The organism is Lujinxingia litoralis, from assembly GCF_003260125.1.
Taxonomy (GTDB): Bacteria; Myxococcota_A; Bradymonadia; order Bradymonadales; family Bradymonadaceae; genus Lujinxingia; species Lujinxingia litoralis.
Genome location: NZ_QHKO01000002.1, coordinates 503,378 through 561,048, shown reverse-complemented (window position 1 = coordinate 561,048; position 57,671 = coordinate 503,378). Strand labels below are relative to the sequence as shown.

Sequence of the window (57,671 nt, the reverse complement as noted above, 5' to 3'; positions counted from 1 at the left end):
CGGGCTTTCTCAAAGGCTCCCACCTGCTGGCCCTCGGCCTGAGCCAACTCGCCAGAAACGAGCTCACCGCCCTGCGCAAACGCCATCGCTCCGACCACCCCACCCTCTGGGCTCTGGCCTCCCTCCTCGATGCCGCCCACGCCTACCCCCTCTCCCACGACCTGGCCCGACGCCACATCGACGGCTGGATGGACGCCTACCCCTCCGAAACCACCCGCCGCATGTGGTCCATCGCCTATCCCACACCCTTCAAGGATGCCCTCACCCGCTATGCCGAAGAGCGCGGCCTGAACCCGGCCATCGTCTACGCCATCATGCGCGAAGAAAGCGGCTTTAACCCCCGCATCGAGAGCTGGGCCAACGCCCGCGGCCTCCTCCAGCTCATCGAGCCCACCGCCCGGCGCATCGCGCAAAAAGACGGCCTCCACGACTTCTCCTTCGACCTTCTCTTCAACCCCACCCTCAACATCCGCCTGGGCACCGCCTACATGCGCGAGCTCGCCGACCAGACCCAGAACCACCCCGCCCTCATCATCGCCGGCTATAACGGCGGCTTTGGAAACGTCTCCACCTGGCTGGAGAACTTCGGCCACGAGGAGCTCGACCTCTTTGTCGAAAACATCCCCTTCGGTCAAACCCGCGACTACACCAAACGCGTGCTCATGAGCTTCTGGATCTACAGCTACCTCTACTCCGAGGCCCGCGTACCCGCGCTCTCCTTTAACCTTCGTTGAATTGACCTGTCGGCGGTGCTATCACTTTCGGGGCCCACCGCTGCCTCTGAGGCCCTTTATGCTGTTGCGTTCTCTGCTCCTCTCCCCCTCGCTGCTCCTCGTCATCGCGCTGAGCGCCTGCGTCGACCCCCAGGCCGGCACGCTCCCCCCTGATACCGACCTCCCCGACCTCGGCACGCCCGACGCCGGCGATGACGTCGACGCCGACACCGACGCCCCTCAGGACACCGATCCCCGGTCAGACGCCGACGACAGCGGCCCCACCGAACCCGCGCCTCCCGAGCCCTGGTCCTGCGATCCCGATCTCGACTTAAACGATCGACGCTACCGCCATCTCGACGCGCTCGGCGACGAAGAGTTTGAGCGCGGCCTCTTCAACATGGTCGACGGCCACCGCGCCTTCTACTACTCCACCGCCCGCGGCTACCTGTTTAACGACATCGAACCCCGGGAAGACGGCAAGATCGAGTGCGCCTACACCGCCCGCCGCGTCGAACCCGACGGCTCCAACACCCCGGGAGGCCTCAACACCGAGCACGTCTGGCCCCAGAGTCGGGGCGCCGATGAAGAACCCGCCCGAAGCGATCTTCATCATCTCTTCCCCGTCGACGCGGGCGCCAACTCCGCGCGCAGCAACCACCCCTACGGCACCACCTCCTGCTCCGGCAACGCCTGCCCCTGGCACGAGAGTGGCTCGGAACGGGGCCCCGCCACCGATGGCCGCGACCCGGTCTTCGAAGTCCGCCCGAGCACCCGCGGCAACGTCGCGCGCGCCATGTTCTACTTCGCGCTGCGCTACGAACTCCCCATCGAAAGCCGCGAGGAAGCCGTGCTGCGCCAGTGGCACTGCGAAGATCCCCCCGATGACTTCGAACGCCAACGCAACGATCTCATCCAGATGCTCCAGTCCAATCGAAATCCCTTCGTCGACCGACCCGACTTCGTCGATCGCTTCGATGATTTTTAACCCCCGGTCAGCCTTCCTCGCCTCCTGGCCATACCCACCAGGCCCTCTCGCCCCTTCCGGGCCCGAGGCATCACGCGAATGACCGCCGCTTCATCTCAGGATCACCATGCGTCACACCTACCCTATCGGCCTCCTCGTCACGCTCGCCATCTTGGCCAACGCCTGCTCTGCCGACACGACCCTTGAGCCCGACACCGATCTCATCATCATCGCCGACGTCGGCCCCGAAGACACCGGTGACAGCGATCTCGCCGACACCGACACCGATCGGCCGGATACCGACACTCCTGACGCCGACGCCGACGCCGACGAACCTGACGCCGACGCCGACGAACCCGATGCCGACGAACCTGACGCCGACGCCGACCAGCCCGACACTGACCCTGACGAGCCTTGGAGCTGCGCCCCCGATCTCAATCTGGACGACGCCCGCTACAACGATCTCAACGACCTGAGCGACCAGGCCCTGATCGACGCGCTCTTCCAGAAGGTCGATGACCACACCTGGTACGACTACCAGAACGCCCGCAACTTCATGTACGACCCCGAAGGCGGCATCGATGTGCAGGCCGACGGACTGCTCCACTGCCCCTACACCGGGACCACCGCCACCCCGGGCTACGCAGTGATCAACGGGGTGACCGAGCCCGATCGCACCCCCGACGACTTCAACACCGAACACTCCTGGCCCCGCTCCGACGGCGCCAACGTCGATCCAGCCGAAGGCGACATCCACCACCTCTTCCCCACCGACTCCCGCTCCAACAGCTACCGGGGCAACTTCGAGTTCGGCAACACCGACTGCTCCGGCTCCAGCTGCACCTGGGACAGCGGCGTCGGCACCAAGCTCGGCACCTCCAACGACGGGCGAGGCCGGGTCTTTGAGGTGCGGATGCAGAATCGCGGCGACATGGCCCGTGCTCACTTCTACTTCTCGGTGCGCTACGGCCTCTCCATCGATTCGCAGGAAGAAGCCGTGCTGCGTCAGTGGAATTGCCAGGATCCCCCCGACGACTGGGAGCGACTGCGTAACGACCGCGTCGAAGTCGTCCAGAACAACCGCAACCCCTTCGTCGACCGACCCGACTTCGTCGATCAGATCGCCGACTTCTAGTGCCCCCCCGGCACCACCGCCCCTGACATCCTTTCCCACCTCTCCGACCACGCGCGCCAGGCCACCGCGGCCCTTCTGGCCGCGCGTGCGGGTGACTTACGTTCTCCTTCAGGATCATCCATGCGTCACACCACGCGCCTCGGCGTCATTGCCCTTTGTGTTGCACTCCTCAACGCCTGCTCCGCCGACCCGACCAACGAGCCCGACGCTGATCTCATCATCACCGAAGACACCGGCATCGAAGACGCCGGCGACAGCGATCTTCTCGACACCGATACCGATGTTCCGGACACCGAAGTCCCCGACGCCGACATTGAAGAGCCGGATGCTGATGATTCCGACGCCGGCGAGTCTCCCGAGCCCTGGAGTTGTGCCCCGGAACTGAGTCTGGAGGATGGGCGATATAATGATCTCAACGACCTTAGCGATGTTGAGCTCATCGCCGAGCTCCACGAGCGTGTCGACGGCCACACCGGGTACACCTATCGCGCCGCCCGCGACCTGATGTACGCCGAAGTCGACGGCATCGACACCCAACTCGACGGGTTCATTCACTGTCCCTACACCGGGCGCACCGCCACCCCCAACGGCTCCCGCACCCCCGATAACTTCAATACCGAACACTCCTGGCCCCGCTCCAACGGCGCCGGCTCCTTCCCGGCCGAAGGTGACATCCACCACCTCTTCCCCACCTACATGCCCTCCAACAGCGCACGCTCCAGCTACGAGTTCGGCCACACCGACTGCGCCGGCGGCTGCTCCTGGTCGGAGGGCGGCTCCAAACTGGGCCCCTCCACCGATTCACGCACCGAGCCGGTCTTTGAGGTCCGCATGCAGAACCGCGGTGATATTGCCCGCGCCCACTTCTACTTCTCGGTGCGCTACGAACTCTCCATCCCCCCGCAGGAAGAAGCCGTGCTACGCCAGTGGAACTGCCAGGATCCCCCCGACGACTGGGAACGACTGCGCAACGACCGCGTCGAGGCCGTCCAGGACAACCGCAACCCCTTCATCGATCGCCCCGACTTCGTCGACCAGATCGCCGACTTCTAACAGCGCTCCGGTGCCAGGCCACCGATCCGGCACCTGGCCTCCGAGCCGAGCCCTGGTCTTCGGCACGGTGCCAGGCCACCGATCCGACACCTGGCCTCCGAGCCGGGCCCTAATCTCCGATCCGAGCCCTGGTCTTCGGCACGGTGCCAGGCCACCGATCCTCGTCACGGTGCCAGGCCACCGATCCACTGCCTGGCCTCGATCCGGTGCCAGACCACCGATCCGACGCCTGACCCCCGATCCGGTGCCAGACCTTCGATCCACGTACGGTGCCAGGCCACCAGGCGCGTCCCCCGCAGTGGACACCACCCACCGCGACGACTATCGTTGGCGCCCACAGTGATACCCGCGCCCCGCGCCTGAGACCTGATGTAAACTGACCTCTGCCCTGGTACGAGACCGACCTATGCGATCCTACCTCTACGCTCCGCTTCGCCGCGCCCTGGCCCTCCTGCTGGTGGCAGCCCTTCTGCTGACCGCCGCCTGCCAGCGCTCCCCCGAAGATCTCGAAGTCTGGCGCACCTCCAAAGGCGGCACCGACCAACTCGCCGCCTGGGCGGAGAGCCCCGAAGAACCCATGGAGGTCCGCGTACGCGCGGTCCAGATCCTCATCGAAGAGGGCGATCACGCCCGCGTCCCCCGCGTGCTCGAGCAAACCAACGATGCCGCCGCCCGACAGGCCATGGCCGACGGCGCCATGCCCACCATCGAGGCCATGTGGCAGCAACAGGACATCCCCGAACTCACCGACGAAATGCGCGAAAAGGGCGCCGAATTGGTCGTCGGCGACTCCCAATCCACCCGCGCCAAAGACGCCGCCTACGCCCTCTACGACTACTTCAGCGACGAGACCAAACCTCGCGCTCAGGCCATCTTCAAGGGCTGGCTCGAAAAAGATCTCGAACTCCGCAATCAGCTCGGCGACGCCACCGTCGCCCAGATCGTCCCGCTGGCCGGTCCCGGCGCGGTAGACCTCGTCGCGCCCTGGCTCAAAACCACCTTCTTACCCGGTAAAGTCGCCACAGCCATGCGCGCCTCCCTCCCCAAAGAAGATCAGGGCCCCATCGACGCCGCCCTGGCCGAACGCGCCCGCGAAGAACACCCCGAACTCAAACGCGATCTGCCCCAGGCCGTCTTCAACGCCAACACCGACCAGGCCGCCTCCTATTACGAGTTCGCGATCTTCGACCCGAACACCTCCGCCGAATACCTCCAGGGCGCCATGGAAGCCCTGGCTCGCGTCAAAGGCAAAGACTCCGCCCCCACCTTCCAAAAAGTGATCCAGGAGCGCCCGGGCATGCTGCGCTGGGTCGCCGCCAACTACATCGTCGACACCCACAAACGCGACAGCCTCCCCCTGATCGCCTCCGCCCTGCCCACCACCACCGAGGGCTGGGATCTGCCGTCCGACGACAGCTTTGAGCGCGCCTCCCACCAGGTCTGCAGCCTCTACAAAGGCACCATGGAGCGCGAGAAGATCACCGACTTCCAACCCGTAGTCGCTCAACTCCTGACCATAGACTCCTGGTCCGCAAAAACCCTGGGCGTCGTCTGCGCCGGCACCCTGAAGCTCACCGGACTCGCCGAGCAGGTCGCCGCCCTCAGCACGGAGCGCCAGCGCCTCCCCGGCTGGGGGAGTCGCACCACCCTTGGCCAACTGGCCCGGCAGACCGCCGATGAACTCAAATAAATAGCCTCACCCCGGGGGCAACGCGCCACCGCGCGTTGCCCCCGCCCCCCCGCCTTCGCTAAGCTCTACGTCGCGCACTTTTTCTCCCCTCTGCCCGACGCCCCGATGCTCCTCGCTGCCATCAAGTCTCTGCTCGGTCGACCGCGCAGACGCCCCCCCCGGGACGCCTCTCCCGGAGAGCTCAGCGACGAAGAGCTGATGCGCCGCTACGCCACCGGCGACTCCCAGGCCTTCTCCACCCTGGTCACCCGCCACCAGACTCCGCTCTACAACTTCATCCTGCGCAGCTGCCGCCGTCCCGACCTCGCCGAAGAACTCCTCCAGGAGACCTTTCTGCGCATCGTCAAAAGCGCAACCTCCTACGCTCCCGACGCCAAATTTACGACCTGGGCCTACACCATCGCGCGCAACCTCTGCATCGATCACGCCCGTAAGCACCAGCGCGCGACCACCCTCTCCCTGCAGCGCCCCCTCGGCCAGGATGACGGCGCCACGCACCAGGACGTGCTCCCCGATCTGAATGCCCGCTCGGCCACCGTGAACCACGAGCGACAGGTCTTCCGCGATCGCCTCGATCACGCCCTCCAGCAACTCCCCGAGGACCAACGCGAGGTCTTCCTGCTGCGCGAGATCTCCGGACTCAAATTTCGCGAAATCGCCACCCTCCTCGACTGCCCCGAACCCACCATCAAAAGCCGCATGCGCTACGCCCTGGAGTCCCTGCGCGGTGAACTCGCCGAATTTCGCCAGGAAAGCTTCGACGCCGATGAAGCCGGAGAGGTTCTGCCATGATGATCGCCTCTTTTCCCGCCTCCCCACCCGCGTCCGTCATGCTTCGGCTCCCGGAGCGTACGAATTTAGATCCAAATCTCCACGTTCCCGTTCATAGCCCTACCCCCCGGCGCTCCGACCGCACCGGGATGCAGGTATCAACCGCCGACGCCTCTCTGACCTGGATCTGGCCCCGATGAGCCCGCAACTCCCAGAACACGAGCTCCTCGACCTCCTTTACGGCGACCTCTCCCCCGTAGACGCGGCCGAATTGCGCGCGCGCCTCGACGCCGATCCCGAGCTCCGCGCCCGCTTTAAAGAGCTCACCGACCACCGCGCCCTCATCAACCAGCACAGCGCTCCACCGGCCCAGGTTCCCCCCGAACTCACCGCCCGCATCCTGGAAGACGCACGCGCACACGCCCCCGCCCCGCGTCGCGGCCCCCGCGACCCACGGGCCTCCCTCTGGCGACGCACCTGGCACATCCCCGGCCTGCGACAGGGCCTGGTGGCCGCCGCCCTCCTCCTGGGCATCGCCGGCATCCTGCGCACCCTCCACCTCGACGCTCCTCGCCAGGGCACCGATCCCCACGCCGAACTCGGCCGCGCCGCGTCTTCTCCCACCGAATTCCAACACGGCCAACTTGCGCCGGCCTCCCCCAAAAAAGAAGCCGCCGCAGACTCCCTTAAAGCCTCCCTCCCGGCAGAAGAACACGAGGCTCCGGAAGCCGATCCTCGCGCCGAAATCGCCGAGATCGCCGAAATCACCGAGGCTGCGCCCGCTGCCAACCTGGCCGAGCAAAAGCCCCGGGAGCCCGCCCCCGCGCAACGCAAACGCCGGGCCCCCGCTTCGACCACCGCCGACCGAAGTGGCCCATCTCCCGCCCGCAAAGCCCTCGCCGAGCCCTCCCTGGCACCTTCACGCCCTGCCGAACCCGCTCTCCCCACCACACTCGACGAACTCGTAGAATCCGACGCCACTCCGCGCGCAAAAGCCCCGGCCGCAGCTGCCCGGACCCGCTCCCGCACCACGGCTGCTCCCATGACCGAAGGCATGACCGGCTTCGGTCGCGGCGGCGGTGGAATCGGCACGCGCCGCGATGCCCCCGCCGAACGCGAACTCGCCACGGCCCCATCCCTGGGTGCCGCACCACAAGCCGAACAAGCCCCCCCGTCCGCAGCAATCGAAGACAACCTCGTGGCTCCCGCCGAAGCGGCCGACGACGAATTTTCCTTTGCCCCCGCGGCAAGCGCCCTCCAGCGCGCCGAACGCGCCCGCGCCAACGCCAACCCTGAGCAAACTCTCCAGGAGGCCACCTCCGCGCTCCAGAGCGAAACTTCCCCCGAACGCCGCGCACGCGCCTACGACCTCATCGCCTGGGCTCACGACGAACTCAACAACCCCCAGGCGGCCCGAAACGCCCGACAGCAGGCCGAAGAACTTCGTAAAACGTCCGACCGCTAACCCTGTTCGCTCACCTGGCACCCGAGCTAGCGCCTGGCACCTGTTCGCTCACCTGGCACCCGAGCTAGCGCCTGGCACCTGTTCGCTCACCTGGCACCCGAGCTAGCGCCTGGCACCTGTTCGCTCACCTGGCACCCGAGCTAGCGGCACCCGATCCTGCACCTGGCACCCCTTCGCTCGCCTGGCACCCGACCTATCCCCCCAAACGCAAATACCCCGCAACCTGAAGAGGTTGCGGGGTATTTGCGTTTCGTTCATCTCGCTCCTCTACGGGAGCGCGAGATTACTTGAGTTCGACGGTCGCGCCGACTTCTTCAAGGGCAGCCTTGATCTTCTCGGCCTCATCCTTGTCCACGCCTTCTTTGACGTTGGACGGAGCGCCTTCCACGAGATCCTTGGCGTCCTTAAGACCCAGACCGGTAAGCTCACGCACGGCCTTGATGACCTTGATCTTCTGGTCGCCGAAGCTGGCCAGAACAACGTTGAACTCGGTCTGCTCAGCAGCGGCTTCGCCGGCACCCGGGCCAGCAGCCATCATCACCGGAGCAGCAGCGGCGGCGCTCACGCCCCACTTCTCTTCCAGCTCTTCGACCAGACCGGCCAGATCCATCACGCTCATGTTGCTAAGGAACTCAACGACTTGCTCTTTGGTAACGTCAGCCATGATATGCTCTCCTTATGCGCTCGCCATCTCGCGAGCATTTTTGGTGTTCGTAAACAGGGGGGTGAGAGGTCGCCCTCTCCGGTCTTTACGCGATGTCTTGCTTGCGGGCCGTAAGGACCTGCAGGAAAGACGTCGGCGCAGCATTGAGCGTGCGGACAAACTTGGTGGGCACCGCCGTGAACAGGCTGAGCACTTTCGCACGCAGCTCGTCTTTGGTCGGCATATCCGCCAGACGCTTGACGCCATCAACATCCAGCGCCTGACCGTCCAGGTAACCACCACGCACCTCGTAGGCGTTGTGATCCTTGGCGAAGTCTTTGATCACTCGGGCCGGGCTGACCGCATCTTCTTCGCTGTACGCGATGGCGACGGGGCCCTTAAACAGATCCGAGATCACTTCCATGTCGGTGCCCGCAATAGCCAGCTTCGCCAGCGTATTTTTGACCACCCGGTACTGGACGCCTTCGGCACGGAACTTCGAACGAAGTTCGTTCACCGTGTTCACGTCCATACCCACATGACTCGCCAGGATGACGGATTTCGCCTGCTCGAGACCGGAGCGGATCGACGCGACTTCTTGTTCTTTTTCCGCGCGATTCATCGCATCTCCTTAAGTTCTCGCTTCGAGCCCGGCACGTAGTCTACGCACCAAAACTCGACGCCATCCAACAACAAAACCCTCGGCGCCAAAGCGCGGAGGGTCTCATAAACGTCGTCCAGCCTGTCCGACACCATCGCCGGGGGCTGTGCTACGTTGCATAAAACCGTCTCCGCGGGATTTACGAACGCCCCGATGGCGCTCACCTGCTTCTTCGACGTCGAAAGCAACTCTATGTCATCGCGACTTCGACTTGTGTCGGAGTTCGCGTTGTTCGCCGGGGTCTCCCGACTGACGGCGCCCTTGGTAGTCGAGCCCAGGGCGTCCGTCAAGCTTGCATCTCTTCGGATGCCAGAAAAAAGCGCCGGCTCCGCAGAGCCGACGCTTTTTCAGACATCACGATCAGAGCATGTCACGCGCAAACGCGGTGTCCAGCTTGACCGACGGGCTCATCGTCGAGCTCAGCGCAATGCTCTTGAAGTACGGCGACTTCGAACTCGCCGGCTTCAGACGCGCCAGCGTCTCGATCAGCGCTTCGACGTTCTCGCTGAGCTTCTGAGCGTCAAAGCTCGTGCGCCCCACGCCGATGTGAATGATACCAGCCTTGTCCACGCGGAACTCCACGCGACCGGCCTTAAGCTCATTCACGATCTTGGCCACATCAAAGGTCACCGTGCCGGCCTTCGGGTTCGGCATCAGACCACGCGGTCCGAGCACACGACCGATGCGACCGACCTGGCCCATCATGTCGGGCGTGGCCACGGTCACATCCCAGTCGGTCCAGCCACCGTTGATCTTCTCGATCAAGTCATCGCTGCCCACGAAGTCCGCACCGGCGTCCTGCGCTTCTTTGGCCTTCTCGCCCTTGGCGAACACCAGCACGCGGGTCTCTTTACCGATGCCGTGAGGCAGCGAAACCGCGCCGCGAACCATCTGGTCGGCGTGACGGGGATTAACGTTGAGGTTGATCGCCGCATCCACGGACTCGTCAAACTTCGCAAACGAGAGCGTCTTGACCAGCGCCACAGCTTCTTCCAACTCGTAACGCTTCAGGCTGTCGACCTTCGCCGCCGCCATTTCGTACTTCTTTCCGCGCTTAGGCATTGTCCACCTCCATACCGATCACATCCACACCCATCGAACGGCACGTACCGGCAACGGTACGTGCAGCAGCGTCAATGTCGTCGGTGCTCAGATCGGGGAGCTTGATCTCAGCGATCTTCTTGACCTGCTCATACGTGAGCTGACCCACCTTATCGCGGTTCGGCACACCGGAGCCCGAGGAAATCCCCAGCTCCTTGAGCACCAGCACCGCCGCCGGCGGGGTCTTGGTGATGAAATCGAACGAACGGTCGCCGTACACCGTGATCACAACCGGAATGATCATCCCGGCCTGGTCCTGCGTGCGCGCATTAAACGTCTTGCAGAACTCCATGATGTTGACGCCGTGCTGGCCCAACGCCGGACCGACGGGCGGCGAGGGGTTCGCCTTACCCGCAGGGACCTGCAGCTTAATCTGTCCTACGACTTTCTTAGCCATATGCTCCTCATCTCCGCCCATCATCTGTGGGCGTGCAGTTCGCGTTGGCTTCCGGGCACGATGACCTCACCGCGCTCAAACCAACTCCTGCCATAAAAAATCCCCACCTTGCCTTGCGCGCCACTACGGCCGCAATCGGTGCGGGGAGCGGTTCAGTACAACAAAAAAAACGCCGGATCAAGGACCCGGCGTCATTTGCTCAAACTTTTTTGACTCTCACTCGTCGGCAACCGACTCGACCTGGTTGAAGTCGAATTCCACTGCGGTCGGACGTCCGAAAATCTCGACAAATACCCGCAGCTTCTCCTTCTCCTCCATCACCTCTTCAATATTGCCGGTGAAGTCCTTGAAGTTGCCCTCGATCACGCGGATCTTATCGCCCTTCTGGAAGTTGTAGCTCGGGCCGGCGGACATCTTACCTTCTTCGATCCGCTCGGTGATCTTACGGAACTCTGACTCCGGCACAGGTGCGGGCTTGCGCTGGTTTCCGCCCACAAATCCCACGACCTTGGGCGTATTCTTGACCACGTGCCAGGCCCGATCCGAGAGCACCATCTTCACAAAGATATAACCCGCATAAAACTTACGGGTGCGCTCACGACGCTTGCCGTTCTTAACCTCGACGATAGTCTCGGTCGGAATGAAGATTTCGTCGAAGTCGTCCTCGACCCCCTCCGAGCGAATACGCTCTTCAAGAGCGAGCTTCGCCTTGTTCTCGTATCCGGAGTAGGTCTGGACGATGTACCACTCTTTGGTGTCCGAAGATGCCATGCGTGTTCGTCCTTAGATGCCGATCGTCAGGATGTAGTCGGTGACTCGCTTCCAGACCTGGTCGGAACCCCAGAGAAAGAAGCTCAAGATGATGCTGAAGATAATCACAACAATGGTCGACCGCTGGGTCTCTTTCCAGCTCGGCCAGGTGACCTTCTTCATCTCGATGATCACTTCGGTGAGGAAGGGATCCACCTTGGGATGACGCTTCATCCAGAGCACAAGCCCGACCACCGAGGCTACTGCCAACGCGGTCGTAAGCGTGATGATCGGGGGAATGACCATAAAGTCAGACACCGCATCGATCGACGTCTCAATCCATTGATACGTCTTCTGGAAGATGACGAACGCCACGATGGCCGTGGTGATATACGTCAGCGTCACTAAGCGCGAAACGTCCATAATCGCTCTCGTTTGGCGCCAAGAAGGCGGCTCAAATCCATGAGCGACCGGCGCCGGGAACAAAGACGGGGCACTCATAAAGAGGCCCCGCGCGTAAACTCCCGAATCATCGGGAAGCAGGCCAGGAGGGACTCGAACCCCCGACCGTCGGATTTGGAATCCGATGCTCTACCAACTGAGCTACTGGCCTAAACCGGCCGATAGGCCAGAACAGGGCGCTCGCGGCGCCCTGCCCCCATCGCGGGAATACTCCAACGATGGCCCATCGCGGTTTATTTCGCGCCCCCGACTGGCGGGGGCGCTAAACCATCTTATTCGATGATTTTGGTGACGACGCCGGCGCCGACGGTACGGCTACCTTCGCGAACCGCGAAGCGCAGACCTTCTTCCATGGCGATCGGGGTGATCAGGTTGGCCGTGACGGTGATGCGGTCGCCAGGCATGACCATCTCAACGCCTTCTTCCAGGATGATCTCACCGGTAACGTCGGTGGTGCGGAAGTAGAACTGCGGGCGGTACCCGGCGAAGAAGGGAGTGTGACGTCCACCTTCTTCTTTGGTCAGCACGTAGATCTCGGCGGCGAACTTCGTGTGCGGGGTCACGCTGCCCGGCTTGGCCAGAACCTGGCCACGCTCGACATCTTCCTTCTTGATACCGCGAAGGAGGCAACCCACGTTGTCGCCCGCCTGACCGGCGTCGAGAAGCTTGCGGAACATTTCAACCGCGGTGACAACCGTCTTCTCAGCCTTGGCCTGCAGACCGACGATTTCAACTTCGTCGCCCGGCTTGACCACACCACGCTCGATGCGACCGGTAACAACCGTACCACGACCCGAGATCGAGAAGACGTCTTCGATCGGCATCAGGAAGGTCTTGTCGGTGTCGCGCTCGGGCAGCGGAATGTAAGCGTCAACTTCCGCCATCAGCTTCAGGATGGCCTGAGCACCAAGCTCGCCCTGGTCGCCTTCGAGGGCCTGAAGGGCCGAACCCACAACGATCGGAATGTCGTCGCCGGGGAAGTCGTACTTGCTGAGCAGCTCGCGAACTTCCATTTCAACCAGCTCGAGCAGGTCAGCATCGTCGACCATGTCAGCTTTGTTGAGGAAGACAACCATCGCCGGAACACCAACCTGACCGGCAAGCAGGATGTGCTCACGGGTCTGCGGCATGGGGCCGTCAGCGGCCGAAACCACCAGGATCGCGCCGTCCATCTGCGCCGCACCGGTGATCATGTTCTTAACGTAGTCAGCGTGACCCGGGCAGTCGACGTGAGCGTAGTGACGGTTTTCCGTCTCATACTCAACGTGAGAGGTCGAGATCGTGATGCCGCGCTCGCGCTCTTCCGGAGCTTTGTCGATTTCGTCGAACGCCTTTACATCGCCGCCAGACGCTTCAGCGAGCACGCGAGTGATCGCCGCGGTCAAGGTGGTCTTCCCGTGGTCGACGTGACCGATGGTCCCGACGTTCACGTGCGGCTTAGTGCGTTCGAATTTCTCCTTGGCCATGATTCTCAACTCCTCTGGCGGTTGTTCGCCAAGTGTGCGTTTGACAAATGCTTGGGTTGGACGGGCAGCGCCTGGTCAACGGGTTTGACCGCACGACGTTGCCACCTGACAACATCGCTGAGCCCCTGTTTCCAGGGGCTCATGCGTCCAGTGGCTTTGCCGTAGAGCCCTCGATCGGATTCGAACCGATGACCCCTTCCTTACCATGGAAGTGCTCTACCTGCTGAGCTACGAGGGCGTGACGCTTATCAACGACTGGTAACGTTGACAGCTATGTTTGAGAGCGGGAGACGGGACTCGAACCCGCAACCCTCAGCTTGGAAGGCTGATGCTCTACCAGTTGAGCTACTCCCGCACTGACATTCTTACTTACCGTCAGTAAAACTCTCATGGTGGGGGCAGGATTCGAACCTGCGAAGGCTGAGCCGCCAGATTTACAGTCTGGTCCCTTTGACCGCTCGGGAACCCCACCAGGGGCGACATCTACTATGTCGTTTCAAGAGCCGAGTCAACCTCATTTCTTGAAAAAAAGCTGGCGACGGGACTCGAACCTGCAACCTACTGCTTACAAGGCAGTTGCTCTACCAATTGAGCTACGCCAGCAAACGCTGTCGGTTACGTCTTACATCGATGACCGCGTCGTGCTTTGTGCGGCCCCGTCAGCAGGGCCAGATAGATATAGCCCCCCCCGAAAGCTGTCAAGCAAAAAGCAACGCTTTATTTCGATTCTGTCAAAATCACTTATTTCGGCGTGTTTCCTAGCGATCGCACCCGATCGTAGAGCGCAACCGCGGTCGCCACCGAAACATTTAGGCTCTCCACGTCGGCCTGAAGCGGGACGGTCACGCGAAAATCGCATTCTTTGGCCACGTTGGGGCGGATCCCCCGGTGCTCCCCACCCATCACCAGCGCGGCTCTCAGCTGCCAGTCCTGATCCCAGATCGGCTGGCCCCCTTCGGCCAGGGTTCCTACCACCCAGAAATTGGCCTCCTTGAGCTCTCGTAGGGCGCGAGAGACATTGGTGACCTGAACCACCGGCACATGAAAGGCCATCCCCGCCGATGCCCTCACGACCGCGGCGCTTACCCCGGCGGCGCGATCTTTGGCCACCACCACAGCATCCACGCCAAAGGCTGCCGCACTTCTGAGGATCGCCCCCAGGTTGCCGGCGTCCTGGACCTGTTCGAGTACGAGAATACAGGCCGGGCTGCGTTCACCCACCTGTTCCAGAACCTCGTGGAGGCTCGCATAGGGAAAGGACCCTACCCGGGCGGCGATGCGCTGGTGATTTCCCTCGCAGAGTTCATCCATCTCCTCTGCGCTGACGCTGCGTACCGAGAAGCGCCGGTTCTCGGCCAGCTCGGCGATCCGGGCGAACTTCCCTTCTTGGAGATCACCGACCACATAGAGTTCCTCAACCGATCGCGGTGCGCGCCGAAGCACCTCCTCGACCGGATGTACACCAAAAACAATCATCGGATCTTCTCCAACCAGCTCGCCACCGAGGCCGACACCGCATCGACGGCGGCGATCGGATCGGGGGACTGATAAATAGGACGGCCAATCACCAGATAAGAGCTGCCCGCTGCCATGGCGCGGCCGGGGGTCATCGTGCGCGCCTGGTCGTCTCCGGCAATATGAACGTCTTCCAAACGAATCCCCGGAGTGACCAGTACCGGACGCGCCCCGACTTCCGTACGCAGACCTTCGGCTTCATGTGCGGAACAGACCACGCCATCCACGCCGGACTTTAGCGCAAGCGCACCCAACTTTTCGGCCCAGTCCCTCACGCCCATGCCCACACCAAACGAGGGCAACTCCCGCGACTTCAGACTGGTCAGCGCGGTCACCGCCACAACCAACGGCGGTGAGTCCGGTCGACCGCGCTTAGCGCCGCGAGCCGCGTGGCGCATCATCGCCTGCCCCCCGCTGGCGTGCACCGTAAGCATAAAGACCGAGGGATGCGCTGCTGCTGCGGCACATGCATCCGCCACCACACTGGGGATGTCATGGAACTTCAGGTCCAGAAACACCTGGGCCTCGCGCTCGGCAAGAGCATCGAGAATCGCCGGCCCGTAGCGTGTGAAAAGGCGCATCCCAACTTTAAAGCGAGTGACGCGGTCCTGGAGGAGATCGACCAGCGCCACGGCCTCTTCAATGGTATCGAAGTCCAGCGCGGCGACCACGCGCTGACGCACCAGCTCATCGGCTCGCAAGCCAGCCTCTTCGTTCATCGCTCGCCTCGCGCACCGACGAGCGCCTCGGCCACCAGCACCTTCACACGGTCGACAATGTCGCCAAGCGCTACGAGCGTCTGCTCATCCTCACTGCGCAGTTTCAATTCAACCTCGCCATTCTCCACTCCCCGGCCGCCCAGGGTAATGCGCACCGGAATCCCGATGAGATCGGCGTCCTTGAACTTGTTGCCGGCGCGAAGATCGCGATCGTCGAGCATAACCTCGATCCCGGCGGCCTTGAGTTCGCTGTAAATACGCTCACTCTCGGAGACGACCAGCTCATTCTTGAGATGCAGCGGGCAAATCACCACCTGATAGGGCGCAATCGCCATCGGCCAGATGATGCCGTTTTCATCGTGATTCTGCTCGATCACCGCCGCCAGAATGCGCGTGACGCCGATGCCATAGCAGCCCATCTGCATCGGCTTATGCTCGCCGGCCTCGTCGAGCACGTTGGCATTCATCGCCCGGGAGTATTTGTCCCCAAGGAAGAAGACATGGCCGACCTCAATGCCGCGATGTGCCTCAAGCACGCCACCACAACGACCGCAGATATCGCCCGCGCCGGCCTGGCGAAGGTCCACAAAGGCCTTCACCTCAAAGTCTCGCCCGTGGTTCACGTTGACGTGGTGCTTGTCTTTGAGATTGGCGCCCACAATAAAGTCGACCATCGGCTCCACGGCCAGGTCAGCAAAGATCTCCACGCCCTCAACGCCAACAGGTCCGGCAAAACCCACCGGTGCTTTGGTGATCTCTTCCACTTCTGAGTCGCTCGCCAGGCGCAAGTCCTGCACCTCACGCTGGAGCTCGCCATTGAGATAGGCCTTGAGCTTGATCTCGTTGACCTGATGATCACCACGCATCAGCACCATCACAGGAGTCTCATCGGCCATATAGACCAGCGTCTTAACGATGAGCTCCGGACCGCGCTTCAGATAGTTCGAAACCTCCTCGATGGTGCGCGCCTTCGGCGTGCGCAGCGTTGCGAGCTCCGAACCACTGGGTTCGCCGGCTTCGGCGATCTCCACGCGGATCTCCGCCTTCTCCACGTTCGCGGCGTAGCCACACTCGGTGCAGCTGACGATCTCATCTTCGCCCGTCTCGGCCAGCACCTGGAACTCGTGCGAACGGCTTCCACCGATATTGCCGGTGTCCGCTTCGACCGCCCGGTACTCAAATCCCAGACGTTGAAAGATGCGATGATAGGCGTCGAACATCGTGTCGTAGCTCTTCAGCGCGCCGGCCTCATCCACATCAAATGAGTACGCATCTTTCATGACGAACTCGCGACCGCGCATCAACCCGAAGCGCGGTCGCGTCTCATCGCGAAATTTCGTCTGGATCTGATAGAGATTGAGCGGGAGCTGCTTATAGCTCTTCACATCACCGCGGATCATATCGGTGACAACCTCTTCATGGGTGGGCCCCATGCAGAACTCAGCCCCCTTACGATCGCGAAAGCGCAGAAGTTCTGCGCCATACTCAACCCAGCGCCCCGATTCCTGCCAGAGTTCCGCGGGCTGAACCGCCGGCATATGAACTTCCTGCGCCCCGGCGCGATCCATCTCCTCACGCACGATCTGCTCGATCTTGCGCACGCTGCGCCAGCCCAGCGGCAAGAAGTCGTAAATGCCGCGGGCGAGCATGCGGATATAGCCCCCCCGCACCAGAAGTTGATGGCTGACGACCTCGGCCTCAGCCGGATCTTCCTTACGGGTGGGGACAAACATCGAGGAGAGTCGCATAGGCTTCGTTCCATTCTGTGCGGTTAATCGAACGCTTCGCAGCGCGCGCAAGGGCGCAGTCAGGCGCATATAAACGCTTCGCCGCTGGCCATGTCAATCTCGCCGCGCGCCTCACACGACTCGTCCCCTTCACAACGATGATGCGTAGATCGTCGCGATACGATCAGGCCAGCGCAATCCCCAGCGCCATCAACCCGAAGAAGCCCAGTACCAGGAGTAACCCCAGAGCCACCATCCCCAGCTGAATGTAACCCAGGATCATCCCAACCGTGGCGACCGTTTGCCCCGCCGAGGGCGCCTCGCCGCGGGCGATATTGCCGCGCTCAATATGACCGCAGATCACCGCCGCGATCGCCGCAATCGCCGGCAACGCCACCCAGGCTCCGATCCCACAAAAGAGCGCAGCCCAGGCCATCGATGAAGGCTTATTTTCGGCGACCTGCTGGTGGTTCTCAGCGGGAGGTGGCGAGTGCTGAGGAGTTTGTTGAGGAGTATGGTAGGGGTCTCGAAACGCCATAAGAGCTTTATCCTGGGGGAGGGGAACGTCCAAATCATCGCGCCGCGCGGTCACACCGGCGATCGCCTGCTAACCTAACGACGGAGGCCAGGCGCACATTCACTCGCCACCATAGTAAGGATACCGATCGACGATCGCCAGTTTCGCCCGCAACGCACCAGCGCGTATAGAACGCCATAGCATTGTAGACGTCCGAGAGCTTTAGCACCGCTGCTCAAACGTCTAGTCAACTTCGAATCCGTGCTAAATATATGATGCTCTCGTTTCGTTAAACCTGTTCGACGGGGCCTGCCCCCCTTCTTCCTACGAGCCGCTTCTTCAGATTCGCGCCTATGACCGATCCCTCTCCCAACGCTTCTCCCAGGCCCCCCGCCTCGCGACGATTTGGGCTGGCGCATGCTCTGGTTTTGAGCCTCGCCCTGCACGCTCTCGGTGCGCTGGCGGTGTTGACGATCGATATCGAGCCCGATGTCGGACTGGAAAGCGAATGGATGGGACGCTTTGCCGAACTTCAGGGCATCGGCCACGGAAGCGCCGATTTCGATGGCAGCCGTCCTACCGACTGGGAGCAACCCCGGCTCTCTCCCCACACACCAGATCCTGGCGACGAGGCTGAGCCCACCGAAGATGTCCCCCCTACCCCCGAGGAGACATCCGATGAGCTTGCTGAACAAGCCGATACGGAGGTTCCTCCGCCGGAGCCACAGCCACAGCCAGTGCCAGAGCCACACGCGCCCTCCCCCGCTGAACCCACGGCGTCCACGGACCCTACTCCCGAGGCTCCCGAAGAAGCCCCGGCAATCGAAGCGGAAGCCACCGAAGAAAGCGCCCCTCAAGAAGAAGACGCCAGTCCGGAACGCCGGGTAGCGGGAATTGACCGTTCCAGCCCGAGCAATCTTCCCGACATGCGTAACTACGGGCCGGGCAACGCTCGCATGACCGCACTGGTACGCACCGATCGACTGCGCGGTGCTCCTTACCAGCGGCAAGCCTCACAACTGCTCCAGGCGGTCCCCGACTACCGCATCCTTCTCGACTCCACCGGACTCGATCCGATCGCCGAACTCGACGCGATCTTTATGGCCTCAGCCAACCCCAACCATCTCCACGAGACCTTTTTAGCGGTACGCCACCGCTACGACCACGCACGCCTCCGCGAGATTCTCGATGGTCGCTTCGCCGAGCCTCCCCCCTGGACCGATAGCACTTCCCCAACCCGGGCACTCGTTCCCGAGACCGGCCGCTACCGCGATCCTCGACAGATCCTCCTCGCATCGCGCGGGCTGGCGCTGGTTGGGAAATCGACCTGGTTCGGTCACTACAACACCAGGGTCAACGACGCCTCTGGCAGCCCCCGGCTGATGGAGGGCCTGCGGCGCATCGAAGATGTCGCCGAAGACCAGAATACCATCGCCCTGGTCAGCGCCTACGGTCTGGTCTTCTTCGCGCCCGGCGTCGGAACGTTACCACGCTTTGAAGCGGTGCGTCTGAGCCTGACCCACCCGGCCTCCCCGAAGCTCACCATCGATCTTCGTTTTCGCTCCGACGAACAGGCCGCCTCCTTTGCCGAGCGTTGCCCTTCGCTTCAACGCCAGATCATCGGTGGAATCCCCGGCGCCCGCATGCTCGGCATCGCCGGGCTGATCGAGCGCCTGAAATGCCGCGCCTCCGACGACTACGTTACGGTCACCGGCGACTACACCAGCCGCGAACTGACCACGATCTTGCAGTTCGCCGCAGCCTTTGTGCCACGCCCGCCTGCACTCACCGGCCTGCCGGCCCCCCCGGAGCCTCCCGCCCCCGAGAACATCGCATCGGAAGACGTTTCGGAGTCAACGCCAGACTCCTCAGACTCCGATGCATCCCTCCAGAGCAATGATGGGCGCCCCCCTCAAGAGAACCCCGAAGCGGTTATTCAAGAGGACGATGCCGGAGCCCCGAAAGATGAAGCCGACGTTATCGAATAACGTTCGAACGCCTGGCACCCACACCACACGCTGACGATCGATCGCCTGGCACCCGCTCCTCACGCTGACGATCGATCGCCTGGCACCCACACCTCACGCTGACGATCGATCGCCTGGCACCCGCTCCTCACGCTGACGATCGATCGCCTGGCACCCACACCTCACGCTGACGATCGATCGCCTGGCACCCGCTCCTCACGCTGACGATCGATCGCCTGGCACCCACACCACACGCTAACGATCGATCGCCTGGCACCCACTCCTCAGCACCCACTCCTCACGCTAACGATCGATCGCCTGGCACCCGCTCCTCACGCTAACGATCGATCGCCTGGCACCCTGGCACCGGCATCCGGGCACCCGCCCGACCACGCCCCAAAACAAAAGCCCCCGGAGCGCTCAGCTCTCCGGGGGCTCGGTAGACAATCCATCCTACCGGTTCGCTCTCTCCATCAGATCAGAACTCGCCACGGATCCCGCCAAACACCTGGCGGAACATCCCGGGCTGAATCCCCTGCGGCGCTCGCGAGGCGATATAACGGTGATCCAGCAAATTCTTACCGGCCACATACGCTGTCACTCCCCAGGGTTTGATCGTGTATCCCAGGCGCGCATCGAGCAGGAAATAGGGATCAATCCGACCCACCAGACCATCCGTCGAAGCCTCCACGGTATTGGCATTGTCGGTGAACTGTTCCGTCACGTAGTGGCCATTGACCTGAGCTGACACCCCTACCGGGTGCACAAAACGCAGGTGGCCCGACACCCGATGCTCCGGAGAGTAGGGCAGCTTGTTGCCCGTAATGCTCTCATCCCAGCCTTCGCCATAGACCGAGTGCACGTAGGTGTAGGCCACCGAAAGCGGAAGCTCAAAGCCCAACCCCACCTGCGTGGCCACATCATAGGTCAGCTGCGCCTCGGCACCGGCGTGCGTGGTCTCCCCGGAGTTCACCAGCGCCAGCGCCGAGAGCACCGGATCGTTGGCCACCGCACCACTGGCCTCCGTCGGGGCGATGATCTGGTTGGCGAAGTCCAGATAGAAGCCGGAAATCTCTGTGGAGAGGTAATTCTGCAGCTGGGCACGCAGGCCCAACTCGTAGTTCCAGGAGTACTCGGCATCGAGCTCCAGAAGATCGCCATCACTGGTCACAGCGTCTTTGGTACGTGGCGGCGCAAACCCCCGGTGCACGCCGGCAAAAGCCGTCACAGAATCGCTGAGCCCGTACGAGATGCCCAGCCCCGGGATCACCGCCACGATCGTGTCGTTATTGACTCGCGAAGGATCCAGATCGGTCGGCGTGCCTCCCACACGATCTCGGGTAATTTCACGCTCGTTCCAGAAGCTCTCCAGACGAAGCCCCGGCGAAATTTTGAGGCGATCGTTGATGATGAAGCGATTCTGAGCATACGCCGCGATCCCCAGACCACGACGCGTCTCCGCGGCGCGAAGCGTGGTGCTCTCCGGATTGGCGACTTCGCTATCAACGCGCTCTTCCAGCGTCAGCTCTCCATGAACTCGCGCCCCGACCACAAGCTCATTGTCAATATCGCCGATGGCGTAATCGATGGTCGCCCGCGGCTCAATCCCCGCGATGAAGAACTCGCGATTGCGACTGCTCATCGTGTCGCGAAAATAGATCGCGCTCCCATCATCGGGACGAGCACTCGCCGACGTGATATCGCGCCCCTGCCCGTCAATGATGCGATCGTAGTCCCGCCCCTCATCTTCACGATCATAATCCTGGCGATTCCAGTTTCGGGTGATGTTGTGCCCGTACACTGTCGTCTGAAAGAGCACCTGATCACCCAGAAGGTGATTGTAGGTCGCCGAAGCCGCAAAACGCCGTACCGGCAACTCATCGTTGACCGCAAAATTCGCGGAGGGATCCGCTTCAAACTGCGGCGAGGTCAGCCCCAGATACGTGGCGTTGGAGATCTCATCGTAGAAGTGCAACTTCAGCGCCACACTGGAAACATCGGTCAGCTGGTAGCGAACCTTACCAGTCACGTCCGTCAGCTTCAGATTGAGGCCGCGGTGCCCCTCGAAACGCTGATGCAGAGCGCTGAGCGAGTACCCAAGCCGACCGATCGTATCGCCCACACTGACCTGACCATGCAGGTACCCGAAGTTACCCGCGCGAAGATCGGCGCTGACTCGGAAGTCTTCAGGAGGCTCCGCCGTCAGGTAGTTCAACACCCCGCCAACGGTCTGCGGACCGTAGAGAATGGAGCCCGACCCCTTCACCAGCTCCAGCCGCTCCATACGCTCAATGGCCGGCGCGTAATAGAGCTGCGGCTCTCCATAGGGCGCCAGCGCAATGGGCACGCCATCTTCGAGCACCAACAGCGAGCTACTACGCGAGGGGTTAAGCCCTCGTAGCCCGATGTTAGGGCGCAGCCCCATCCCGTCTTCATCCTGAACGTGCACCCCGGGCAACGTACGCAAGACCTCATTGGCGCTGACCGGAACCTGACTTTCGAGCTCTTCTTCGGTGACCACCGAGGCCGACCCGGGAACCGACTCCAGCTCCTCCGGGGCCGCACCGATCACATCAATTCGGCTGGCCTGGACACTGCGACGCCGGGGCTCAGACTCGCCAGCTGCCCCTTCCGCCGCTGCCGCCAACTCCTGAGCCTCTTCTTCAAGGGCTTGAGCGCTTGCCAGAACCTCTTCTTCAACCGCTTCAGCCGCGGCCTCAACGCTCTCATGCACCTCAGACGTCGTCTCGGAGGCATCGGTGTCCGTGTCCGCATCCTGCGCAAAACTCACACCCGGTGCAGCCAACAAGCTCAGGGCGGCCAGTGTGCCGATCCATGCCCATCGTCCTTTCATCATGCCTGATTCCTTTCAATGCTATGGAGAAATCGCCCACCACCTGGCAGGCGCTACGAACTTCTGGCGCCCGTCTATCGGTTTTGAAATAGATTGTCAATTTCGTTGAAAACGGTTTTCAAAATCATATTCAACCGCACGCAACGCATCACCTCGCCCGCGATCCCTCCGCCCCCGCGGGCCCAATTCGACTTTCCCCAGCAGAAGCCGGCGCGTTATAAGGCAAGCTCGCACTCACCAGTCCGAGCCCGTGGAGCCCATGATGCAGACTCTCAGCCTCTCCCCTGCCGATCGTGAAGATGCCCGACGCGTTGCTGCCGAGCTTCGAGTCCGCTGGGAGCTCGACCAACGGCTGCAGCCCTATCGTCATCACCGCTTCGACCACCACGCGTCGACCTGGCCTCAACTCCACCTGGAAGACGTCACCGGGATCCCATTCCTCGACGACATCGTGGGCATCGAGGAGTATCAGCACCGCGCGCGCGTGCGCGCAGGTAGCCGGGATCTCTTCGCCGCCAGCACCACCCCGGTGCCCGGCTACGAGGCCTACTGCCAGACTTCTCTCAAACTCGGAGCCCCCCGGCTCCTTCTGGCCGCCGATGATGATCCACGTGCGATCGCCCGGGCCTGCCGGACCCCGGAAGCGCTCGATCACCTGAGCGCTCACGCCCGCGCTGCGCGCGGGCTAACCATCCACCCTTACATGGCCATTGAAACCGTCTGGGAACTGGCCGAAGCCTTCAGCAACCACGCCGATATGCCCTGCGCCGTCCTCGGCCCGCCCCCTCCCATTTTGTGGATCGCAAACGACAAGAGCCACCTCTCCACCCTGGTTGAAGACGTGCTCGGGCCAGAATGGATCGTCGAGACCCTGCGGGCCTCGACTCCTGAGACCATCGCCAACGCGCTCTCGGAACTCGCCACGCGTTGCGACCGCGTCGGCCTCAAGCGCACCCGCTGCGCCTCGGCGATGGGCAACCTGGTGCTCGACGCCCGCAAGATTCGCAACGCTCCTCCCGACGAGGTCCTCAACCGGGTTCGCGCTTTCCTCACCCGCACGCAGTGGAGTGAAGGCGAAGACGTACTGATCGTGGAGTGGGTTGAGACCGATCTATCCCCCTCCACCCAGGTCTGGATCCCTCCGGCGTCCGAAGGCCCCCCCAGGCTCGACGGCGTCTACGAACAGCTCCTCAAAGGCCCCGAAAAAATGTTTCTCGGCAGTCGCCCCTCAACCCTGCCCGAGGCACTGAACCAGCGAATGGGAAGGGCCTCCCTCAAAGTCTGTGACACACTTCAACACCTGGGCTACGTGGGGCGCTGCTCCTTTGACTTCATCGTCTCCGGCGATCCGAACTCCCCCGACGCGCATCCCCAGATCACCGAGTGCAACGGCCGCTGGGGCGGCACCTCCACCCCCATGCATCTCATCGATCGGCTCTTTGGCCAGCCTCCCACAGCCCGCCCCGACTACATCGCTACCGACTTCTACCTCCCCGAATCTCACCGGGGCATGACCTTTGAAGAACTCTGCGATCTGCTGGGCGATGATCTCTACAGCGCCGAACACACACGCGGCAGCTTTGTGCTCTACAATGTGGGCCCACTGGCCGAACTCGGAAAATTTGACATCATCGCCCTGGGAGACTCGCCAGCCCGGGCAAAAGCAAATCTGGAAGAAACGCTGCCCGAGCGCCTGGGGCTCTAAGCGCCGCGTTCGCACGCCTGGCACCAGTGCGCTCAATCGCCTCGTTCGCACGCCTGGCACCAGTGCGCTCAATCGCCTCGTTCGCACGCCTGGCACCAGTACGCCCCACCGGCTCAATACTCCCAGGCCACCGCTCGCGGCTGCCCCACTGCGGCGCCGGTCATCTCCGAGCCCAACCGACCATCCCGGGAGCGTCCCCAGCAATAGAGCTTGCGACTCTCCCGCTCAATCGCACAGCTATGCTCGCCACCGGCGCTCACCTGACTCCAGCTTCGAGTTGAAGCCACCTGTACCACCTCGCTTCTTCCCTCTCCGGCATCGCTGCTGATCTGCCGCCAGGTGTTTTCCCCCCAGCACCAGAGCCCTCCCTCGGTGTCGATCCCGCAGATGTGCTCAGCCCCACCGCTGAGCACTGCGATCGCAGCAGTCTCAGCGATCGGCGTCGCCGCCAACGAAATCACCGCCCCCTCCGGGTCCTCTCTTACATCTTCGCCCCAGCAATACACCTCCCCGGTGCTGTCGCGGCCACAGCTGTATCGCTCCCCAGCGACCAGCCGCGTCAACCCCTGAGCCCCGGACACCTCCAGGGCCTCGCCAAACGTCGCCTCTTCCAACGTATGCCCCACCGCACCATGGGTGGTATCGCCAAAACACCAAACACTATCGGCCGCCCCTGCACAGGTATGCGTCGGCCCCACTGCCAGCTCCCCTGACCAGCTCCCCGAGGCCGCATTAATCTCCACCATCATCCCCTCCGAGTAGCTGCTCGCCGGCCCCACCTGCCCCGCTGCCCCGGAACCCCAGCAATAGAGCTTACCCACGCGCACCCCACAGCTATGCTCGGCACCCACCTCGACCCGCTCCCAATCGCTGCGCATCCCCAGGCGCGTCACCCCTACCCACTCCCCCTCTCCCGGCGCGGCCTGATTGAGTTCATTGCCCCCCCAGCAGTAGAGCCTGCCCTTCTCATCAATGCCGCAACTATGCGCTTCGCCCGCACTCACCCAACTCCACCGGCCGTCAATGCGCAAGGGAGCCCTGGCCTCGGTAACCCCCGCCTCCCCAAGCTGCCCCGAATCATTGGCTCCCCAGCAGTAGAGATGCTGATTTTGTAGAATCCCACAGCTATGCCGGCCCCCGGCGCTGACCATCGCCCACTTTGGAGCCTCAACCTTAAAGCGTCGCTCCTCCACCTCGCAGAGCGTCCCATCGCGACGGCAGGCCTCCACTTCCAGCAGGTAGCGTCCCAACTCCATCACCTCAACTTCCACCGGTGACTGACTGCAATCGAGGTACATCTTCGTGGCGCACTGTGCCTCATCACATCCCTCACCCAGCTGCCAGAGTCCGCACTCCAGCACGCACTCGGCCTCCTCGCAGGCGATCTCCAGGCTCCCCACATTTCGATAGAATCGATCGACCGAGAGCTCCCCGGTCACCACCAACCCCACCCCCGGACGAGCCTCAAAGTCCCACCATACGTCAGCGCCCACGTGTGCTTGTGCCCGCGCCCGCACTCTCAGGCGATGCTCCCCCTCGCTCACATCCTCCCAGATATAGGGGCTCTCACAGGTGTCATACTCCCCCTCATCACGCGCGCACTCCAGCGCACAATCCGCAGGCTCACAGGCCAGCTCAAAGATCGCGCTACGCCCCCGCGCCATCGTCTCCGGCCCCTGAAGAATGGTGGCCACCGGCGCCTCGCCATTCTCTGTTCCCGGAGCATCCAACGCGGCCTCCCCGTCGAACATCAACACGCAGCCGCAGAGCCCGGCCCACCACCACACCACACAACTCCACGCAAGACCTCTTCGCATGGCTCACCTCGCCTTCTAAAGCAAAAGTGTGATCCAGCGCGTCCACAGCCTCGACAACGTCGCGCGCCCTCCTGTTCTCTTATGATGAGGCCCACGCTAGCACAGCCCGAACCCGGCGGCCAGCGCAGGCATCCCCGGCACTCCTCAGCGCTCGGCCGGCTCCTGGTTCACCTCCACCAACGCCCGATAGAGCTCTTCGCCCCGGGCCTCGGCCAGCTCGCTGAGCACCCCGGCCAGCTCCAGCTGATCCTCGATCAGCGGAGCGAGTTCTTCGAGCGACCAGGCTCCGACCAGCTTGATGCCGTTGATAAAGAAGGTCGGCGTGCCCCGCACCCCGGCCGCATAACCCGCGTTCACGTCGGCCTGAATGCGCGCGGTCACCTCGTCGCTGCGCATCCGCGCGTAGAGATCCTCACCTCGATATCCGGCCTGGCGCGCCATCGCCTCCAGGCGCTCATCGCTTAAGTCCTCCCGCGACTCAAAGAGCAAATCGTGCATCGCCCAGAAATCCCCCCCGTCTTCCACCACCACCGAAGCCGCCGCCGCGTGTGCCGCGCGCGGATGCATCGGCAGGGGATAATGCTTGTACACCAGCCTCAATCCCCGCTCACCATAGTGTTCCACCAGCGCATCCCAGGTACCCCGCGCCTGGTTGCAGAACCCGCACTGAAAATCAGAAAACACCACCACCGTTACCCGCGCATCCTCGGCGGCGGCTCCGGCCACCGGTGACTCGCCAACCGGAATCCAGGCCACCTCAAACTCATCCTCGGCGGCCTCCTGCTCCACCTCGGCCACCGCCTCCCAGTCCACCGGCTGATAATTCTCCAGCGTACGTCGCCAGCTCACCGACTCGGCCGCCACTCCGGCCTTAAGCAACGCCTCCGACGCTGCGCTCTCCTGATCGACCACGGCCATCCACTCCTCGGCGCTGACCAACCCCACCACACGCCGACCATTCACAAAGTACGTCGGCGTACCCTCGACCCCCACGCGCTCGCCAATCGCCCGGTCGCGCGCGATCACCTGCGCGCGATACTCCCCGTCGCGATCCTCTCGCCAGCGCTCCACATCCAGCCCCAGCCTCAGCGCGATCGCCTCCAGACGCCGCGCACTCAGGTCCTGCGGAGCGGCATACACCTCCCCCAGAAACTCCCAGAACTTCCCCTGGGACTCCGCCGCCAGCAACCCGGCCTGCGCCCCCCGCAGCTCCCGGTCCTCCCCCGGCGGCCAGTGCCGGTAGAGCACCCGCACTCCCTGGCGCTCGGCCATCATCTGCTTGAGCATCTCGTGCCCGCGCGCACACGACGCACAACGCAAGTCGGCAAACACCTGCACCGTCACCGGCGCGCTCGCCACACCCCACACCGGCGCCCCGTCGGTCGGCAGTGGAATCAGCGCATCGATCGACTCCCCGGCGAGCCGGGCCCGCTCCAGCACCTGATTGCGCCGGGCCTGCTCGGCGGCCTGAGGCGACGCGCAGTACGTCAGAAAACGCTGCCCCTGCGCGCTGACACACTGCGCCGAGCTCAACTCTTCCACCGAGCCACCACTCGTCGCACAGGCACTTGTCAGGACGACCACCGCCGAAAGCACACCCACATACGCACGCTTCATCATCTTATGTTCGCTCGCTTGGGCCACCGAAACGGCCCCTCATACCAGAAAGCCCATAACCCCAACAAAACCATACCCTTACAAACCAAACCCCACCTTCAAATCCCCGCCCACACCGGCTTGCCCATCACCCAGGGTGCGATCACCAGAATCACCACCGCCCCCAGAAAGTAGAGCCCCCGCACCGCCCGCAATCGCCGATCGAGTCGTGCCCGCGACGCCTCCAGCGCCTCGCCACCGTGCGACACCTCCTCGAGTTTGAAGCCCCGCGGCAGCGCACGCTGAGGCCACACAAAAAACGCCACCAGCAAGAGCGCCACCACCGGTGTGGGCTCCCGATCCAGCCATCCCTGCCAGTTGGCCGCCAGCCCCACCGCCACAAAGAGCGCGTAGCACACCGCACTCACGCGCACCCGCCAGCGCAACACCCGATCAAAGCGCTCCAACTCCCGCATCACATCTCCAACCATTGCCGGCTCCTCGACCCTCTCTGCGGATCCATGGCGGCTCTATAACATATCCTCCGGATTCGCGTCCTACCCCCACGGCTCCCCCCGGCCTTCTCCTGCCAGTTTGGCCCCCACAACGCGCAGGTTTTGCGCCCTTTCGGCGCCACAACGCTCTTCTCCCTTCCGCCGCACCTGAGGTCTTGGCCCGGGCCCTCTGATACGGTAAAAACCACTTCGCTAACTGGTTCTTTATTTGCTCTCTTGAGGTCGATCATGGGTGCGTCTCACTCCCTGTCCAAACTCCTCCCGCTGGCGCTCTTCGGAGGGCTCTTCTTCACCACCGGCTGCAGCCTCACCCTGGACCTCGACCAGTGCAGCGACGCCAGCGAATGCGGAGCCAATCAGATCTGCACCTCCGAGGGCCTCTGCGCCGACCCCGGCACCGCCCCGAACAATCAACTCACCGGGGGGCCCTGCCAGCGCCTGGAGGGCGACACCGACAGTGAGAACGCCTTCGTGATGGGCGTCGTCCTGGAACTTTCGGGCTCCGGCGCCGGCTTTGGCACGCCGATGCTCGAATCGATCCTGCTGGCCACCGATAACATCAACGGCTTTGGCGGCATCGCCGGACGTCGCCTCGGTCTGGTCGTCTGCGACACGCAGGGCAATAACGCCACCGCGCGCCAGGCCGCCGAACACCTGGTCAACAACGTCGGCGTCAGCACCATCATCGGGTTTAACTCCAGCCAGACCATCAGCATCAGCCAGGACATCACCGTCCCCAACGACGTGCTGCTGATGAGCCCCTCGGCCACCGCCCAGACCATCAGTGGGCTCGCCGACAACGATCTGGTCTTCCGCACTGCCCCCAGCGATGAAATCCAGGCCGAGGCCTTTGCCCGGCTCCTCTCCCACACCCTGGAAACCACGCTGCCGGAAGCCGAGATCACCGCGCCCAAGCTCGCCATCATGACCCGGCGCAACGACAGCTACGCCAACGGCTTAAGCGAAACCATCATCCCCCTGCTCCCGACCGAAATCACCTCCGGCGGCGAGGATCGCTTCACGGTCAACAACTACACAAACTCCGGCGTCGGCGAGCCCGTCGACTACACCGGAGACGTCGCTGTCGTCGCCAGCCAGAGCTCCCCGCCCGACGTCATCGCCATCCTGGGAAGCGCTGAGGCCTGGGAGTTGATCGACTACTTCGAGCTCGCCCTCACCAACCAGCCCCTCTACGTCGGCGTCGACGCCATGAAAAACGCCCAGCTCGCCGGGCAGGCCGATCCCGAGTTGGAAGGACGCATCTGGGGTACCGGTCCGCGCAACATCGGCGACGCCGGCTACCTGCCCTACCTGACCTTCCGCACCCAATTTCAATCCAAGATCGAAGACGACCCCGACAAATATCAATTTGTGGCCAACGCTTTTGATGCGGTCTACGCCCTGGCCTTTGCTGCCGCCGCCGAGGGCTTCACCGGCCCCGAGCTCGCCCGTGGCCTGCGCCGCCTCAATCAGGGCCCCGAGATCACCCCGCGCGCCGTCGAGGCCCAGCAAGCGATCAACTCATTGCTCGCCGGGGACACCATCACCTACCTGGGCGCCAGCGGTCCGCTGAACTTCGATGAAAATGGCGATCCACAACCCACGCCAATCTCGCTATGGTGTTTCCAAGACGCATCAGTCCCCGAAGAGGGCGAGATTCTTTCGGAATCCCGAGAATTCACGCCGCTGACCTGCTCCGACTCTTGAGGCCTGCCGACCTCGGCCGGCCCCTGCCTGTTGAGGCTCCGCCATGACGCTGCTTCGCCGCCTTACTGGTTCCACTGCGCTCCTTGTACTCCTGCTGGCCTCAGCCACCCTGCCCTGGAGCGGCTGCAGCCTCGTCCTGGAGACTCAGACCTGCCAGTCCGACGCAGACTGCCCCGGCGGCGGCACCTGCACCGAAGACAACCTCTGCACTTCTGCCAGATGCTCCGAGGCGCTGCCCTGCCCCGGCGGCCAGCTCTGCTCCGAGAGCGGCCAGTGCGTCGCCGGCGGCAACCTGCTCGCCGCGCCCTGCGAGCTGAGCTTTGGCAACATCTCCGCGGACAACGCTTTTAACATCGGCGTGCTCCTGCCCCTCTCAGGCCCCGAGGCTGGCTTTGGCCGCCCCCTCCTCGATGCCATTCGCCTGGCACAGAGCGACTTCAACAACATCGGCGGCGTCCTCAACCGCCCCCTCGGCCTGATCGTCTGCGATACGCAGGGCCTCGACGATCAAGCCCTGGCCGGGGCCTCCCAGCTGGTCGAAAACGCCGGCGTGGAAGCCATCATCGGCCCGGACTACTCCAGCCAGACGATCGACATCGCCACCAGCCTGACCATCGACAACGAAGTCCTGCTGATCAGCCCCTCGGCGACCGCCGCGACCATCAGCGGGCTCCCCGACAACGACCTGGTCTGGCGCACCTCGGCCAGCGATGTCATCCAGGGCATCGGCCTGGGCGAACTGATCGCCTTCATGCTCCGCGACGTCGTCGACGATGAGGCCCCCAAACTCGCCCTCCTGGCCCGGCGAGACGACACCTACGCCGAGGGCCTGCGCCACGCGCTCCTCGAGCAGCTCCCGGCGGAGGTCACCGGCGGCGATGCCACCCGCTTTGCTCCCTACAATTACGCCAACGCCAGCGCCGGACAGACCGGCGACGATTACTTCGACACCGTCAGCGACATCATCGCCGACGCCAGCGTGAGCGGAGAACCCGATCTGGTCGTCATCCTGGGTTCTGGCGAGGCCTGGGACATCGCCTCCGCCCTGGAAGACGGCTTGAGCGGCGAGCCCTTCTACGTCTTTGTGGACGCCGCCCGAAACACCGACCTGGCCGCCCAGGCCCCCGAGACCTTAAGGGGCCGCGTCTGGGGCACCGCCCCCCAAAACATCGGAGAGTCGGGCTATGCCCCCTACATCAGCTTTCGACTGAAATTTCGCGCCGAGTATCCCGGCCAGGATCCGGATGACTACCAGTTTGTAGCCAACGCCTTCGACGCCCTCTACGTGGTGGCGCTGGGCGCGGCCGGCGGTGGTTTCACCGGCCCCGAGATCGCCCGCGGCATGAAACGCCTCAGCGAGGGCACCCTCATTGAACCGGGCCAGAGCGGCGCGCAAAACGCCGTCAATATCCTCAGCGGCGAAGGCAGCGTGAACTTCCGCGGCGCCAGCGGCCCGCTGAACTTCGATGAACAGGGAGACCCCCAGGCCAGCCCCATCGCGCTCTGGTGCTTAGATTCCGAAGGTCTCCCCGAGCTCGGCGTGATCCTCGACGACAAGCTCGCGTTCCTCCCCCGGCGCTGCGGCGAAGGCACCGAAGAGCCCGGCGACCAGGGCGATCCCGATGCCGATGTGGGCGCGGACGTGGGCCCCGACGCCGATTCGGAAGACACCGGACTCAACGACAGCGCCCGATCCGACGCCGGCCCCTGAGCCGAACCCAACGTCGCCGCGCTCGCCACCGACCAGACCGGAGCCCGTGATGCCTCTCCTCGATCCTTCGACGCACTTCGTGATCACGGGCTTTGAACCCTTTGGCGACAACGCCTACAACCCATCCTGGGACACCGCCCAGGCTCTGGCCGAAGGCCTCGGTCTTCAGGCCCACCTCCTCTCGGTGACCTACTCCAGCGCCGCTCAGTTTGCCCGCGCCCATCTGGAGGCCCGCCCGGCGGAGCAGCGCTTAAGCCCCACCCTCTTCGTCCATCTGGGGCTGGCCGCACGGCGCACCCGCCTCTCGTTTGAAACGCGCGCGCTCAATCGCCGTAACAACACCCCGGACAACGTCGAGCGCCCGCTCAACCCCCGGCTACCCGACGAGCAGCCCCTGCGCGCTGATGATCTGGAGCAGCGCCACCCTCATCTCGATCTGGCTCGCCTCTGCACCCTCTACCAGGAACTTCGCGCGCCAGATCTTCCCCCGGGTCAGCTCAGCCAGGACTGCGGCGCCTACGTCTGCAACGCCTTGCTCTACCACTCCCTGCGCGCCGCGGAGCTCGCGCGCCAGCGCGGCCAGATCGCCGACGCCATCTTTCTTCACCTCCCCCCGCTCTCCCCCGAGCAGGCTCACCAGCTGGGGCACACGCTGGCCACCGTCTTTCGCCGGGCCGGTGGAGATGAGCTCAACGCTTAAGCCCCTGATCTTCGGCCACCTCTTCGAGCATTCGGCGCAACCACTTATGCGCCGCGCTCCGATGGGTGCGCGGGTGCCAGGCCATCGACACCGTCCCCCGTTCCAGGCTCAGCGGTGGATCCAACAGCCGAATCGGTAAAAACTGCGCAAAGCTCTCCGCGACACAACGTGAGGTGGTGAGCACGTAATCCGTGGTCGCGACCAGATGCGGCGCGACCATAAAGTGCGGCACCACCACCGCCACCCGACGTTGACGCCCGATCTTGGCCAGCGTCATATCCACCACCCCCTCGTCATCTCCCCGGGGCGAAACCAGGATATGAGAGAGCTCGCAGAACGTATCCAGATCAAGCGTCTCACCGACGCCGGGATGATCGGCGCGCACCACCGACACCAGATCCAGCTGAAAGAGATCTCGACGGTAAAGCGTCTCCGGCACATGTTCGGGAAGTCCCAGGGTGAGCACCAGATCGAGCTCGCCGCTGGCCAGACGTTCGACCGGTGAAGCCGCGCCGAGCTCCCGCACCCTTAAGTCCACCGCCGGCGCCTGCGTTTCGAGCAGCTCGATCAGCGGAGGCAGCAGCACAAACTGCGCATAGTCATTGGTGGCCAGGGCAAAGCGACGCCGACTGCGGGCTGGCTCAAAGACCTCCGGCGCCGAAATCGCCGCCTGCAACGCTCCCAGCGCCTCTTTAAGCGGCACGGCCAACTCGCGGGCCCGCTCGGTAGGCACCATGTGACGCCCGGCTCGCACCAGCAGCTCGTCACCAAAAACCTCTCGCAATCGCCCCAGCGTGTGGCTCATCGCCGACTGGCTCAACCCCACCTGCCGGGCCGCCTCGCTGACGCTTCTCAGGGTCAGCAGCACGTCGAGCGCGACGAGAAGGTTCATATCAACGGTCTTTAAATCGATGTGCTTCATAGTCTAAATATACCATATGCATTTGGAAGATAGAAAGCCGTGCGCAAACTATGGGTGTCGCGGCGAACACCTGCCGCATCACGAACTGCCGCCTACCTACGCACTGCGTTCCTCACAGGAGTCACATCATGGCCAACGCCACCTGGAACTTCGATCTCTCCCACTCTGACATCGCCTTCAAAGTTCGCCACATGATGTTTGCCAAAGTCTCCGGTCGCTTCACCAACTGGACCGGCACGCTGGAGTTCGATCCGGAAAACCCGGGCGACGCCACCACCTCCGTGAGCATTGAGACCGCCAGCATCGACACCGCCAACAACGATCGCGACAATCACCTGCGCTCGGGCGACTTCTTCGACGCGGAGACCTTCCCAACCCTGGAATTTAAGAGCACCGGCTTTAAGACCGAGGGCAAAAAACTCCTCGTGGAAGGCAACCTCACCATCCGCGATCAGACTCACCCGGTCACCCTCGACGCCGAGTTCCTGGGCAAGGTCGTCGACCCCTGGGGCAACGATCGCGTCGGGTTTAGCGCCACCACCATCATCAACCGCAAAGAGTTTGGCCTGACCTGGAACCAGGCCATGGAGGCCGGTGGCGTGTTGGTCGGCGAGAAGATCGAGATCGAAATCAACGTTCAGGCCGTCAAAGCCGGCTGAGACAGGCGCTCGCCAGATCACGCGCGCCGACATCGCGATCCTACCTACACCCTGCGAGTCGCGCGTGATCTGTGTTGAGCACTAAAAAGGCCGCCGGGCGATCCCGGCGGCCTTTTTTTTAATCTCGCGCTCAACCTTCTGCGCGTGATGGACCTTGCTTAGAAGTCCACGAAGCTCTCCAGCTGCTTGGCGCGGCTGGGATGACGCAGCTTCTTAAGCGCCTTGGCCTCGATCTGACGGATACGCTCGCGGGTGACGTTAAAGTCCTGACCGACCTCTTCCAGGGTATGGTCGGACTTGCCGCCGATACCAAAGCGCATGCGCAGCACCTTCTCCTCACGCGGGGTAAGCGTGGAGAGCACCTTGCGGGTCTGATCGGAGAGGTTGGAGTTGACCACCGCCTCCGACGGGTTGACCGCTTCGTCGTCCGCGATGAAATCGCCCAGCGAGCTGTCCTGCTCTTCGCCGATGGGCGTCTCCAGGCTGATCGGCTCCTTGGCGATCTTGAGCACCTTGCGCACCTTCTCGACCGGCATATCCATCTTATCGGCGATCTCATCGGGCGTAGGCGGACGTCCCAGGTCCTGAACCAGGTAGCGCTCGGTGCGGGCGAGCTTGTTGATCGTCTCGATCATGTGCACCGGGATACGGATGGTACGGGCCTGGTCGGCGATCGCGCGGGTGATCGCCTGGCGAATCCACCAGGTCGCATAGGTCGAGAACTTATAGCCACGCTGGTACTCGAACTTATCGACCGCCTTCATCAGGCCAATATTGCCCTCCTGAATCAGGTCCAGGAACTGCAGCCCGCGGTTGGTGTACTTTTTGGCGATCGAGACCACCAGACGCAGGTTCGCCTCCACCAACTCGGCTTTGGCGCGCTCGGCGATCTTCTCCCCGGCGAGCACCGCCTGGTAGGTGATGCGCAGGGAGTTCACCGACTGGCCGGCTTCGATCTCCACCGCACGCACCCGGCGACGCAGGCTGCGCATCTCCTGATAGATCTCGTTGAAGCGACCCGCGGTCATCCGGCGGCGCTCCAGGTGCGCCAGCGCAGCTTCATCCCCGGCGCGAATGCCTTTGGCGATCTCGGTGGCCTCGACAAAGTTCAGACGCGTCAAACGCTGAGCCCGGGCCAACTCGCTCTCGGCCTTGTCGATGCGCAGGATCATGCCCTTGAACTTGGCCACGATCTTGTCGGTGTGCTTCTTGGTCAGACGCACGTTCTTCATCAGCGCAAACATCTCGCGACGGTTGGCCTTGATCTCTTCGCGCAGCTTTTTGCGATCGACCAGCGAGATCCCCCGACGGGTGATCAACTCCTCGCCCAGCGAGCGATTGCGCCGGTGCAGCTGGCGCACCCGATCGATCTGATTGAGGAACCAACGCATGCGCTCATCGAGGCTCATCTCGATGACGTTGCCCTCTTCATCCCGCGGCAGATCTTCGGGGTTGGGCGCCTGAAGCACGCTGGTCAGCTTAACCTTCTGAGCCTGCACGCGGTTGCCGAGCAAAATCATCTCGCGCACCCCCACCGCCGTGCTGAGCACCACGGTGAGGATCGTCTTCTCGCCCTCTTCAATACGCTTGGCGATCTCAACCTCGCCCTCGCGCGTCAGAAGAGGAACCTGACCCATCTTGCGCAGGTACATGCGCACCGGATCGGTTCCCTTCACAAAGTCGTCGCTGCCCTTGGTCACCTTGGCTTTTTGCGCCTTGGTATGCGGCACATCCTCATCGGGCTCGACCGGCGGCTTGTACTGCGCCGGCTTGTCGACCATCTGAATCCCCAGCTCCTCGAAGAGCATCATCATATCATCGAGCTGCTCACTGGAGAGCGTCCCCGCAGGTAGCGAGTTGTTGACCTCGTCATAGGTCAAAAACCCCTTTTCCTTCCCCATGTCGATGAGCTTTCGAACTTCCAGACTGGTCGCTCGAGGGTTCGATTGGGCTGTGAACATCAAACTTCTCCTTGGTACGTGCCACTTCGACCGACGCGTTCGCGGTCGGCGCTGTCGTCGCGTTTACTCCCCCACCCCCGTCTAGATAGATGGTCGAGGAGGCCGGGGCAAGAAACTGCGCTCCGAGATGATTATTCCGGGCGAACTCAAAGGATTTCGCTAAATTATCAACGCCTTATCCTGGCTAAAGGGGTTGTGGAATGGGGTGCTCTCAGCCGGCCGTCGACTTCGCCGCATTCGCATCGAGGTCGAGGGCTTTGCGAAACTGCCGAACCTGCTCAAGTTGTTCACTGATCTGCGCAAAACGCTCGCGCTCGCTACGAAAGTCGATCCCTTCGAGCTCGCGCTGCAGGTGCTCATCCATACGCACCGCCCAGGCCTTTTTAAGGGTTCGCACGCAATCGCGATACCAGCGCAACGCCTCATCCGGTGCATACAGACGTTGACTCTCAACCTCGGCGAGCGCCTCGATCACCGTCTGACGCATCCCGCCGGGCGGGGTGGCCTCCAGGAGTAGCGGCCGATTGATACCTTGATGGTGTTGATAGTGGTTTTGGACCACGTGCAAGAAGTCGGCAAGTTCTTGACTGAACAGCAGTTTGTCAAGCTCTTCGCGGAAAAAGTCGGCCAACCACACGGGTTGATCAAGCAGGACGGCCAGCACACCATACTCTGCGCTCAGAAGTCGGGTGCCCTGACTGGCCTTGAGCACCGCCGCTTTAGCCTGATCGCGACGCTCCGCGGGGCGCTTGAGATAGTCTTTTAAAAGCGCCGGATCAATGCTCAGTCGACGCGCGATCTCCCGGGCATAATGTTCCCAGGCCGCCGGCTCGCTGATCAGGTTAAGCACCGCGCTGACCTCTTCGAGGGCCCCGATGCGCGCCTCGATCGTGGCGCCTTCCACCGGCTTGATCACCCGCTCGATCGCCCAGCCCGCCAGGGGTTGCGCTCCTTCAATGCGCGCGCGCAGCGCCTGGGCGCCCTCGCGGCGCACGAAGGTATCGGGATCGTCGGCCTCATCAAAGCGAACTACCAGGGCCTCCAGCCCGGCGCTCTCCAACGCGCCCAGACAGCGCAACGTGGCCTCCTCTCCGGCGGAGTCGCCATCAAACGCGATGACCACCCGGCGCGCATAGCGCTTGAGCAGGCGAGCCTGAACCTCGGTCAGGGCGGTGCCCATGGGCGCCACGGTCATCTCCACGCCGGCCCCGTGGAGTGCGATCACATCGAAGTTCCCCTCCACCACCAGCGCGAGCTCTTCTTTACCAATGGCCGACTTGGCGACCTCCAGCCCGTAGAGCTGCTCCCCTTTGGTGTAGAACGAGGTCTCCGGGGAGTTGATGTATTTTGCTCCGCCCCCATCGCTGGCCAGGGCGCGGCCGCCAAAGGCCAGAGTGTTCCCCCAGACGTCGACCACCGGGAAGACCACCCGGTGACGGAAGCGATCGTAAAAACCGCCCTTGTTGTTGGGGATGACCAGCCCGGCCCGCTCGAGCCAGCTGGGCTTATACCCCTGCTTTCCCAGCGCGTTGATCGTGTGATCCCATCCCTCCGGCGCGTACCCCAGACCGAAGCGACGCGCGGTGGCTTCATCAATGCCGCGCTCCGCCAGGTAGCGACGGGCCACTTCACCGCGCGCGCCCCAGAGCTGAGCCTCATAAAACTCACGCGCCGCGCCCATGATCGCCAGATAGGCCTTTTTGCCTTCCCGACGCTTGCGGGCGCGCTCAGCCTCCTGAGGGCTCTCCTCCGGGATCTCCACACCGGCGCGCTCAGCAAGCGTGCGTACGGTCTCCGGAAAGCTCCACCCCTCGATCGACATCAGAAACTGGATGACGTTGCCACCCTCGCTGCAGCCGAAGCATTTGTAGATGCCCATGCCCGGATGCACGTTGAAACTGGGGGTGTTTTCCTCATGAAAAGGACACAGCCCCTTGTAGTTATGACCGGCGCGCTTGAGCGAGACGTACTGCTGGATCGTCTGCAAAATATCCGTGCGAGCGAGCACGTCTTCAATCACGGACTGCGGTATCAATCCCATGAAGTCTCATCGTACGGGGGAGGGAGTCGCCGGAAGCCCGGACTAGAAGAGAAGGCCGCCGACATATCGCGAGCCACGCGCGTCGAAGCCCTGGCGCGCGGTGAACCGACGGGCCCCTGTGCCGACGAAGAGGTCGGCACAGGGGAGACGCCGGTCGATCAGTGTAACAGCCGGTCTCCCCCTGTCAAATTTGGTGGAGTATTAGCGCTCCACACAGTAAGCGCCCGGCGCGAGCGTGGGGAGGTCATCACGGCAGCGCTCGTCGTCCTCACAGTCGTCGCAGGGGCAGTTAAGACAGCCACGTGCCGGCCGCACATCGGTACACCCGACACCGCCCCAACTCCGACGGCATATCTGATCGGCGGAACAGACTTCGCCACAGGTATTGCCGCCAATAGCTTCCGGCCCACAGTAGAGCGCGTGGACTCGTTCATTCAGCGGAATGCAGGCGAGTCCCGCACCCTGGGAGCACTCGTACTGCACCCAATCCTCACATCCACCAGAACCACAGGTACCGGCCTGGCAATGCCCCAGATTGCAACTGGTATCACAGGCGCCGCAGTGACGCGGATCGCGCTCGGTATCGACGCATTCACCGCCGCAGAGCGTTAATCCGGGACGGCACTCGCACTGGCCCAGATTGCAGATCGCGCCGTCGGGACAGGTGTTGCCGCAGCTGCCGCAGTTGTTGGCATCGCGCATCACCTCCACGCACTCGTGCTCCTGACCGCAGGCTTCCATCTGACCGCTGCACTCACACTGCCCGTTCAGACAAACTCCGAAGCCCTCATCGCAGGCATTGCCGCAAGCACCGCAGTGGAGCGGATCGCTTAAGAGATCCACCTCCATGCCATCGCAGGTATCGGGCGGGGTACCGCTGTCCGGCGTGCCCGTATCTGGCGTGCCCGTATCTGGCGTACCCGTATCTGGCGCGCCCGTATCTGGCGTACCCGTGTCCGGCGTACCCGTGTCCGGCGTGCCCGTATCTGGCGTACCCGTGTCCGGCGTACCCGTGTCCGGCGTACCTGTATCAGGCGCGCCCGTATCAGGCTGAGAGCCACTCACATCCGCGCCGGAGTCACCGGATGCGTCGGGATCGCCGATGTTCCATCCCGTATCGTCCTCCGAGGAGTACGCGGGCGTTTGCGGATCAAAGCTGCATCCTCCCAGCCCCAGGCCCACCACCATCAACGCCGCAAAGATCCGCCGCTTGCTCATCATCGCCTCATCCTCTGTGTGCACAAAATATGCGGGGGCATGTCATCGTTATCTTCAGGCCCCCCCGCTGCGCGGGGCGGCCACACAAGCTGTACTCGACGGTTCCCAGTTTAGGCGATCGTCGGGCAACTCGCCACTTGGCAACATCTTTCGGCGGGTGTAGCTCTGCGCTCCCCCCCCCGCGACGCCTGCTCACCCGGCGTCCACCCGCAACGTGCGAGGCCCCCCTGTGACACATCCTTCGACCGAGACTTATCTGCGCGGCCCCTGGGGCAGCTCCGTACGTATTGAAGACGATCTGTGGCGGCTGCGCCTGAAAAACCCCGTCGGCACGCTGCTGGTCAACACCTTTGTATACCGCCACCGCGACACGCTGGCCGTCATCGATCCGGGCTGGCCCTGGGATCTGCAACTTCTTGAAGATGCGTTGGTAGAGCTGGGATTCGGGGGCATCGCGGCGGTCACCGACTGGCTGTACACCCACAGCCACATCGATCACATGGGCTCGGCCGCGCTTTTGCAACAACGCAACGATGCCCCGCATATGATCTGGCCCTGGGTCGAGGCCGAGCTGGGGCAGTGGCATCACTATCAGGATCGCGTCAACGACTGGACCCCCTGGGTCGAAGAGGCCTTTGCGGAGCCGCTGCGCTCCAAGATCCTGGCCGCCAGGCTCGGTCGGAGCGCCGGGGGTGCGCGCATGCTCGAGAACTTCGGCCCCGGCGCGCTGACCCACACTCGACGCTACGAGATCGGCGAGTCGATCGCCGTGGGCGCGCTGCGGCTGCAACTGGTCGATGCCCGCGGCCACGATCCGAGCCACCTCGCCCTGTGGGAGCCCACTCGCCGGTGGCTCTTCTCGGGCGATCTATTGCTGGCCATGCCCAGCCCACTGAGTCGGGCGATGGGCGACGATCTCGATCTTTACGAGGCCAGCCTGCGCCGCGTCTCCGACCTCCCGGCAGAACTCCTGCTCACCGGCCATGGCACCCACCAGCGCGGCGATGATATCGCCCGGGCCGTGGAGCGCTCCGCCCACCAGGTGGAGAGCCACGACCTTGCGCTTCGCCAGGCCCTCAACGCCGAACCCACCGATCTTTACACGCTGGCCACGCGCATGGTCGGCGGCAAAGAGCTGGAGCCCACCTCACGCTGGTGGGTGTACCTGGCCAACACCGACACCCATCTCCAGCGCCTGGTCGCGCGCGGCGAAGCGCGCCGCCTCGACTCCGATGAGGGGCCGCGCTACGTCACGCGCTAACCCCCTGCGCTTCGGCCAGAACGGGCTCCGCGCCCGTCCGCCCAAAGCTCCCTCTCTAACCAGACCAACGCAAAAAGCCCGAGGCTGCTCGCAGCCTCGGGCTTTTTGCATGATGCGCTAAGACGCCCTTATTCGACCGTCACACTCTTGGCCAGGTTGCGCGGCTGATCCACATCGGTGCCCTTAAAGTCGGCGATGTGATAGGCAATCAGCTGAACGGCCACCACCGAGATCAAGGGCTGCACAAACTCCGGAACCTCCGGTAGTCCGATGACCACATCGGCAAACGCCTCCAGCCGGGAGTCATCCTGATTCCCGATGGCGATGATGCGTCCGCCGCGCGCGCGAACCTCTTCGAGGTTGGATGCCGTCTTCTCATAGACCCGGTTACGAGGGCATAGCACCACCACCGGAAGCTGCTTGTCGATCAACGCGATCGGGCCGTGCTTCATCTCACCGGCCGCGTAACCTTCGGCGTGGATGTAGCTGATTTCTTTGAGTTTCAGCGCCCCTTCGGCAGCGATAGGGAACTGATTGCCTCGCCCCAGATACAAGAAGGAGTGCGAACGGGAGAACTGACGCGCGATCGTCTCGTAGGGCGCCATATCCCGCAGCATCACCTCCATCTCGGCGGGCACCTGCCGCAACGCCTCAATGAGTTCGCGAGCCTGCTCCTCGCCAAGCGCGCCCCGAAGCTGCCCCAGGCAAATCGCCAGCATCCCCATGGCCGCCAGCTGCGTGGTGAACGCCTTGGTGCTGGCCACACCGATCTCGGGGCCAGCGTGCGTGTAGAGCACCCCGTCACTCTCGCGGGCAATGGTCGACTCGATCACATTGCAGATGCACAGGGTGCGCGCGCCCAGGGCGCGCGCCTCACGCAGCGCCGCCAGCGTATCGGCCGTCTCGCCAGATTGGCTCACGCCAATGACCACCGTATTGTTGCTGACAATCGGATCGCGGTAGCGGAACTCGCTGGCCAGCTCCACCTCCACCGGGATGCGAGCGTGTTGCTCGATCATGTAGCGACCGACCTGCGCAGCGAAGTAGCTGGTGCCACAGGCCACAAACACCAGCTTGTCGATCGCCTGCACCGAGGCCTCATCCAGTCCCAGCTCGGGCAAATTGACTTCGCCACGCTCCACACTCACCCGACCGCGGAGCGTATCGATGATGCGAGCCGGCTGCTCAAAGATCTCCTTGAGCATGAAGTGCTTGTAACCCTGCTTCTCCGCCGAGATCGGATCCCAGCTGATGCGCTTGACCGGCCGTTCCACCGACGCGCACGCCGAGTCAAAAATCTGCAGCCCCTGGCGACTAAGCACCGCGGTATCGCCATCTTCCAAAAACACGAACTCCCGGGTGTGACTGAGCACCGCCGGCACATCGGAGGCCGCAAAAGCCCCTCCGGGGCCCGAGGCCACCACCATCGGGGAGGCAAAACGCGCCACCACCAGCTCCTCGGGGTTGTCGCTGAGCATGACCAGCAGCGCGTAGGAGCCCTCAATACGCTCCAGCGCCTGGCAGGTAGCCTGGTGCAGGCTTTCAGCGCCCTGCTCCAGCGCATCGTCGATCAGGTGCGCCACCACCTCGGTATCCGTCTCACTGGAGAACTCACGGCCGCGGGCGCGCAGCTCTTCTTTGAGCTCCATGTAGTTTTCAATGATGCCGTTATGCGCCACCACCACCTGACCGGCGCGGTGCGGGTGGGCGTTGAGTTCGGTGGGCCGTCCGTGGGTTGCCCAGCGGGTGTGTCCCAGACCGATCGTGCCCTCGAAAGGCTCCCGATGGTACGCCGCCTCCAGACGTGCCAACTTCCCCTCGGCGCGGCAGATCTGCACCTGGCCCGCGTCGTCAGCGATGGCGATACCGGCCGAGTCATAGCCGCGATACTCCAGCCGCCGAAGCCCGCTAAGCAGAATATCACTGCACGCCTGCTCCCCAACATACCCCACGATTCCACACATAGAATCCTCGCTCTTTTGATCCGCTCTCGGGACATCCCTGTCGTCGAACTTATCTTGCCCGCCGCCTAAAGCGCCGGCTACCCGGCCGCCCCTCCGGCCTAAATACGGCGAGGCGGCCTCTCGACCGCCTCGCTTCTAGCACATCTTCGGGGTCCTGCTCACCATCAAGGTGCGATCCCGAAACGACAAGGCTCAGGGAGCCTCTTGAAGCTCGGTGGGCACCGTCTCAAAGCGCACCCCGATACTAAACGCGCGCCCCTCCTCGGTATCGACATCCGCCGCACCGGAGAGCAACCCCAGCGCATGGCAGAGCTGAGAGTTGGCCAGCGTCTTACAGGCCGCCGAGGCGTTGTTGCAGTTGCTCACATCGCTCTGCTCGAGCTCGCATACATAACGATCGTTGTTACCGGCGCCGTCGTACGTAAAGAGCAGCGGCGTATCCTGAATGCACTCACAGGCCAGGGCGGCTTCGTTCATCGACTCAAAAAAGCGATCGCGTAAAAGCACACCGGCGAGCTCTCCTTCCATAAGCCCAAAACCTCCACCGGCCTGAAGATCGGCCGGCGGGTCTTCGACCACCCGGGCACGGATCTGCACATCGGTCAGCTCCAACACGATCGCGTCGAGCATCCCGGGAAACGCGGCGTTGAGCTTGCCGCCGGTGGCCCGCAGCGTGCCCCCCTCATCCACCCGAGCCGAGGCAAACGCAAAGCGCGGCTCCCCGCCTTCATAACTCTCGGCGCTGACCACCACCGAGCCCTCCCCGGCCAGGTTCGTCGTCGGTGTTTCCACCGAATAATCCCCTTCCAACACCTTGAGTTCCAGGGCGGAATCAAACGCGGTGTTGCCCCAGTCGCGGGCCTCCATCAAGTACATAAGCAGCCCGCGCTCAATGGCGAGCGCAATATTTCCATTGACGTCTCCCCCCAGGAAGGGCCCCAGCGCGCCCACCACATCGGCGCCCAAAAAGTTATCGATGCGATCATCGCCGTTGAGATCGGCGCAGCAGGTCTTGTCGGTCACGATCTCAAACTTCGAGAAGAGGCTCCCCGGACCATAAGGCCCCTGCGGGCAGGCAGCATCGTCCGAAGGATAAGCACACGCCACCGGCGGGTAGTCCTCCTCATCGGGCCCCGGATCGGTGTCCGGCACGCTGCTGTCTGGGCCACCATCCTCGGCAACATCTTGCGCGTCAGGGTCAGAATCCACATCCCCCCCGCTTTCGGCGTCTCGCTCCTGGCCCCCGACGTCGGTGCCACTCTCGGCATCGAGCCCATTCGTGCCCCCGGGAGCGTCTCCGGTACATCCCGCGCCCACCATCCAACCTGCAGCCAGTATCACCAGCGCCAGAACTCGGAGTCGATCTCTCATGGCCTGCCTCTCTTCTTTCCAAAACTCATATTCCGACGCCTCGTCGCAGAGTGTGCCCCTGCATGACCGACGCACGCATCACGTATCGTGGATAGCCCACCATGGTAGCGACAGCCCCCCGAGCTTTGCAAACGCCGCAGCGCGTCATCGACGAGTCCCGGTCCTCTCTCAGCCGATCTCCACCTCGCCATGGGAGAGCACCGGCTGGCCCTTCTCATTCAACGTCTCCAACAAAAAACGCCCCGGCTCCCGCTCCCGAATCTGCGTACTCAAGCGCTCGCCACGAAAGACCGGTCGGGCAAAACGCACCTTGATGCGCCGGAGCCGCTCCACACGCCCCTGAGCCACGCCGTCGACAGCGGCCCGGGCCGCAAAGGCCATGGTGCAGAGACCATGTAAGATCACATCGGGCAGCCCGGCAGCCTTTGCCACCGACGCATCCAGGTGAATGGCGTTATGATCTCCAGAAGCCGCGGCGTAACGCCGGGGTTGATCCTCAGCCACGACCTCCTCCTGGCTGAAGATCACCTCTGGAACATCGGGGGCCGGCTCGGCCGGTGAGTTCTTCGGAGCGGCGCGCTTCGCCTCGCTTTGCGGCGCCGGAGCCCCGGGCGACCGCTTGCGCACAAAGAGCGTGCTCACCGCCTCCACCACCGCTTCGCCCTCCCGCATCAGATGCTGACGCACCTGAACCAGCCAGCCCGACGATTTCTCCTCCACCGACGCAATCTCAGCCCTCGGCACCACCAGGTCCCCGGGACGAAGGACGTCGTAAAAGATCATCTCCTGCTCGCCATGCACCAAACGCAGAAGATCGACCGCCAGCTCCTCATCGGCCAGCACCGCCTCCAACCCACTGAAGAGAGGTTGCACCGCAAAAAGAGGCGCAGCCACCAGCCCTCCTTCCACTTCCTCGCTCAAGTAGCGCGGCTGACGCTCGTGAACCGCCTCGGCATACGCGATCATCTCCGGCGCGGTGAGACGACGCGCGGGCATCTCAAAGGTCTTGCCCACCGCCGCCTCACGAGGGCCCTGGGCGTGCGGAGATGCCTGACCGACGATGCCCTCACGCGCCTCCTCCCGGGCCACATCCTCACAGCCTCCTCTCCCGATGACGCTTCGGGGCCTGGCCGTAATCGCCTCAAAATGAGCCCCGACCTCTTCGAGCGTCCAGGGCTCTTCTCGCGCCACCCCGGGGGTGGTCTCCACCACATACTCAAAGTAGTGGCGCCCGTGCGCCCCGAACACTCGCCCCGTCACCCCGGCGGACTCCTCGCTGGCCAGCCAGAGCACCAGCGGCGCCACGTCTTCGGCGCGAAAGCTCTCCGGCACCTCCGCCAGCGCCTGGCTCATACGGGTCTTTGCCAGCGGCGCGATCGCGTTGCAGGTAATGTTGTAGCGCGCACCCTCCAGCGCCACCGTACGCGTAAGCCCGGCAATTCCCGCTTTGGCCGCCGCATAATTGGACTGACCGAAGTTCCCCTTGAGACCGGCATACGAGGAGGTGTTGATGATGCGCCCCCCACGACCGCTGCGAAGCATCTGCTCAAAGGCAAAACGGGTGACCAGAAAGGTGCCCTTAAGATGCACATCCAGGACCTGATCCCACATCTGCTCCTTCATGCGCACCAGCGTCTTATCCCGCAGAACGCCGGCGTTGTTGATGAGCACATCCAAACGCCCAAAGCACTCGACGGCCCGCGCTACCATCGCCTGGGCGTCGGCTCGCCAGGCCACCGAGCCGCGATCCGCCACCGCTTCTCCCCCCAGCGCCCTGATCTCGGCCACGACCTCTTCGGCCAGACTCACCAGGGCATCATCGCGCGGCTCACAACCCGGGTCGTTGACCACCACCTTTGCCCCGGCCGACGCCAGCGCCAGTGCATAGGCCCGCCCCAGCCCCTGACCGGCCCCGGTGACCAACGCGACTTTTCCATCAAACGCACCCATCCTCACTCCTCTGCTGGCGTCTCGACCGGGCTCGCCACGCCGCATCCCCCCGGATCCACGTGCCCCTCCGCACGGACCACCGCCCGCCCAGCCCAGGCCCCGCCCTCACGAGGCTCACGCCCTGTTCAGCCGGGAGGCCAGCTAAACGCCCGTCCGCCCAGCACATGGACATGCAGGTGAAAGACCGTCTGCCCGACCTCGGCGCCGTTGTTGATCACCAGGCGAAACCCGCTCTCCTCCAGCCCCTCCAGCCGGGCCACCTCTTTTGCCGCCAGCATCAACTTGCCCAGCAAGAGCGCGTCGTCCTGGTGGGCCTGCCCCACATGCACGATCGAGCGCTTGGGAATCACCAGCACATGCACCGGGGCAGCCGGGTTGATGTCACGAAAGGCCAGCACCTCATCGGTCTCGTAGACTTTGTCGCAGGGGATCTCCCCGCGAATAATTTTCGAAAAGATCGTCTCTTCGCTCACCTTCTCTCCTTACATTTAGCCGATACATCACCACAGACATCCGGCGATCGATTCGCCTCACCCATCCCCCCGATCGCTGCACAGGTGTTCCTAGTGCCGACAAACCATAGGCTCGCCGGCCACCTTTGCCAAACCACTTCCCACCCGACCGTACGATACGTCTGGACATCACAACGTCCCCCGCACGCTCCCGGCCCTCCACAGCCCGGGGAGTCACATCTATGTATCCCTCCGCCGGCCTTCCTCGCCACGAGCTCCTGCGCTCCCGGGCAAAGACCAGCCGCGCTTTGATTTGATCGGCTCGATCCCTTATCGTGACGCCCCTCTTAAATACGGCGAACCATCCCCCTCTGAAGTCAGGGGCCCCCTGAGCGGACCTCCTATCCGCACTCTCCTCGAGAGGAGAGCTGTCCGTGACCGGTGTTGGGCTTGCCTCCGACACACATCGACTTTGACGACTTTGTTGCCCCCCATGGGAGTCTCCATGCGTCACCTTTTTGCACGATCATTGTTTCGAACGTCGCTGCTTCTCAGCGCCGGTCTCCTGACCACCGCCTGCAACATCGGCGACACGGCCAACCGCCCACCCACGCCCGAGGCTCAGGTAGACGGTGGAGACACCAGTTCAGAGCCCGACCCGCAGGATCAAGAGGACACCGGCACCACCCCCGATCCCGACCAAGATGCAGATCCTGAGCCCGAGTCCCAGGTGGGCTCGATGCTCCAGCAACGCGCCGGCGCCCGAGAAGCCAGCTCGCCAAACTACCGCCTGCGCATGAACCTGGGCGCCCCCACCGCCGCCCCGGCGGAAAGTGCCAACCACAAAGTCCGACCAGCGGTCGGTGCCGGAAACTAATACCGTACGACCCATGACTAAAACCGAGCCCGTCTGCCCTGCGCAGACCTCGGCCAAACCCCGGGGAGCCCCCTGTGAACCTCTCAAAAATCGCTACCAGCCTCGCTGCAGCCCTGGCGGCCATCGCCATCGCGCTGCCGACAGCCTTCGCCGAAGTTCCCACCTTTTACCCGGTCCAGGGTTACCTGACAGACGCCGATGGAAACCCCATCGACGGAGAGGTCGACATCCGCTTCCGCCTCTACGATGACGCCGATAACGAGGTGTTCACCGAGCTGGCTGCGGTCACCGTCAATCAGGGCGCGTTCACCCACAACGTGGGCACGATCACCAGCCTTGATGCCGAGCTCTTCGCGCAGTTCTCCGCCCTGACCCTGGGCGTTAAAGTGGGCACCGACACCGAGATGGCTCCGCGTCTGGAGGTGGGCTCGGTGCCCTACGCCGCCCGAGCAGCCAGCGCCGCCAACGCCGAAACCCTCGACGGCAACGCCGCCACCGATTTTGTCGCTCAGGGCCAGGCCGGCGCCATCACCGCCCCCATGCTCGCCGAGGGCGCGGTCACCCTGGACGCCGTCGAGGGTGCACTCCCGATCTACCGGGTCACCAACCAGTACTGCGACGTACGCCCGGGCACGCTGTCTTTCAACGACACGTGCTACGCCAACCAAAAACTCGTCAGCACCTGCAACAACACCTGCAACCTGTCTGAAGTTCGCGTGCGAAATTGCGATGGCGAGTGCGGATGCATGTCCATCGCAATCTCCGGCCCACTATGCCCGATTGGCGTGAGTTGCCCGCCCAGTCCCTGGCCCAATGGGCCTCGATGCAACAACACCCTGGTCGGCCACATCCTGCCCCAGTGATGTCTGGCCTATCACTGCTGCCACGAGCTAAGGCGCTACCGCGCGCCTGAAGTCTGCAGCCCGCATTGCGAAACCCGCCCCGGCCTGACCGGCAGCGGGTTTTGGGGTTCTTGGACCAGTGCCAGGCGTGCGCGCATCTTCGAGCGCCTGACACCCGGTCACACCTCGAAGGTGTACACACGCCTGGCACCCGCTCCCTCCCCTGATGTCGCCACTCGAAAGCTCTAAGGCAGCGCGCGCATCGCCTCTTCAAAAGGCCGCACACGATTGCCGTAGAAGTAAATCACCTCCAGCTTCTGCAGCATCACCCCGTCGGCCCAGCTCTTGACCACCTCGGGCACGTGATACATCCGCAGATACTCCAGCCCTTCGTAAACCACCCGATCGGGGGCGGCCTCATGCAGAAATGGCGAGAGCTGCACCCGACCGGCCCGCTCCAGCAGCTTGAGGCGAGCGAGCGCATCTTCCACAGCCTGGTGGACCTCCTCCCAGGGAAGGATCTCTTCGGCCCCAAAGCGCACCAGCCGGTACACATCCCAGCTCGGGAAACGTCGCTGCAAGAGATCGAAGAGCACCCAGCTGACCACCTGCGTGGGCATCAGCACTGTATGCTCCAGAAACGCCTGCGCGATGCGCTCCCCGGCAAAACGCGTGTACTGTCGATCGCGTGCCAGGTCTTCGATCACCTCGCCAGAGCGCGCCGAGCGCACGTAGTCAATCCGCTCCACGCGCCGGCCGCGACTGTCGTAGCTCTCCCCGTCCACCCGCACCTGGTTGCCAAAAGGATCCAGCGGCTGCCCAAAGCGCAGGATCGTGGTGGAGTCCATCTTCATGGTGTTCATCACAAAGCGCGTGATCGCCGAGAGCTGGTTGAACTCATCGTTCTCCAGCAGGTAGCGCCCCTTGCCCTCGCGCCGGAAGTGATCCTGGATCAGGCTATCGGCCTCCAGCACCAGGTTGTAGTTGATGGTCAGGGGCACAATGTACACCGGCCGGGCCTGCGGATCGCGCATCAGGTTGTGGATGTAACCACTGAGCGCTGTGCCCAAAAGTCCCAGCTTCAGGTGTTGCTCCACGGCATTGGAGCGGCTGCGCGTACCACCGGGGAAGAAGAGGCTGTGATACCCCCGCTCGATCAGTACCTGGGAGTAGGTCTTGAGCACATCTTTGTAGAGACGATGCTGCAGGCGCCGATCGACCTTGTACGCCCCCAGGTTCTGCATAAAGAAGCTCATCAGCGGGTTGGTAAAGAGGTTCTTACCCGCGCCATACGTCACCGGCGGGAGTCCCGCCTCATAGAGGGCCCAACCCACCAGGATCGAATCCATATTCGAGCTATGCGTGGGCACAAAGACCAGGGTGCCCTTCTTGGCCAGCACCCGCAGCGTGGCCAGATCGCCCTGCAAGACCACCCGCTGGGTCAGATCCCGCACATGGGAGAGCGCCTCGCTCAACTCCCCCAGGCGAGTGGGCATGGCGGCCACCCGGGGCAAGTCCTGGGCTTTGAATAAAAAGCTCAAACCGATGGGCAGCGCCCCGGTCGCCACTTTATAGACCCAGGGGTTGAAGCGCCCGGCCACGTCATCGGCGTAGCTCTCTACGAGCGACCACAAGATCTCGCGTTTTTTGGGCTCGGGCATCGTCGCCAGCTTGCGCGACATGTGTCGCCACCAGCCACTGGAGCGTACTTCTTCTTCGACGCCGCGTTCCTTCTGCAAACGTGCGATCTCCTGATAGGCCGCATCGTTGAGCACATACTCCAGCCCGGCGCCACTTGCCCCCCGCGAGGCACGCACCACATCGTTGAACGCGCGACGGCTGACCTCGGCAACCAACTTCGGGCGCTCGGTGGCCAGTCGAAAGAGGGGCGAACTCTCCTGCTTGCTCAATGCGTCAAACATCGGGCGCCTCACTTAAAAAAGTCGTCATCGGCGGCGCCATCGTAGCCGCGCGACACTCCGCTGGCAACGCAGCACCGCGCCTCCCAACTACGATCGAACGCCTGGCACCCGCACTCCCCCATCACGATCGAACGCCTGGCACCCGCGCTTCCCAACTACGATCGAACGCCTGGCACCCGTACACGAAACAAAAGATCGAACACCTGGCACCCGCACGCCCCTACCCCACCCGACGCTCCACCGGGGATCAGATCCCGGCCTCGCGAATCCAGGCTCCCAGAGCCTCCATCCCCTCGTCGATCGTGCGCTGAGGATGGTAGTCGAAGTCCTGTTTGGCCGCCGAGATATCAAAGTAGTGCGCCGTGGAGAGCTGCTTGGCCAAAAAGCGCGTCATCAGCGGTTCCTCGCGCTTGCCCAGCAGGCGGTAGCCCGTCTCCAGCACCCAGCCCACCGCGTAGGCAACCTTCGCCGGCACCTCGGCAGTTAAGGGCTCCAGACCACCGCTGACCAGGATCTTGTCGATCAGCGCGCCCACCGCCATCGGCTCATCCTGCGTAATAAAATAGGCCTTTCCGGCGGGCCGCCCGTGGGTGGCCAGCGCCTGAGCCGCCAGCAGATGAGCCCGGGCGGCGTCGTCCACATACACCGAATCCACCAGCGCCCGACCGTCACCGACCCGTTTGAGCTTTCCTCGGCGCGCCCGATCGATGATGCGCGGCACCAGGTGATTATCCCCCGGACCCCAGATCAGATGCGGGCGCAACGCCACCGTCTGGAGCGTCTCCGAAGTGGCCGCCAGTACCGCCTGTTCCGCCCGGGCCTTGGTCTCGGGATACGCCGTGAGATAACGCGTGGGGTAGGGCACCGACTCATCCACCCCTTCCAGCGCCCCCTCGCCATACACCACGCTGGGCGTGCTCGTGTAGATCAGGCGAGCAACCCGATGCTCCCGACAGGCCTGGAGGATGTTTTCGGTGCCGACCACATTGGCCTGATAATAGGCCTGATACGGACCCCACACCCCGGCCTTGGCCGCCACATGGTAGACCTCTTCACAGCCCTGTACCGCCCGACTCACCGCCGCGGCATCCGAAAGATCACCGCGTACGACCTCCACGCCCTTCTCCCGCAGATGCGGGTAATCACCCCGGGCCAACGAGCGCACCTGATCGCCACGCTCCAGAAGCTGATCGACGATTGCCTCGCCAAGAAACCCACCACCACCGGTGACCAGAACCTTCATCTGAGCTGCTCCTGCGCCCACTCGGTGAGGGCTTCTCGAAAAATTTTGGAGTTATGCCGCACGTCCACCGGGAACCCGCCATGAAAGAGGATCTCGTGGATCGTCTGCGTCTTCTCATGCGCCTGACCGAGCGCCAGAAGTTCGCGGCGCACATCCTCTCGCACCGCCCCCTGATGCTCGCTCTCCAGCTCCACACACAACACCGGCACGCGCTTGCCGGCTCGGAGTACGCCGACCAGCGCCGTACGAAAGACCTTCGGATGGGTATTGAAGATCGCCTCCACCGGGATGGTGAACATCGTGCTCCCATCGTCGAGCACCACCCGATGCGTCTTACGTCCGCAGAACCACATCCGCCCCTGCGCATCAAAGTAACCCACATCGCCCATGCGATGACGCACCTGGTCGCCATCGGCGATCTTTGCGTCACGCGTAGACGCCTCGCGATTAAAATACGCGCGGGTAACCTGCGGGCCCCGGACCACAAACTCCCCGATCTCACCGGCCGGCAACACCTGTGCGTCCTCCCAGCGCGCGATCGGCTTATCGCTAATCGCTATCACCTCAACCTCCACGCCCGCCACCGGGAGGCCCACGCAGACCCCCTGCCCCTGATCGGTGGCCGCGGCGGTCTCTCCCAGGATCATCTCGCTGCCAATCGACGCCACCGGCAGCGACTCGGTCGCCCCGTACGGCGTAAAGATCTGCGCCCCCTCATCGAGCATCGCCTGCACCCGCCCGAGCGTGACCGCCGGCACCGGCGCCCCGGCCGAAATCACCCGCTGGAGCCCCGGCAGCCGCTCACCATGCTCCTGGCCATAGCGTCCCAGGCGGTTGAGCACCGCCGGGGAACCAAACATGTTGGTCACGCCCATCTGTTTGATGGGCTCGATGAGGTGGCGTGGGTCAACCTCCCCGGGCTTGGAAAAGTCCATCTCGGGGAGCACCGTCGTCATGCCCAGCGCCGGATCAAAAAGCGCAAAGAGCGGGAAGGTCGGCAGATCGATCTCCCCGGGCTCAATCTCGTAGGTCGCTTTGATCAACTCCACCTGCGCCTGAAAGTTCCCATGGGTGTACTCCGCCCCCTTGGGCACCCCGGTGCTGCCACTGGTAAACAAGATCGCGGCCAGCTCATCGGCGCGCACCTGCGGGGGCTGCCAGCCGGTGGCCCGAGCCCCGAGCTCTTGCACCTGCTCCAGCGTATGCCCGCCCCACAGCCAGCGCCGACCCACCGTCACCGTGTGCTCCACCGTCCCACGGCCCCAGCCCAGCACCAGACGAGCGGCATGCGCACTCGGAATGCCGATAAACGCCTGCGGCGCAGCCTCGGCCAAACATACCTTCAGATTCTTGATGCCCATCCCCGGGTCGACCAGCACCGGCACCACTCCGGCCTTAAAGAGCCCGAAGGTCAGTGCAAAGAACTCCATCGACGGCTTGACCATCAACACCGAGCGGGTTCCCGCCCCGATGCCAATGGCATGCAGCCCGGCGGCGATCTCATCGCTAGCCCGATCAAGCTCGGCGTAACTGGTGGTCTGATAACGCCAGGTGCCATCGGGAGCACGGGCAATGGGAAGATGGATCGCCGGCGCATCGGGCATCGCCCGGGCCATCGCCGTGATCGCCCGCGCGATATTCGGGTCGGAGCTCGCCGCCCCCACTTCTTCTGTGCTGGGGGCCACGCTCATTTCGACTCCCAGGCGTCGGTCGACCCGATAAACTCCACGATCTTCGGAATCAGGTCCTTGCGGCGATCTTCGAGCACGTAATGTCCGGCTTCCGGATACTCGACATACGTCGCCTGCGGATAGATCTCCTTCCAGCGCGCCAGAAAGTGCCGATCAAACACAAAGTCCTTATATCCCCAGCCGATAAAAATCGGACGGTCCACCAACTCCCCGAGTCGACTCTCAGTGCTCTTGACCAGCTCCCAGGCCCGATCGCCCGGGCCCAGCGGAATGTCCTGCACAAAGCGCAGGGTGGCGATGCGATGCTCCGGCGTATCGTAGGGCGCCTCGTAAGCCCGGCGCACCTCGGCCGAAAGCGGCGAGGTCACACACACACGCGAAGCGGTCCGACTAAACGCGTTGAGACGCTCCACCAGCGCCGCTCCCACGCCGCTATCGCGAGCCACTTTCAGCGGCAGTGGGAACTTCTTGGTCTGAGGCAACGAAAACGCCCCCGTATTCAAGAGCACGATCCGCCCCACCAGATGCGGATTTCGCACCGCGAAGCTCATCCCGATCATCCCGCCCCAATCATGAAGTACCAGGGTCAACGGCCCTTCCAACTTCAACGACGCCACCAGGCTCTCCAGATCTTCGACCCGGCGCTCCAGGGTATAGGCGTAACTCGCATCGCCCGGCTTATCCGAGCGCCCGCATCCAATATGATCCGGTGCAATCGTGCGGTACTCCCCGCGCAACGCCTCAATGAGGTTGCGGTAATAAAACGACCAGGTGGGGTTGCCATGCACCATCAGCACCGCGGGGCCCTCCCCCTCGTCGACATAGTGCAGGCGATGCCCGCCCTCAACCTCATGAAAGTTCGGCGAGTAGGGAAAGAGCTGCGGGCTGACCACGTCAGTGCCCGGGTGAAGCTGTGGTTGCGTCAAAATCGGATCTCCATCATCGAAGCGTTCAAACCGCTGCCTATCCCCATCAATCCCACCCGGGCGCCGGGTCCAACCCGGCCCTGGTCCACGGCCTTGGCCAGCGCAATCGGGATCGAGGCCGGCCCCACGTTGCCGTGGTCATGGTAAATTTTAAGAAAACGATCCATCGACAGGCCCAGCGCCTCAGCCACCCGCGTCATATGCACGGCGCTCACCTGGTGGGCGCAGACCAGATCCAGCGCCCCGGGCGACCATCCCAGCTCGGCCTGCGCCCGGGCGAAGGTACGCTGACCCAGCTCCACACCGCGCACAAGGAGCATCGCCGCGTCGGTCTCCATCCAGTCGCGTTGCCCGCGGCACAGATCGTTATGCTCGGTGGCAGCCTCGGTCACCGCCCCGATCACCTGCGGGGCTCCATCATTCAGAAGCTCGCGGCGCCCCAGTACCATGGCCGCCGCCCCGGAGCCCAGGGTCAGCGTCGCCAGCTGCTCACGCATCTTCTCCACGGGAAACCCGGGCTCATTGAGCCGCGCGATCGTCGCCTCAATGACCTCCAGGCTCGACTCACCATCGACGATCATCCCGAACTCGATCGAACCACGCTCGATCATGTCCCCCACGATCATCACGCCGTTCAAAAACCCCAGGCAGGCATTGCCCACGTCGAAGTTCAGACAGTGCGACCCCAGCTCCAGCGTGCGATGCACCATCGAAGCCACCGAGGGCTCAATGTAATCCTTGCACACCGAGGTACTTACCAGCACCCCGATCCGCTCGCGGGAGACGTCACTTCGCTCCAGGGCCTTGCGACCCGCCATCGCCGCCGGCACGCTGGCCAGGACTCCCGGCGGCCAGACTCGCCGCTCCGCGATGCCGGTTAGCTGGTAAATCAGCCCCGGTGGCAACCCGGCCCGAGCCATCGCCGACTCCAGTCGAGACTCGATCTCCGCGGAGCTCATCGCCCGTGGCGCCCGCATCTCAGCGATCGCCGCCACACCCACATGTTCAAACTTCACTACGCTCATTGAAACCACCTCTCTTTGCGCCGGGAGTATGCCCGCCGCCCCCTGTCGCATCAAGGCGATCTGCAGGCCGGTCGCCTTGACGCTCCAAGAGCGCCGGTGATAAGACCACGCGTCTTTATGCCCGCCAAACACGCGTGCCCGGAGCACCCGCGGCACAAAGATCAGACCGACGTACTCGTGGTCTGGCTCCACCGGAAGCAGGACCTCGCCCGATGGTTCGTCGCATCGCACCAGGTCCCCTCCACGTCATCCGCTCCACCACCGCCTTTACCGACCGCGCCGAACGACGAGCGGCGCTACGCAGGGATTGCCATGGAAGTCCTCTACATCGCCATCGGGGTCATCGCCTTCATCGCCGGCGTCGTCCTCTTTATGGAAGGCAACCGCGCCAAACGCGCCTACAACGCTGGACTCGCCGAGCTGGAAGAGCGCGAGAAGAAGCTCGAAAAGAAGAGCAGCGCGAAAGCTCCCCAGAAGTCCGCTCCCGATAAGCCCGCCGCCCCGAGCGTCGATACCTCCAAACTCGAACGGCAGCTCTCCGACGCCCAGGCCGATGCCAAAGCACTTAAAACCCAGGTCTACGACCTCAAAAATGATCTGAAAGAGGCCCGTCAAGCCGCTCGCCAGGCCCGCGAAGAAGCCGCCGGCGTCGATCAGAGTGCGCTCGTAGAGGCCCGCGCCGAAATCGCTGACCTTAAAAGCCAGCTGGTCAACGCCAATCAGCGCGTGACCTCCGCCCGCGAAGAAGCAAAGGCGACAATCGAGAAGGCCGCTCAACAACCCGCGCCCGCTGTGGAGAAGACCGAGTTCGATACCGACGAACTCGCCAGACAGCGTGACGAGATTGAGCGACTGCGCGCGCGCATCGAATCTCAGAACAAAGCACAGGCCGATGAGGTCCGCAGCGCCGAACAGGATCTCAAGCGCAAGCTCAGCAAGACCGCCCGCGAAGTCGACAAGCAGCGCCGGCGCGCCGATAACAATGACAAGGCCTACAAAGTCACCCAGCGCCAACTCGACGCTGCCCGCGAGCGCCTTGAGCTGCTCGAAGAAGAGCTCAAGCGGGCCGGCTTCGCCGTGGAGCAGGCCGAAAAGCTCGAAGATGCGCCGCAACAGGCCGACGCGACACCGAGCGTCGAAGAAGCGCAGCTCTCCGAGAGTGAACCGAAGTCTTAAACCTGTGTTAAGGCTCGCCTCGCCATCTTAAAAAGCGCCCGGGAAACCGGGCGCTTTTTTTGTTCCGCGCCATCATCAGCTCCCCTTCTTAAACAGCCCCCCCTACTAACGAGCGAAGTTTTAGCTCGGAGCGGGCCAGCCATCTCGCAGGCGAACCCGTCCAAAGCGCGCCCCTGCCTCAGATTGCCTACCGACCAACTCCTACCGGCAGCCAGAACAGGACGTCCGCACGCCCCCTCTCAGTCCGCTGCCGCGAAATGCGCCAGCTGATCGGCGTGCGCTTTCACAAAGGACGGGCGCGCCGTAGCGCGCGCGACATACTCACGGCAGGCAGGATGTCCCTCCAGCCTCTCGAAACGATCGACAAGACGCAGCACATCCGCCATGAGGATATCGGCCACCGAGAAGGTTCCCGCGAGCCAATCACGCTCGGCCAGAACCGGCTCCAAATGATTGAGGCGAGCCTCCAGAAACTCTTCCAAACGTTTCCATCCGGGCGTATCGCCGGTGTATCCGGAAAACACAAAGATGGACCAGGGCAGGCTCGCCATCTCCACAGAATTAAGGGCGGCGAACAACCACTGGGTCGCCTCAGCCCGTTCTTGAGGATCAGCGGGCAGCAGCGCCTCACTACGATTCCCCAGATAAAGCAGGATCGCGCCGCTCTCAAAGATGGAGATGTCTCCATCGGTCAACCAGGGCACCTGGCCAAAGGGTTGATGGGAGAAATGCTCCGTGTCACGCCCTTTAAATGGCACGCTCTCCACCCGATAGGGTAGCCCCGCCTCCTCCAATGCCCATCGTACGCGAATGTCCCGCACATAACCCCGCGGCGTCTCGGGAACCCATTCGAAAGTCGTGAGAATCAGGTCTTCCATAGTGCATCTCTTGGTGATGAGGTGCGCAATGTAGCGATCGGATATCGATAATGAAGACCGCACTGTAGTGCCCCCCATAAATCAAGCCACCAACTCGCCAAACTGAGCACCATACTCAGCCGGTGATTTGTACCCGAGCGCCTGGTGGAGCCGCTCGGCGTTGTAGAACTCGACCCAGGTCTCGATTGCCTCCCGGGCCTGCGCAAAGGTCTTGAAGTTGGTCATCCAGATGCACTCCTCCTTGAGCGAGCGGAAGAAGCGTTCAATCAGCCCGTTCTGCTGCGGCGTGTAGGGCGTGATGAATTCCTGTGTGAGGCCATACTGCTTGCAGCTTCCGGTAAAGGATTTCGACGTGAACACCTTGCCGTTATCGCTGCGCAGCACCGGTCGCGACTCGCCGTTGGGGTAGATAAGGCCAAAACGCTTCAAACAGGCGCTCTCCAGGGCTCGCTGCGCCTCCACAGCGCGGCCACGGCGAGCGACGTCGATGCCAACAATCTCGCGGGTGCAGCAGTCAATCACCGCCATCACGCCAATCCAGCCGTCTTGTTCGCAATACAAACTCGTCGCATCCATAGCCCAACGCTCATCGGGCTGTGAGGCTTGTGAAACAGACTGAGCCACACGCGGGCGAGGCGTATTTACGATGCAGCGGGCCTGCCAGCCGTTCTCGCACATCAAGCGCTCGACACGTTTTTTGTTGATGCAAAGCAGGTCTCGAAAACGAAGCCAGGCCCAGATTCGGCGGTAGCCCCATGTCGGGTACTCCTCAACAAGCTCCGCCATACGCTGCACGAGCTCGCGCTTCTCACGCTCCTTTTCGAGGTTGACCACCCGGCGGCTCACACCCTTTTTCTGACGCCAGACCGTCGAGCGATTCAGCGCCAAGAGCCCGCACAACCTCCGCTCGCTCACGGCCGGGTGACGTTCCATCAATCCTCGGAGCGCCACCCTGAGCCAAAAGGGTC

At 63.3% G+C, this 57,671-nt stretch carries 47 protein-coding genes and 5 tRNA genes (1 of these 52 cut by a window edge); 17 read left to right on the top strand and 35 right to left on the bottom strand.

Annotation, left to right across the window (positions count from 1 at the left end; translation table 11 throughout):
- The 7 genes from DL240_RS06895 to DL240_RS06865 form a co-directional block, all read left to right on the top strand.
- Positions 1-734, top strand: the end of a protein-coding gene (locus tag DL240_RS06895; protein ID WP_111729127.1) for a transglycosylase SLT domain-containing protein. The gene continues 1,651 nt to the left of window position 1, outside the view; 734 of the gene's 2,385 nt are visible here — the last part of the coding sequence; its start codon lies off the left edge, out of view; the stop codon is at positions 732-734.
- 58 nt (positions 735-792) lie between these two features.
- The gene (locus DL240_RS06890) at positions 793-1,701 is read left to right on the top strand and encodes an endonuclease I family protein (RefSeq protein WP_111729126.1); all 909 of its coding nucleotides are present in this window, start codon (positions 793-795) and stop codon (positions 1,699-1,701) included.
- A gap of 106 nt (positions 1,702-1,807) precedes the next feature.
- Complete coding sequence (locus tag DL240_RS06885; protein WP_111729125.1) at positions 1,808-2,815, top strand: endonuclease I family protein; 1,008 nt, start codon at positions 1,808-1,810, stop codon at positions 2,813-2,815.
- Between the two features lie 120 nt (positions 2,816-2,935).
- On the top strand, positions 2,936-3,868 hold the full coding sequence (locus DL240_RS06880) for an endonuclease I family protein (protein ID WP_111729124.1): 933 nt from the start codon (positions 2,936-2,938) through the stop codon (positions 3,866-3,868).
- A 406-nt stretch (positions 3,869-4,274) separates the two neighbouring features.
- Entirely contained in the window at positions 4,275-5,558 is a 1,284-nt protein-coding gene (locus DL240_RS06875) for a hypothetical protein (protein WP_111729123.1), read from the top strand.
- A gap of 105 nt (positions 5,559-5,663) precedes the next feature.
- The gene (locus DL240_RS06870) at positions 5,664-6,350 is read left to right on the top strand and encodes an RNA polymerase sigma factor (RefSeq protein ID WP_111729122.1); all 687 of its coding nucleotides are present in this window, start codon (positions 5,664-5,666) and stop codon (positions 6,348-6,350) included.
- Between the two features lie 175 nt (positions 6,351-6,525).
- Positions 6,526-7,794, top strand: a complete 1,269-nt coding sequence (locus tag DL240_RS06865; protein ID WP_111729121.1) for a hypothetical protein — start codon at positions 6,526-6,528, stop codon at positions 7,792-7,794.
- A 283-nt stretch (positions 7,795-8,077) separates the two neighbouring features.
- Here DL240_RS06865 and rplL read toward each other — a convergent pair whose 3' ends face one another.
- From rplL to DL240_RS06780, 16 genes are all read right to left on the bottom strand, one after another.
- Complete coding sequence (gene rplL / locus DL240_RS06860; protein WP_111729120.1) at positions 8,078-8,458, bottom strand: 50S ribosomal protein L7/L12; 381 nt, start codon at positions 8,456-8,458, stop codon at positions 8,078-8,080.
- A gap of 85 nt (positions 8,459-8,543) precedes the next feature.
- The gene (gene rplJ / locus DL240_RS06855; protein ID WP_111729119.1) at positions 8,544-9,059 is read right to left on the bottom strand and encodes a 50S ribosomal protein L10; all 516 of its coding nucleotides are present in this window, start codon (positions 9,057-9,059) and stop codon (positions 8,544-8,546) included.
- A gap of 399 nt (positions 9,060-9,458) precedes the next feature.
- Entirely contained in the window at positions 9,459-10,160 is a 702-nt protein-coding gene (gene rplA / locus DL240_RS06845) for a 50S ribosomal protein L1 (protein ID WP_111729117.1), read from the bottom strand.
- Complete coding sequence (gene rplK, locus DL240_RS06840) at positions 10,153-10,596, bottom strand: 50S ribosomal protein L11 (protein WP_111729259.1); 444 nt, start codon at positions 10,594-10,596, stop codon at positions 10,153-10,155. The genes rplA and rplK overlap by 8 nt, the downstream gene beginning before the upstream one ends.
- Positions 10,597-10,812: 216 nt before the next feature.
- Positions 10,813-11,367: a transcription termination/antitermination protein NusG gene (gene nusG / locus DL240_RS06835; RefSeq protein WP_111729116.1), complete on the bottom strand. Its 555-nt coding sequence runs from the start codon at positions 11,365-11,367 to the stop codon at positions 10,813-10,815.
- A gap of 12 nt (positions 11,368-11,379) precedes the next feature.
- Complete coding sequence (gene secE, locus DL240_RS06830; protein WP_158542407.1) at positions 11,380-11,769, bottom strand: preprotein translocase subunit SecE; 390 nt, start codon at positions 11,767-11,769, stop codon at positions 11,380-11,382.
- A gap of 117 nt (positions 11,770-11,886) precedes the next feature.
- A tRNA-Trp gene (locus tag DL240_RS06825) sits at positions 11,887-11,959 on the bottom strand.
- A 121-nt stretch (positions 11,960-12,080) separates the two neighbouring features.
- Complete coding sequence (gene tuf / locus DL240_RS06820; RefSeq protein WP_111729114.1) at positions 12,081-13,274, bottom strand: elongation factor Tu; 1,194 nt, start codon at positions 13,272-13,274, stop codon at positions 12,081-12,083.
- A 165-nt stretch (positions 13,275-13,439) separates the two neighbouring features.
- Positions 13,440-13,512 (bottom strand) — tRNA-Thr (locus DL240_RS06815).
- 44 nt (positions 13,513-13,556) lie between these two features.
- A tRNA-Gly gene (locus DL240_RS06810) sits at positions 13,557-13,629 on the bottom strand.
- Positions 13,630-13,664: 35 nt separating this feature from the next.
- Positions 13,665-13,746: transfer RNA gene (locus tag DL240_RS06805), tRNA-Tyr, on the bottom strand.
- Positions 13,747-13,804: 58 nt separating this feature from the next.
- Positions 13,805-13,877: transfer RNA gene (locus DL240_RS06800), tRNA-Thr, on the bottom strand.
- A gap of 138 nt (positions 13,878-14,015) precedes the next feature.
- The gene (rlmB, locus tag DL240_RS06795) at positions 14,016-14,750 is read right to left on the bottom strand and encodes a 23S rRNA (guanosine(2251)-2'-O)-methyltransferase RlmB (protein WP_111729113.1); all 735 of its coding nucleotides are present in this window, start codon (positions 14,748-14,750) and stop codon (positions 14,016-14,018) included.
- Complete coding sequence (gene pyrF / locus DL240_RS06790; RefSeq protein ID WP_111729112.1) at positions 14,747-15,508, bottom strand: orotidine-5'-phosphate decarboxylase; 762 nt, start codon at positions 15,506-15,508, stop codon at positions 14,747-14,749. Before pyrF ends, rlmB begins: the two co-directional genes overlap by 4 nt.
- Positions 15,505-17,256 (bottom strand): proline--tRNA ligase, encoded by a 1,752-nt coding sequence (locus DL240_RS06785; protein ID WP_111729111.1) that lies wholly within the window; start codon positions 17,254-17,256, stop codon positions 15,505-15,507. The genes pyrF and DL240_RS06785 overlap by 4 nt, the downstream gene beginning before the upstream one ends.
- Before the next feature lie 163 nt (positions 17,257-17,419).
- Positions 17,420-17,773: a DUF4190 domain-containing protein gene (locus tag DL240_RS06780; RefSeq protein WP_111729110.1), complete on the bottom strand. Its 354-nt coding sequence runs from the start codon at positions 17,771-17,773 to the stop codon at positions 17,420-17,422.
- Between the two features lie 332 nt (positions 17,774-18,105).
- Between DL240_RS06780 and DL240_RS06775 the strand changes: the two genes are divergently transcribed.
- Positions 18,106-19,740 carry a hypothetical protein gene (locus DL240_RS06775; protein ID WP_111729109.1) on the top strand — a complete coding sequence of 545 codons (1,635 nt, stop codon included), beginning with the start codon at positions 18,106-18,108 and terminating at the stop codon, positions 19,738-19,740.
- A gap of 457 nt (positions 19,741-20,197) precedes the next feature.
- Here DL240_RS06775 and DL240_RS06770 read toward each other — a convergent pair whose 3' ends face one another.
- Positions 20,198-22,576, bottom strand: coding sequence for a TonB-dependent receptor family protein (locus tag DL240_RS06770; RefSeq protein ID WP_111729108.1), 2,379 nt, complete (start codon positions 22,574-22,576; stop codon positions 20,198-20,200).
- Positions 22,577-22,835: 259 nt separating this feature from the next.
- On the opposite strand from DL240_RS06770, the gene DL240_RS06765 reads away from it, so the two are divergent.
- Positions 22,836-24,278, top strand: coding sequence for a preATP grasp domain-containing protein (locus DL240_RS06765; RefSeq protein ID WP_111729107.1), 1,443 nt, complete (start codon positions 22,836-22,838; stop codon positions 24,276-24,278).
- Positions 24,279-24,391: 113 nt separating this feature from the next.
- Here DL240_RS06765 and DL240_RS06760 read toward each other — a convergent pair whose 3' ends face one another.
- The 3 genes from DL240_RS06760 to DL240_RS06750 form a co-directional block, all read right to left on the bottom strand.
- Positions 24,392-26,095, bottom strand: coding sequence for an RCC1 domain-containing protein (locus DL240_RS06760; RefSeq protein WP_111729106.1), 1,704 nt, complete (start codon positions 26,093-26,095; stop codon positions 24,392-24,394).
- 144 nt (positions 26,096-26,239) lie between these two features.
- Positions 26,240-27,715 (bottom strand): DsbA family protein, encoded by a 1,476-nt coding sequence (locus tag DL240_RS06755; RefSeq protein WP_146618151.1) that lies wholly within the window; start codon positions 27,713-27,715, stop codon positions 26,240-26,242.
- A 95-nt stretch (positions 27,716-27,810) separates the two neighbouring features.
- Complete coding sequence (locus tag DL240_RS06750) at positions 27,811-28,182, bottom strand: hypothetical protein (RefSeq protein ID WP_111729104.1); 372 nt, start codon at positions 28,180-28,182, stop codon at positions 27,811-27,813.
- A 252-nt stretch (positions 28,183-28,434) separates the two neighbouring features.
- Here DL240_RS06750 and DL240_RS06745 point away from each other — a divergent pair, with 252 nt between their 5' ends.
- Genes DL240_RS06745 through DL240_RS06735 form a run of 3 tightly spaced genes read left to right on the top strand, consistent with a single transcriptional unit; the run spans position 28,435 to position 32,324 of the window.
- Positions 28,435-29,913, top strand: a complete 1,479-nt coding sequence (locus DL240_RS06745; protein ID WP_111729103.1) for an ABC transporter substrate-binding protein — start codon at positions 28,435-28,437, stop codon at positions 29,911-29,913.
- A gap of 43 nt (positions 29,914-29,956) precedes the next feature.
- Positions 29,957-31,624, top strand: coding sequence for an ABC transporter substrate-binding protein (locus DL240_RS06740; protein WP_111729102.1), 1,668 nt, complete (start codon positions 29,957-29,959; stop codon positions 31,622-31,624).
- Between the two features lie 49 nt (positions 31,625-31,673).
- Positions 31,674-32,324: a pyroglutamyl-peptidase I gene (locus tag DL240_RS06735; RefSeq protein ID WP_158542406.1), complete on the top strand. Its 651-nt coding sequence runs from the start codon at positions 31,674-31,676 to the stop codon at positions 32,322-32,324.
- Here the strand turns inward: DL240_RS06735 and DL240_RS06730 are convergent.
- Positions 32,314-33,216: a LysR family transcriptional regulator gene (locus DL240_RS06730; protein ID WP_158542405.1), complete on the bottom strand. Its 903-nt coding sequence runs from the start codon at positions 33,214-33,216 to the stop codon at positions 32,314-32,316. The genes DL240_RS06735 and DL240_RS06730 overlap by 11 nt on opposite strands.
- 158 nt (positions 33,217-33,374) lie before the next feature.
- On the opposite strand from DL240_RS06730, the gene DL240_RS06725 reads away from it, so the two are divergent.
- Positions 33,375-33,905, top strand: coding sequence for a YceI family protein (locus DL240_RS06725; RefSeq protein ID WP_111729099.1), 531 nt, complete (start codon positions 33,375-33,377; stop codon positions 33,903-33,905).
- A gap of 158 nt (positions 33,906-34,063) precedes the next feature.
- Here the strand turns inward: DL240_RS06725 and rpoD are convergent, their stop codons facing one another.
- The 3 genes from rpoD to DL240_RS06710 all read right to left on the bottom strand — a co-directional run bounded on the left by rpoD (position 34,064) and on the right by DL240_RS06710 (position 39,128).
- A complete protein-coding gene (gene rpoD / locus DL240_RS06720) occupies positions 34,064-35,866 on the bottom strand; it encodes an RNA polymerase sigma factor RpoD (RefSeq protein ID WP_111729098.1) in 1,803 nt (600 codons plus the stop codon).
- 211 nt (positions 35,867-36,077) lie between these two features.
- Positions 36,078-37,907: a DNA primase gene (dnaG, locus tag DL240_RS06715; RefSeq protein WP_111729097.1), complete on the bottom strand. Its 1,830-nt coding sequence runs from the start codon at positions 37,905-37,907 to the stop codon at positions 36,078-36,080.
- A gap of 201 nt (positions 37,908-38,108) precedes the next feature.
- Positions 38,109-39,128, bottom strand: a complete 1,020-nt coding sequence (locus tag DL240_RS06710) for a hypothetical protein (RefSeq protein WP_111729096.1) — start codon at positions 39,126-39,128, stop codon at positions 38,109-38,111.
- A 226-nt stretch (positions 39,129-39,354) separates the two neighbouring features.
- On the opposite strand from DL240_RS06710, the gene DL240_RS06705 reads away from it, so the two are divergent.
- On the top strand, positions 39,355-40,386 hold the full coding sequence (locus DL240_RS06705; RefSeq protein ID WP_158542404.1) for an MBL fold metallo-hydrolase: 1,032 nt from the start codon (positions 39,355-39,357) through the stop codon (positions 40,384-40,386).
- Positions 40,387-40,514: 128 nt separating this feature from the next.
- Here DL240_RS06705 and glmS read toward each other — a convergent pair whose 3' ends face one another.
- The 4 genes from glmS to DL240_RS06685 form a co-directional block, all read right to left on the bottom strand.
- Positions 40,515-42,350 (bottom strand): glutamine--fructose-6-phosphate transaminase (isomerizing), encoded by a 1,836-nt coding sequence (gene glmS / locus DL240_RS06700; RefSeq protein WP_111729094.1) that lies wholly within the window; start codon positions 42,348-42,350, stop codon positions 40,515-40,517.
- A gap of 192 nt (positions 42,351-42,542) precedes the next feature.
- Entirely contained in the window at positions 42,543-43,721 is a 1,179-nt protein-coding gene (locus tag DL240_RS06695; RefSeq protein WP_146618150.1) for a hypothetical protein, read from the bottom strand.
- Positions 43,722-43,889: 168 nt separating this feature from the next.
- Positions 43,890-45,671 (bottom strand): SDR family NAD(P)-dependent oxidoreductase, encoded by a 1,782-nt coding sequence (locus DL240_RS06690; RefSeq protein WP_111729092.1) that lies wholly within the window; start codon positions 45,669-45,671, stop codon positions 43,890-43,892.
- Positions 45,672-45,796: 125 nt separating this feature from the next.
- Positions 45,797-46,144, bottom strand: coding sequence for a histidine triad nucleotide-binding protein (locus DL240_RS06685; protein WP_111729091.1), 348 nt, complete (start codon positions 46,142-46,144; stop codon positions 45,797-45,799).
- A 484-nt stretch (positions 46,145-46,628) separates the two neighbouring features.
- Between DL240_RS06685 and DL240_RS06680 the strand changes: the two genes are divergently transcribed.
- Both DL240_RS06680 and DL240_RS06675 read left to right on the top strand, forming a co-directional pair.
- The gene (locus tag DL240_RS06680; protein WP_111729090.1) at positions 46,629-47,000 is read left to right on the top strand and encodes a hypothetical protein; all 372 of its coding nucleotides are present in this window, start codon (positions 46,629-46,631) and stop codon (positions 46,998-47,000) included.
- A gap of 74 nt (positions 47,001-47,074) precedes the next feature.
- Complete coding sequence (locus DL240_RS06675) at positions 47,075-47,863, top strand: hypothetical protein (RefSeq protein WP_111729089.1); 789 nt, start codon at positions 47,075-47,077, stop codon at positions 47,861-47,863.
- A 224-nt stretch (positions 47,864-48,087) separates the two neighbouring features.
- Here DL240_RS06675 and DL240_RS06670 read toward each other — a convergent pair whose 3' ends face one another.
- From DL240_RS06670 to DL240_RS06650, 5 genes are all read right to left on the bottom strand, one after another.
- Positions 48,088-49,764 (bottom strand): 1-acyl-sn-glycerol-3-phosphate acyltransferase, encoded by a 1,677-nt coding sequence (locus DL240_RS06670; protein ID WP_111729088.1) that lies wholly within the window; start codon positions 49,762-49,764, stop codon positions 48,088-48,090.
- Positions 49,765-50,011: 247 nt separating this feature from the next.
- Positions 50,012-51,007 carry an NAD-dependent epimerase/dehydratase family protein gene (locus tag DL240_RS06665; RefSeq protein WP_111729087.1) on the bottom strand — a complete coding sequence of 332 codons (996 nt, stop codon included), beginning with the start codon at positions 51,005-51,007 and terminating at the stop codon, positions 50,012-50,014.
- Positions 51,004-52,698 carry a fatty acid CoA ligase family protein gene (locus tag DL240_RS06660; RefSeq protein ID WP_111729086.1) on the bottom strand — a complete coding sequence of 565 codons (1,695 nt, stop codon included), beginning with the start codon at positions 52,696-52,698 and terminating at the stop codon, positions 51,004-51,006. Before DL240_RS06660 ends, DL240_RS06665 begins: the two co-directional genes overlap by 4 nt.
- Positions 52,695-53,624, bottom strand: coding sequence for an alpha/beta fold hydrolase (locus DL240_RS06655; protein WP_199589759.1), 930 nt, complete (start codon positions 53,622-53,624; stop codon positions 52,695-52,697). The genes DL240_RS06660 and DL240_RS06655 overlap by 4 nt, the downstream gene beginning before the upstream one ends.
- Positions 53,621-54,649, bottom strand: coding sequence for a 3-oxoacyl-ACP synthase III (locus DL240_RS06650; RefSeq protein WP_111729257.1), 1,029 nt, complete (start codon positions 54,647-54,649; stop codon positions 53,621-53,623). Before DL240_RS06650 ends, DL240_RS06655 begins: the two co-directional genes overlap by 4 nt.
- 312 nt (positions 54,650-54,961) lie before the next feature.
- Between DL240_RS06650 and DL240_RS06645 the strand changes: the two genes are divergently transcribed.
- Entirely contained in the window at positions 54,962-55,825 is an 864-nt protein-coding gene (locus tag DL240_RS06645; RefSeq protein WP_111729085.1) for a hypothetical protein, read from the top strand.
- A gap of 239 nt (positions 55,826-56,064) precedes the next feature.
- Here DL240_RS06645 and DL240_RS06640 read toward each other — a convergent pair whose 3' ends face one another.
- Both DL240_RS06640 and DL240_RS06635 read right to left on the bottom strand, forming a co-directional pair.
- On the bottom strand, positions 56,065-56,703 hold the full coding sequence (locus tag DL240_RS06640) for a glutathione S-transferase family protein (RefSeq protein ID WP_111729084.1): 639 nt from the start codon (positions 56,701-56,703) through the stop codon (positions 56,065-56,067).
- Between the two features lie 81 nt (positions 56,704-56,784).
- Positions 56,785-57,636, bottom strand: coding sequence for an IS3 family transposase (locus DL240_RS06635; protein ID WP_158542403.1), 852 nt, complete (start codon positions 57,634-57,636; stop codon positions 56,785-56,787).
- Positions 57,637-57,671: the final 35 nt, after the last annotated feature.

Coding starts and splice junctions, on each gene's coding strand:
- DL240_RS06890 (WP_111729126.1), top strand. CDS start 793: ATGCTGTTGCGTTCTCTGCTCCTCTCCCCCTCGCTGCTCCTCGTCATC.
- DL240_RS06885 (WP_111729125.1), top strand. CDS start 1,808: ATGCGTCACACCTACCCTATCGGCCTCCTCGTCACGCTCGCCATCTTG.
- DL240_RS06880 (WP_111729124.1), top strand. CDS start 2,936: ATGCGTCACACCACGCGCCTCGGCGTCATTGCCCTTTGTGTTGCACTC.
- DL240_RS06875 (WP_111729123.1), top strand. CDS start 4,275: ATGCGATCCTACCTCTACGCTCCGCTTCGCCGCGCCCTGGCCCTCCTG.
- DL240_RS06870 (WP_111729122.1), top strand. CDS start 5,664: ATGCTCCTCGCTGCCATCAAGTCTCTGCTCGGTCGACCGCGCAGACGC.
- DL240_RS06865 (WP_111729121.1), top strand. CDS start 6,526: ATGAGCCCGCAACTCCCAGAACACGAGCTCCTCGACCTCCTTTACGGC.
- rplL (WP_111729120.1), bottom strand. CDS start 8,458: ATGGCTGACGTTACCAAAGAGCAAGTCGTTGAGTTCCTTAGCAACATG.
- rplJ (WP_111729119.1), bottom strand. CDS start 9,059: ATGAATCGCGCGGAAAAAGAACAAGAAGTCGCGTCGATCCGCTCCGGT.
- rplA (WP_111729117.1), bottom strand. CDS start 10,160: ATGCCTAAGCGCGGAAAGAAGTACGAAATGGCGGCGGCGAAGGTCGAC.
- rplK (WP_111729259.1), bottom strand. CDS start 10,596: ATGGCTAAGAAAGTCGTAGGACAGATTAAGCTGCAGGTCCCTGCGGGT.
- nusG (WP_111729116.1), bottom strand. CDS start 11,367: ATGGCATCTTCGGACACCAAAGAGTGGTACATCGTCCAGACCTACTCC.
- secE (WP_158542407.1), bottom strand. CDS start 11,769: ATGGACGTTTCGCGCTTAGTGACGCTGACGTATATCACCACGGCCATC.
- tuf (WP_111729114.1), bottom strand. CDS start 13,274: ATGGCCAAGGAGAAATTCGAACGCACTAAGCCGCACGTGAACGTCGGG.
- rlmB (WP_111729113.1), bottom strand. CDS start 14,750: ATGATTGTTTTTGGTGTACATCCGGTCGAGGAGGTGCTTCGGCGCGCA.
- pyrF (WP_111729112.1), bottom strand. CDS start 15,508: ATGAACGAAGAGGCTGGCTTGCGAGCCGATGAGCTGGTGCGTCAGCGC.
- DL240_RS06785 (WP_111729111.1), bottom strand. CDS start 17,256: ATGCGACTCTCCTCGATGTTTGTCCCCACCCGTAAGGAAGATCCGGCT.
- DL240_RS06780 (WP_111729110.1), bottom strand. CDS start 17,773: ATGGCGTTTCGAGACCCCTACCATACTCCTCAACAAACTCCTCAGCAC.
- DL240_RS06775 (WP_111729109.1), top strand. CDS start 18,106: ATGACCGATCCCTCTCCCAACGCTTCTCCCAGGCCCCCCGCCTCGCGA.
- DL240_RS06770 (WP_111729108.1), bottom strand. CDS start 22,576: ATGATGAAAGGACGATGGGCATGGATCGGCACACTGGCCGCCCTGAGC.
- DL240_RS06765 (WP_111729107.1), top strand. CDS start 22,836: ATGCAGACTCTCAGCCTCTCCCCTGCCGATCGTGAAGATGCCCGACGC.
- DL240_RS06760 (WP_111729106.1), bottom strand. CDS start 26,095: ATGCGAAGAGGTCTTGCGTGGAGTTGTGTGGTGTGGTGGTGGGCCGGG.
- DL240_RS06755 (WP_146618151.1), bottom strand. CDS start 27,715: ATGATGAAGCGTGCGTATGTGGGTGTGCTTTCGGCGGTGGTCGTCCTG.
- DL240_RS06750 (WP_111729104.1), bottom strand. CDS start 28,182: ATGGTTGGAGATGTGATGCGGGAGTTGGAGCGCTTTGATCGGGTGTTG.
- DL240_RS06745 (WP_111729103.1), top strand. CDS start 28,435: ATGGGTGCGTCTCACTCCCTGTCCAAACTCCTCCCGCTGGCGCTCTTC.
- DL240_RS06740 (WP_111729102.1), top strand. CDS start 29,957: ATGACGCTGCTTCGCCGCCTTACTGGTTCCACTGCGCTCCTTGTACTC.
- DL240_RS06735 (WP_158542406.1), top strand. CDS start 31,674: ATGCCTCTCCTCGATCCTTCGACGCACTTCGTGATCACGGGCTTTGAA.
- DL240_RS06730 (WP_158542405.1), bottom strand. CDS start 33,216: ATGAACCTTCTCGTCGCGCTCGACGTGCTGCTGACCCTGAGAAGCGTC.
- DL240_RS06725 (WP_111729099.1), top strand. CDS start 33,375: ATGGCCAACGCCACCTGGAACTTCGATCTCTCCCACTCTGACATCGCC.
- rpoD (WP_111729098.1), bottom strand. CDS start 35,866: ATGTTCACAGCCCAATCGAACCCTCGAGCGACCAGTCTGGAAGTTCGA.
- dnaG (WP_111729097.1), bottom strand. CDS start 37,907: ATGGGATTGATACCGCAGTCCGTGATTGAAGACGTGCTCGCTCGCACG.
- DL240_RS06710 (WP_111729096.1), bottom strand. CDS start 39,128: ATGATGAGCAAGCGGCGGATCTTTGCGGCGTTGATGGTGGTGGGCCTG.
- glmS (WP_111729094.1), bottom strand. CDS start 42,350: ATGTGTGGAATCGTGGGGTATGTTGGGGAGCAGGCGTGCAGTGATATT.
- DL240_RS06695 (WP_146618150.1), bottom strand. CDS start 43,721: ATGAGAGATCGACTCCGAGTTCTGGCGCTGGTGATACTGGCTGCAGGT.
- DL240_RS06690 (WP_111729092.1), bottom strand. CDS start 45,671: ATGGGTGCGTTTGATGGAAAAGTCGCGTTGGTCACCGGGGCCGGTCAG.
- DL240_RS06680 (WP_111729090.1), top strand. CDS start 46,629: ATGCGTCACCTTTTTGCACGATCATTGTTTCGAACGTCGCTGCTTCTC.
- DL240_RS06670 (WP_111729088.1), bottom strand. CDS start 49,764: ATGTTTGACGCATTGAGCAAGCAGGAGAGTTCGCCCCTCTTTCGACTG.
- DL240_RS06665 (WP_111729087.1), bottom strand. CDS start 51,007: ATGAAGGTTCTGGTCACCGGTGGTGGTGGGTTTCTTGGCGAGGCAATC.
- DL240_RS06660 (WP_111729086.1), bottom strand. CDS start 52,698: ATGAGCGTGGCCCCCAGCACAGAAGAAGTGGGGGCGGCGAGCTCCGAC.
- DL240_RS06650 (WP_111729257.1), bottom strand. CDS start 54,649: ATGAGCGTAGTGAAGTTTGAACATGTGGGTGTGGCGGCGATCGCTGAG.
- DL240_RS06645 (WP_111729085.1), top strand. CDS start 54,962: ATGGAAGTCCTCTACATCGCCATCGGGGTCATCGCCTTCATCGCCGGC.
- DL240_RS06640 (WP_111729084.1), bottom strand. CDS start 56,703: ATGGAAGACCTGATTCTCACGACTTTCGAATGGGTTCCCGAGACGCCG.
- DL240_RS06635 (WP_158542403.1), bottom strand. CDS start 57,636: ATGGAACGTCACCCGGCCGTGAGCGAGCGGAGGTTGTGCGGGCTCTTG.